The organism is uncultured Pseudokineococcus sp. (assembly GCF_947499845.1).
Taxonomy (GTDB): domain Bacteria; phylum Actinomycetota; class Actinomycetes; order Actinomycetales; family Quadrisphaeraceae; genus Pseudokineococcus.
Genome location: NZ_CANMPM010000004.1, coordinates 115,344 through 173,014 on the forward strand (window position 1 = coordinate 115,344; position 57,671 = coordinate 173,014).

Consider the following 57,671-nt stretch of genomic DNA (forward strand, 5'->3'; position numbering starts at 1 on the left):
CGCCGTGCCCGAGGGGCACGTGCCGATGCGCGCCTTCCTCGGCGTGCCCGTGCAGGTCGAGGAGGGCGCCGAGGTCCTCGGCGCCTTCTACCTCGCCAAGCCACCCCGCCACCCCGCGCACACCGGCGCCGACGAGGCGCTCGTCACCGCGCTGGCGCGCCAGTGCGCCCAGGTCGTCGTCCGGGTGCGCGACGCCCGCCGCGTCCGCGAGCTGGCCGCCCGCCTCGAGGTCGCCGAGCGCGTCCGGGCGGCGGCGCTCGCGCAGATGACGACCGACGTCGACCCGGTCGAGGCCGTCGACCGGCTCCTGGAGGTCGCCCGCGAGCAGCTGCGCATGCCGTTCGCGGCGCTCGTGCGCGTCGACGAGGACGCGCAGGTCGTCGAGCGCAGCAGCGGCGAGGCGCCCGTCCCGGCCCTGCGGCGCGACGTCGCCCTCGGCGGGCCCACGCCCTGCCGCCGCGTGCTGGCCGAGGGCCGCGGGGTCGTCGCCGACCTCGTCGGCGACCCGTCCGGCCGGGTGGCCCTCGCTGCGCCCGCGGGCCTGGCCGCCTACGCCGGGGCGCCGGTGCTCGTGCGGGGCCGCGCCCACGGGACGCTCTGCACCGCCTCGGACCGGCAGGTCGCGCTCACCCGGTCCGACGCGTCGGTGCTCGAGGTGCTCGCCGACCTCGCGGGCCGCCAGCTCGCGCGCCTGGAGGACGACGCCGCCGTCCGGACCCGCCGCGAGGAGGCCCTCGCCCCGCTCCTCGCCCCCGGGGGCCTGCGGGTCGTCCTGCAGCCGGTCGTCGACCTCGTCGCCGACCGCGTCGTCGGCGTGGAGGCCCTGGCCCGCTTCCCCGGGCGCGGGCAGGGGCCGGACCGCGTCTTCGCCGCGGCGGCGGACGTCGGGCTCGGCACGGCGCTGGAGCTCGCGGCCGTCGACGCGGCGACCGCCCTGCTCGACCGCCTCCCGGCCCACCTCCACCTCGCCGTCAACGCCGGGCCCGCTCTCGTCACCGAGCCCGGGCTGCTCGAGCGCCTCGCCGGGCTGCCGCCGGGGCGGGTCGTCGTCGAGGTCACCGAGCACGAGGACCTCGCCGACCACCCCGGGCTGCCCGCGGCGCTGGCGGCCCTGCGCGCCGCGGGCGCCCGGGTGGCGCTCGACGACGTCGGCGCCGGCTACGCCGGCCTGCGGAGCGTGGCGGACCTGTCCCCCGACGTCATCAAGGCCGACGCCAGCCTCGTGCGGGGGCTCCCGGAGAGCCCGGCGCGCCGCTCGCTCGTGCGGGCGCTCGTCGCCCTGGCGGCCGACCTGGGGGCCGACCTCGTGGCCGAGGGCGTCGAGACGCCCGCCGAGCTGGCCGAGCTGCGGCGCCTCGGCGTCCGCCTCGCGCAGGGCTTCCTGCTCGGCCGCCCCGCGCCGCTCGAGGAGCTGCGCCTCAGCCGACCGCGGCGCGCAGCGCCTCGACCCGGTCCGTCCGCTCCCAGGTGAAGCCCGGCAGCTCGCGGCCGAAGTGCCCGTACGCGGCCGTGGGGGCGTAGATCGGTCGCAGGAGGTCGAGGTCGCGCACGATCGCCGCGGGCCGCAGGTCGAAGACCTCGCGGATGGCCGCGGTGATGCGCTCGAGCGGCGCCGTCTGCGTCCCGAAGCACTCGACGTAGAGGCCCACCGGCCGCGCCGCGCCGATGGCGTAGGCCACCTGCACCTCGCAGCGGCGGGCCAGCCCCGCGGCGACGACGTTCTTGGCGACCCAGCGCATCGCGTAGGCGCCCGAGCGGTCCACCTTGCTCGGGTCCTTGCCGGAGAAGGCGCCGCCGCCGTGGCGCGCCATGCCGCCGTAGGTGTCGACGATGACCTTGCGGCCGGTGAGGCCGGCGTCGCCCATGGGGCCGCCGAGCTCGAAGCGGCCCGAGGGGTTGACGAGGAGGCGGACCCCCTCGGCGTCGAGGCCCGTGGTCGCGAGGACCGGCGCGACGACGTGCTCGAGGACGTCGGGGGCGAGCATCCCCTCGAGCGAGACGTCGGCCGCGTGCTGGGTGGAGACGACGACGGTCTCGACCCGCACCGGGGTGTCGCCGTCGTAGCCGATGGTCACCTGGGTCTTGCCGTCGGGGCGCAGGTACGGCAGCACGCCGTCGCGGCGCACCTGGGCGAGCCGCTCGGCGAGGCGGTGCGCCGTCCACGCGGGCAGCGGCATGAGCTCGGGCGTGTCGTCGCAGGCGTAGCCGAACATCAGGCCCTGGTCCCCCGCGCCCTGCGCGTCGAGCGCGTCCTCGGCCGAGGCGCCGCTGCGCTGCTCCCAGGCGCTGTCGACGCCGGCCGCGATGTCGGGCGACTGGGCGCCGATGGAGACCTGCACGCCGCAGGACGCGCCGTCGAAGCCCTTGGTCGAGCTGTCGTAGCCGATGCGCAGGATCGTCTCGCGGACGATGCTCGGGATGTCGGCGTACCCGGTGGTCGTCACCTCCCCGGCCACGTGCACGAGGCCCGTCGTCACCATCGTCTCGACGGCGACGCGGCTGCGGGGGTCCTGCTCGAGGAGGGCGTCGAGGATGCCGTCGCTGATCTGGTCGCAGATCTTGTCCGGGTGCCCCTCCGTCACCGACTCGGAGGTGAACAGGCGCAGGTCCTGCGCGCGGGGGCTGGGGGCGGACGGGCTCGTGGGCACGGGGCTCCTCGGGTGCAGCGGCTGCTGGCTGGGCCCGCCCCCTGCGCCGGTGGGCCGCCGCGGCGGCGGCGCCGGCGACGGGCGGTCGGGCGCCGTCACCCTAGCGGCGGGCCAGCAGCTCCCCCACGGCGTCCCACACCGCGTCGGCGACGACCTCCTTCGGCGCCGGCCCGACCGGCCGCTCCGTGCCGTCGCGGCCGAGGAGGACGACGGCGTTGTCCGGCGTGCCGAAGCCGCGTCCGGAGCCGACGTCGTTGACGACGAGGAGGTCGCAGCCCTTGCGCGCCAGCTTGGCGCGCCCGTGGGCGAGGACGTCGCCGTCCTCGTCGCCGGTCTCGGCCGCGAAGCCCACGACGACCTGCCCCGGGCGGGCGTCCTCGCGGTCGCGGCGGGAGACCTCGGCCAGGACGTCGGGGGTCCGCACGAGGCGGACGACGGGCGCGTCGTCCGAGCCCGGGTCCTTCTTCATCTTCGTGGCCGCGACGGCCTCGGGCCGGAAGTCCGCGACGGCGGCGGCCATGACGACGACGTCGGCCCCGCCCGGCCCGGACGCCTCCGCGAGGACGGCGTCGCGCAGCTCGCGCGCCTCGCCCACGGGCACGACGCGGACGCCGGGCGGAGGGGGCACCTCGAGGTGGGCGGCGACGAGCACGACGTCGGCCCCGCGGGCGGCCGCGCGGGCGGCGAGCGCCACGCCCTGGCGGCCCGAGGACCGGTTGCCCAGGTAGCGCACCGGGTCCAGCGGCTCGCGCGTGCCCCCGGCCGAGACGACGACGCGCCGGCCCGCCAGGTCGTGGGCGGGCTCGTCGCCGGGGCCGGGAGCCTCGGGGTCGGGGGCCTGCGGGTCGGGGGTGGGCGCCGACGTCGCGCGGTCGGCCGGGCGCCGCTCGTCCAGCAGCGCGAGGGCCGCGGCGTGGACGTCCTCGGGCTCGGGCAGCCGGCCGGGCCCCGAGTCGGCGCCCGTGAGACGCCCCGTCGCCGGCTCCATGACGTGGGTGCCCCGCTCCCGGAGGAGGGCCACGTTGGCGCGCGTCGCGGGGTGCAGCCACATCTCCGTGTGCATGGCCGGAGCCAGCAGCACGGGGCAGGTCGCGGTGAGGAGCGTCGTCGTCAGGAGGTCGTCGGCGAGGCCCGCCGCGGCGCGGGCCAGCAGGTCCGCGGTGGCCGGGGCGACGACGACGAGGTCCGCCTCGCGGCCGAGCCGTACGTGGGGCACCTCGTGGACGTCCTCCCAGACGCCCGTGGCCACCGGGTGCCCCGAGAGCGCCGCCCACGTGGGCGCGCCGACGAAGCGCAGGGCGGCCTCCGTCGGCACGACGCGGACGTCGGCGCCGCCCTCGGCGAGCAGCCGCAGCAGGGAGGCGGCCTTGTACGCGGCGATGCCCCCGCCGACGCCGAGGACGACGCGGGGACGGCGCCCCGCCGGCGGGTCGCCCGCGGGGGCGCCGCTCACGCGGTCAGCCCTCAGCGGGGACGTCGCCCGGGGTGAAGGGGTCGTCGAGGCCGCCGTCGTCGGCCATCTCGAGGCCCTCGGGCGCGTCGCCCTCGCCGTCGGACGGGCGGATCGTCAGCATGCCGGCGTCGATCTCGCGCAGCGCCACCGACAGCGGCTTCTCCTGCACGTGGGTCTCGACGAGGGGGCCGACGTTCTCGAGCAGGCCCTCGGAGAGCTGGGAGTAGTAGGCGTTGATCTGGCGGGCGCGCTTGGCGCCGTAGATGACCAGCGCGTACTTGGAGTCGGCGGCCTTGAGCAGGTCGTCGATGGGCGGGTCGGTGATGCCCTCGGGGGCGGCGCTCGTTCCGGACACGGGGTCCTCCTGCGGTCGGGGCCGGCGCCCGTGGCGCCCGCCGTCCTCGCGGCCCGCCGGTCCGATGCGTCCCGGTGGCCCTCTCGTGCTGTCAGTCGTGCTGCCGCTCCTGCGGCCGTCCTGGTCCCGGCGGCCCCGCGGTCGCGCGGTGCTCGCGCACCGCACGCACCCGTCCCGGGCCGCCCGGCGACGCCCTCAGGCGCCCTGCTGCCGCCCGCCGGGGTGGTCGACGGCGGGGCCGTCGGTCGCCGGCAGCGGCCGCAGACCCATCGATGATACGAGGTCGTCGCCGGCCTGGCGGACGTCCGCGTTGACGACGGTCACGTCGAACTCCCGCTCCGCCTCGAGCTCCGTGCGGGCCGTGGCGAGCCGGCGCTCCCGCTCGGCCTCGTCCTCGGTGCCGCGGCCGACGAGCCGGCGGACCAGCTCCTCCCACGAGGGCGGTGCGAGGAAGACGAAGCGCGCCCCCGGCATGGTGGCCCGCACCTGGCGGGCGCCCTGCAGGTCGATCTCCAGCAGGGCGGGCCGCCCCTGCGCGAGCACCTCCTCGACCGGTCGGCGCGGCGTCCCGTACCGGTGCCGCCCGTGGACGACCGCCCACTCGAGCAGCTCGCCGGCCGCGGCCATCCGGTCGAACTCCGCCTCGTCGACGAAGTGGTAGTGCACGCCGTCGACCTCCCCCGGGCGCGGCGACCGGGTCGTCGCCGACACCGAGAGCCACACCTGCGGGTAGCGGTGCCGCACGTCGGCGGAGACGGTGCCCTTGCCGACGGCCGTCGGCCCTGCGAGGACGGTCAGGCGAGCCGCGTGGGGGCTTCCGTCGACCTCGGCTGAGGTATGTGGAACAGGACCACGGCTCGACACCGCGTCCGACCGAGCGGCGTCCTGCTCCGGCCCCACCGCGGCGCTCAGCGCTCGAAGCGCGCGACGAGGGCGGAGATCTGGTGGGCCCCCAGGCCGCGGACGCGCCGCGACTCCGAGATGCCGACCTCCTCCATGATCTTGCGCGCGGTGACGCGCCCCACCCCGGGCATCGACTCCAGGAGGGCGCTGACCTTCATCTTGCCGACGACGTCGTCGCTCTGGCCGTCGCGGACCACCTGCTCCAGGGAGCCCTGGCCGTACTTGAGGCGGTTCTTGATCTCCGCCCGGGCGCGGCGCGCCTGGGCGGCCTTCTCGAGCGCCGCGGCGCGCTGCTCGTCGGTCAGGTGCGGGAGCGGCACGGCGGGTCCACCTCGGGGCAGAAGGGGTCGGGTCGCCGGCGGCGGAGCGCGGGCGCTCGCCCCGGCGGCGGGTGACGTGACGCTAGCGACTCCCGATCGCGGGCGGCAACGAGGGGCGGCGAGCCCGGGGCCGGGCCCCGCTGGAGAGCCGACCGTCGCCCGTCCCCCCTCCCGGGCGCCGGCAAGGGCGAGTCGTCGCCCGTTCGTCGGCTCCCGAGGCCTCCGGAGGGCGAGTCGTCGCCCGTTCGCCCCTCCCGGAGCCCCCGGGGGCCGCCGCTCCCCCGCGGCCCCGGCCGTCAGGCGAGGGCGACCGCGCAGCGGTCGGCGAGGTCGCGCGCCGCGGCGCGGACGTCGGCGGCGCGCGGACCGGCGGCGAGGACGCCCCGGCTCGACGTCGCGAGCACCTGGCGGCGGGCGTCGCCGAAGACGGCCGCGAGGTCCTCCGGCCCCGCCCCCTGCGCGCCGACGCCGGGGGCCAGCAGCGGCGCGGCGGTGGCGGCGAGGTCGAGGCCGAGCCGGGCGGCGGCCCCGCCCGTCGTCGCGCCGACGACCATCCCCACCGAGCCGAGCGCGCCGCGAGCCCGCGCCCCGGCGTTCTCGAGCGCGACGCCGCGCGCCACGGCGGCGGCGACCGGGGTGCCGTCGTCGTCGCGGGCGTGCTGCACCGACGCCCCCTCGGGGTTGGAGGTGAGCGCCAGGACGAAGGCGCCCCGACCGGTGGCGGCGGCGAGGTCGAGCGCCGGCCGCAGCGAGCCCAGCCCGAGGTACGGCGACAGCGTGACGGCGTCCGCGGCCAGCGGGGCCCCGTCGGCGAGGTGCGCCTGCGCGTAGGCGGCCATGGTGCTGCCCACGTCGCCGCGCTTGACGTCGAGGAGCGACAGGGTGCCCGCGGCGGCCAGCTCGCCGAGGAGCCGCTCGAGGACGGCGACCCCCCTGCAGCCGTGCCGCTCGAAGAACGCCGACTGCGGCTTCACCGCCGCGACGACGCCGCCCAGCGCCTCGACGCAGGTGAGCGCGAAGCGCTCGAGACCGGTCGGGTCGTCGGGCAGGCCCCAGCGGGACAGCAGCGCCGGGTGCGGGTCGACGCCGACGGCCAGCGGGCCGTGCGCGTCCGTCGCGGCGCGCAGCCGGTCGCCGAAGGGCGTCGGGGCGCTCCCCTCCGCCCCCGTCCCCCCGCCGCTCGCGGGGCTCGTCGGACGGGCGGGCGGCTGCGGCGGCGTCGCGGGGTCCACGGCCCCATCCCACCGCACCCGGCCGCTCCCGGGTGACCGGGCCGACGGGCGAGAGCGCCGGGGCCGCACCGACGGCGCCGCGCACGGCGACCTGCGCACCGGACGCCGCCCGCACCCGGCCGGGGCGTCACCGCAGGTCAGCGCCCCGCCGCCCGCGCGACGCCCGCGGTGCGCAGGTCGCCGTGCGCGCCACCGCACCCCTCACCCGCCCCCCGCGGACGGTGGCGGGCTCAGGGGCGGTGGGCGAACCCCACGGCCTCGGCGACGGAGGCGAAGCCCCGCTCGGCGAGCAGGGCGACGAGCTCGTCGACGACCCGGCCCGGCGTCGTCGGGTCGGCGAAGACGGCGGTGCCCACCTGCACGGCGGAGGCCCCCGCCAGCACCATCTGCAGCGCGTCGACCCCGCTCGCGACCCCGCCCGTCCCGACGACCGGCGCCTCCGGGAGGAGACCGGCGAGCATCGCCGCGCGCAGCTGCCAGACGCAGCGGACGGCGACCGGCCGGATCGCCGGCCCCGACAGCCCGCCCGTGGTGACGGCGAGCCGCGGGCGCATGGTGCGCACGTCGACGTCCACGCCGAGGAGCGTGTTGATCGCGGTGAGGCCGCTCGCCCCCGCCTCGAGGCAGGCGCGGGCGATCGCCACGAGGTCGGTGACGTCGGGCGAGAGCTTGGCGAGCAGCACGACGTCGTCGCCGACCGCGGCGCGCACGGCTCCCAGCACCGCGGCGCTGCTGCCCGGGTCGCAGGCGAAGACGAGGCCGCGGTTCGCGACGTTCGGGCAGGAGATGTTGACCTCGAGCGCGGCCACCCCCGGCGCGCCGACGACGCGGCGGGCCACCTCGGCGAACTCCTCCGGGTCCCCGCCCGCCACGGACACGACGGCGGTGGCGCCGCGCTCGGCGAGCCACGGGAGGTCGTGCTCGACGAGCGCGTCGACGCCCCCGCCCTGGAGGCCGATCGAGTTGAGCATCCCCGCCGGCGTCTCGGCCATGCGCGGGGTCGGGCGGCCCGAGCGCGGGCTGAGCATCACCGACTTCGTGACGACGGCGCCCAATGCGGCGACGTCGGTGAAGGCGTCGAGCTCGCGGCCCGCGGCGGCGCAGCCGGACGCCGTCATGACGGGCGAGCGCAGGCGCGTCCCCGCCAGGTCCACCGCGAGGTCGACGGCGGACTTCGCAGGCCGCGGAGCGGCGGGCGCGCTCACGGCCGACCGCCCACGACGCCGGGCTGCACCGCGTCGCCGCCGGCGGGCGGCGCCAGTGGCGACGACGATGCGGGAGCGCCGACGGCGTCCTCGGGCACGCGGGCCCCCACGCCCGCGGGGCGCTGCGGCGCGGGCGCTCCGATGGCGTCCCACCGCAGCCGCTCCCCCGCGAAGACGGGGCCCTCGGTGCAGGCGCGGACCATCCGGGTGCGCCCGTCGTCGCCGACGACCGGCAGGACGCAGGTCATGCACACCCCGATCCCGCAGGCCATGGACTCCTCCGTGGCCAGCTGGGTGGTCGCCCCCGCGGCGGACGCGACCTCGTGGACGGCCCGGAGCATCGCCATGGGGCCGCACGCCAGCACGTGCCGCGCTCCCCCGCCGTGCCCCGCGCTCTCCTCGGGCCCCGCGCTTCCGTCGGGCCCCGCGCTCCCGTCCGGCCCGGCGAGGAGGTCGGGCAGCAGGTCGGTCACGCGCCCCCGCGCGCCCGCCGAGCCGTCCTCGGTCGCGACGTGGACCCGGTCCACGGGAGCGTCCGCACCCCCGGGGACCCCGTCGGCACCGCCGGCGGTGCTCGGCGTGTCGTGGCCCAGCAGCCGCCGCGCGTCGCCCGCCCCGACGACGAGGTCGACGGCGCTGCCGCGGGCCCGCAGCGCGGCGCCGAGCCACGCCAGGGGCGCGGCCCCGTACCCGCCGCCGACGAGGACGACGCCCTCGCCGGCCGGCGGCAGCGCGAAGGGCCGGCCGAGGGGGGCCAGCACGGGCAGGACGTCGCCGGCTCGCAGGCCGGCGATCCGCGCGGTCCCGGGGCCGGCGGCGGCGACGACGAGGACGAGCTCGCCCGCCTCCGCGTCGGCCGACGAGATCGAGAAAGAGCGGCGCAGGAGCATGCCCGAGTCGCCCGTCGAGCACGCCGCGAACTGCCCCGGGCGCGCCGCGGCGGCGCTGCGCGGGGCCGCGAGCACGAGGCGCGTGTACGCCCCGACCGGCTCGGCCGAGCGCACGACCGCGCGCTCGGCCACGGCGCCGGGAGGCGCGACGGCCTCGTCGTCGACGACCTCGGCCCCCGCCTCCACGCCGTCCACGGCGACTGCCCCCGGGCCGTCCAGCGGGCCGGCGGCCGTCACGGCACGGCCGGTGACGCCGGCGCGCCGCCCCACACGGCGTGGAGCGCCGCCGCGTGCTCCTGCAGGCTCGTCACCCGCACCTCGGCGTGACGGGCCGCGTCGATGCCCTGCACGGCCGCCGAGAGCTGCTGCACCGTCGTGATGATCGGCTTGTCCATCGCCGTCGTCGCCGCGCGGATCTCGTACCCGTCGGCGCGCGCGGCCGTGCCCGACGGCGTGTTGACGACGACGTCGACCTCGCCGGCGAGGATGCGCTGGACGACCGTCGGCTCGCCCGGCCCGCCGTCGCCCGCGGGGCCCGGGCCGGCGCTGTGCTTGCGCACGAGCGTGCTGGGGATCCCGTTGCGCGCCAGCACCTCCGCGGTGCCCGAGGTGGCGAGGACCTCGAAGCCGAGGTCGACGAGACGCTTGACCGGCAGGACGAGCGCGCGCTTGTCGCGGTCGGCCACCGACACGAAGACCCGTCCGCTGCTGGGCAGCCCGCCGTAGGCGGCCGTCTGCGACTTCGAGAAGGCGGCCGGGAAGTCGACGTCGATGCCCATGACCTCGCCGGTGGAGCGCATCTCGGGGCCGAGGAGGGAGTCGACGACGTCGCCCGCCGGCGTGCGGAAGCGCTTGAAGGGCAGCACCGCCTCCTTGACGGCGACCGGCGCGCCGAGGGGCAGGGCGCCGCCGTCGCCGTGCGCCGGCAGGAGGCCCTCGGCCCGCAGCTCGGCGACGGTCGCGCCGAGCATGACGCGGGCGCAGGCCTTCGAGAGCTGCACGCCGGTCGCCTTGGCGACGAAGGGCACGGTGCGGCTGGCCCGCGGGTTCGCCTCGAGGACGTGGAGGACGTCGCCCGCCAGGGCGAACTGCACGTTGAGCAGGCCCCGCACGCCGACGCCGCGGGCGATGGCCTCGGTGCAGCGCCGCACCCGCTCGAGCTCGGCGCGCCCGAGCGTCGCGGGCGGCAGGACGCACGCCGAGTCGCCCGAGTGCACCCCGGCCTCCTCGATGTGCTCCATGACGCCGCCGAGGTACATCTCCTCGCCGTCGAAGAGCGCGTCGACGTCGATCTCGATGGCGTCCTCGAGGAAGCGGTCCACGAGCAGCGGGTGGTCGGGGCTGACGACGACGCCGGTGCGCCGGGCGCGCTCGACGTAGCCGGCGAGCGTCGCCTCGTCGTAGACGATCTCCATGCCGCGGCCGCCGAGCACGAAGGACGGCCGGACGAGCACGGGGTAGCCGATGTCGGCGGCGACGGCGACGGCCTCCTCGGCCGAGGCGGCCGTGCCCCACCGCGGCGAGGAGAGGCCGGCCTGGGCGAGCACCCGGCCGAAGGCGCCGCGGTCCTCCGCGAGGTCGATGGCGGCCGGGGAGGTCCCGACGATCGGCACGCCGGCCGCCTCGAGGCCCCGGGCGAGCCCCAGCGGCGTCTGCCCGCCCAGCTGGACGACGACGCCCACGACCTCGCCGCTGCGCTGCTCGGCGGCGACGACCTCGAGCACGTCCTCGAGCGTCAGCGGCTCGAAGTACAGGCGGTCGGAGGTGTCGTAGTCGGTCGAGACGGTCTCGGGGTTGCAGTTGACCATCACCGTCTCGTACCCGGCGTCCCGCAGCGCGAAGGCCGCGTGGACGCACGAGTAGTCGAACTCGACGCCCTGGCCGATGCGGTTGGGGCCCGAGCCGAGGATGAGCACCTTGCGGCGTCCGCTGGCGACGACCTCGTCCTCCTCGTCGTAGGAGGAGTAGTGGTACGGCGTCGTCGCGGCGAACTCCGCCGCGCACGTGTCCACCGTCTTGTAGACGGGGCGGACGCCCAGGGCGTGGCGGACGCCGCGGACGACGTCCTCGGGCAGCGAGCGCAGCGAGCCCACCTGCGCGTCGGAGAAGCCCGACCGCTTGGCGCGGCGCAGCAGGTCGACCGACAGCTCGGGGGCGGCGGCCAGCTCGGCCGCGACCTCCTCGACGCCCGCCATCTCCTCGAGGAACCACGGGTCGATCCCCGTCGCCTCGTGCAGGGCCTCGACGTCGACGCCCGCGCGCAGCGCCTGCTGGACGGCGACGATGCGCCCGTCGGTCGGCACGGCCACCTCGGCCATGAGCGAGTCGAGCTCCTCCGGGCCGGCCGGGGCGCCCTCCCAGTGGAAGGTCGAGCCCCGCTTCTCCAGCGACCGCAGCGCCTTCTGCAGCGCCTCGGGGAAGCTGCGGCCGATCGCCATGGCCTCGCCGACGCTCTTCATCGTCGTCGTCAGCGACGCGTCCGCGGCCGGGAACTTCTCGAAGGCGAAGCGGGGCACCTTGACGACGACGTAGTCCAGCGTCGGCTCGAAGCTCGCCGGCGTCTTCGCCGTGATGTCGTTGGGGATCTCGTCGAGGGTGTACCCGATCGCCAGGCGCGCGGCGATCTTGGCGATGGGGAAGCCGGTCGCCTTCGACGCCAGCGCCGAGGAGCGCGACACGCGCGGGTTCATCTCGATGACGACCATGCGCCCGTCGCGCGGGTCGACGGCGAACTGGATGTTGCAGCCGCCGGTGTCGACGCCGACCTCGCGGATGACGGCGATGGCGACGTCGCGCATCCGCTGGTACTCGCGGTCGGTGAGCGTCATCGCGGGCGCCACGGTGATCGAGTCGCCCGTGTGCACGCCCATGGGGTCGAGGTTCTCGATGGAGCACACGACGACGACGTTGTCCTTCGCGTCGCGCATGAGCTCGAGCTCGTACTCCTTCCACCCGAGGATCGACTCCTCGAGCAGCACCGAGCTCGTCGGGCTCGCCCGCAGCCCGGCGCCGGCGAAGCGCTCGAGCTCCTCGGCGTCGTTGGCGAAGCCCGAGCCGAGGCCGCCCATGGTGAAGGACGGGCGCACGACGACGGGGTAGCCGAGGTCGGCGGCCGCGGCCTTCGCCTCCTCCAGGGTGTGCGCCATGGCGCTGCGGGCGCTCTCGGCGCCGCAGCGCGCCACGATCTCCTTGAAGACCTGGCGGTCCTCCCCCGCGCGGATCGCGTCGACGTCGGCGCCGATGAGCTCGACGCCGTAGCGCTCGAGCACGCCGGCGTCGTGGAGGGAGATCGCCGTGTTGAGCGCCGTCTGGCCGCCGAGGGTGGCGAGGACGGCGTCCGGGCGCTCCTTCGCGATGATCGCCTCGACGAACTCCGGGGTGATCGGCTCGACGTAGGTCGCGTCGGCGAACTCCGGGTCGGTCATGATCGTCGCCGGGTTGGAGTTCACGAGGACGACGCGCAGCCCCTCCTCCCGCAGGACGCGGCAGGCCTGGGTGCCCGAGTAGTCGAACTCGCAGGCCTGCCCGATGACGATCGGGCCGGAGCCGATGACGAGGACGGACCGGAGGTCGTCGCGGCGGGGCATCAGTCGGTCTCCTCGGCGGTGGCCCTGCTGGGGCTGGCGGGGCTGGGCGTGTCGGGCGTGCGGTCGGGCGCGGCCATGAGGTCGCAGAACCGGTCGAACAGGTAGCCGGCGTCGTGCGGGCCGGCCGCGGCCTCGGGGTGGTACTGGACGCTGAAGGCCGGCGCGTCGAGGCACCGCAACCCCTCGACGACCCGGTCGTTGAGGCACCAGTGGCTCACCTCGGCGGCGCCGTAGGGCGTGTCGAAGGGCTCTCCGATGGGCGCGTCGACGGCGAAGCCGTGGTTGTGGGCGGTGATCTCGACCGACCCGGTGGCCGTGTCCATCACCGGCTGGTTCACGCCGCGGTGGCCGTAGACGAGCTTGTACGTGCCGAGCCCGAGGGCCCGCCCGAGCAGCTGGTTGCCGTAGCAGATGCCGAAGAAGGGCAGCCGGCGCGACAGGACGTCGCGCAGGACGCCGACCTCGTGCTCGGCCGCCGCCGGGTCCCCGGGGCCGTTGGAGTAGAAGACGCCGTGCGGGGAGAGCGCGAGCACCTGCTCCGTCGTCGCCGTCGCGGGGAGCACGTGGACGCGGACGCCCCGCTGCGCGAGGTGCCAGGGGGTGCGGGACTTGATGCCGAGGTCGAGCGCGACCACGGTCATGGGCCGCCCGTCGACGCCCCGGCGCGGCTCGCCGACGGCCTCGACGACGTACGGCTCCGGGGTCGTCACCTCGCCCGCGAGGTCCGCGCCCGCCATGACGGGCGCGTCGAGGACGCGCACGAGGAGCTCGGAGGGCTCCAGGCGCCGGCCGGTGGTCGGCTCGCGCAGCGCGTCGCCGGAGAAGACGCCGGCGCGCATCGCCCCGCGCTCGCGCAGGTGCCGGGTGAGGGCGCGCGTGTCGACGCCGCTGATGCCGACGACGCCCTGGTCGGCCAGCTCGTCCTCGAGCACCCGCAGGCTGCGCCAGCTCGAGGGTCGGCGGGCGGGGTCGCGGACGACGAAGCCCGACACCCAGATGCGCCGGCTCTCGACGTCCTCGTCGTTGACGCCCGTGTTGCCGATGTGCGGCGCCGTCATGACCACGACCTGCCGGTGGTACGAGGGGTCGGTCAGGGTCTCCTGGTAGCCCGTCATGGCCGTGCAGAAGACGGCCTCCCCCACCGTCGTGCCGCGGGCGCCGTAGGCGCGCCCGGTGAAGGACCGGCCGTCCTCCAGCACCAGCACGGCCTCCTCGGCCGCGCCGCCGCCGCTCGTCCGCGTCAGCGGCTCCGCTCCCGTGCTCGTCACCGGTCGCCTCCCTCTCGCTCGTCCACGCCGTCCTGCCCGTCCACGTGCTGCTCGTGCTGCGCGCCCTCGTCCTGCGGGCCCTCGACCGGGGGGCTCTCGTCGTCCTCCTGCGGCCGTGGCCCGTCGCGCCCGGCCGCCGTCCCCGGGAGCACCGCGGCCAGCGCGGCGACCAGGGCGTCGGCGTCCGCGTCCCGGCGCAGCCGCAGGCCCGTGTCGACCTCGAGGTCCTCCCCCGGTCCGAGGAGCCAGGTGAGGACGACGAGCCCCTCGCGGTCGACGTACTTGCCGGCCATGCCCCGCTCGCGGCGCACCCGCAGCAGGCGGTCCGCCGGCAGCCACAGGACGTCCTCGCCCTCGCGGGCCACGGACACCCCGGCGGCGAAGACGCCGACCTCGCAGGCGCTGCGCCGGCCGAGGCCGTGGGCGACGACGCGGTCGAGCCAGTCGCCGGCGGTCGTCGTGCTCACGTACACGCCCTCGCGGGGCTCGAGCACCACCGCGCCGGGGTCCTGCGGCGCCGGCGGCGGGGCCGGCAGGTCGCGCTGACGGCGCGAGCGCCGCCGCCACCCCCACCACATGAGGGCCCACAGGACGGGGATCGCCACCAGCACGAGCAGCCCGGCCTGCTCCTCGCTCACGCGCGGACCGCCGGGGCGTCCGCCGGGCTCACGACGCCCCCGGAGCGCCGGCGGGCTCGTCGCCGACGAGCGCGCCGTCGAGGACGACCGGTCGGCCGCGCAGCACGGTCGCGACGACGCGGCCGGGCAGCTCCATGCCGCGGTAGGGGCTGTTGCGGCCCTGCGTCGCGTGCTGCTCCGGGGTCACGGGGCGGCGCGCGGCGGGGTCGACGAGCACGAGGTGCGCGGGCTCGCCCTCCGCCAGCGGCCGGCCGTGGTCCTCGAGGCGGCCGATGCGGGCGGGGGCGCTCGACAGGACGCGGGCCACGTCGGCCCAGCCGAGGAGCCCGGTCTCGACGAGGGCCTCCTGCACGACCGAGAGGGCGGTCTCGAGCCCCGTCATGCCCATGGCGGCGGCCGCCCACTCGCAGTCCTTGTCCTCCACCGGGTGCGGCGCGTGGTCGGTGGCGACGACGTCGACCGTGCCGTCGGCGACCGCCTCGCGCAGGGCCTCGACGTCGGCGCGCGTGCGCAGCGGCGGGTTGACCTTGTAGACGGGGTCGTAGCCGCGGACGAGCTCGTCGGTGAGCAGCAGGTGGTGGGGCGTCACCTCGGCGGTGACGTCGACGCCGCGGGCCTTGGCCCAGCGCAGGATCTCGACGGACCCCGCCGTGGAGACGTGGCAGACGTGCAGGCGCGACCCGACGTGGTCGGCGAGGAGCACGTCGCGGGCGATGACGGCCTCCTCCGCCACGGCGGGCCAGCCCCGCAGGCCGAGGACCGAGGAGACGACGCCCTCGTGCATCTGGGCGCCCTCGGTGAGGCGCGGGTCCTGGGCGTGCTGGGCCACGACGCCGTCGACCGAGCGCACGTACTCCAGCGCCCGGCGCATGAGCACGGGGTCGTGCACGCACCTCCCGTCGTCGCTGAAGACGCGCACGCGGGCGGCCGAGGTCGCCATCGCGCCGAGCTCGGCGAGCCGCTCCCCCGCGAGCCCGACGGTGACCGCCCCGACGGGGCGGACGTCGACGAGGCCCACCTCGCGGCCCAGGCGCCACACCTGCTCGACGACCCCGGCGGTGTCGGCGACCGGGTCGGTGTTCGCCATGGCGTGGACGGCCGTGAAGCCGCCGAGGGCCGCGGCCCGCGAGCCGGTGCGGACCGTCTCGGCGTCCTCGCGCCCGGGCTCGCGCAGGTGCGTGTGGAGGTCGACGAGGCCGGGGAGCGCCACGAGGCCGGCGGCCTCGACGACGCGCGCGCCGTCCGGGGCCTCGAGCGACCCGCCGGGGCCGGTGCGCGCCACGCGACCGCCCGCGAGCAGCAGGTCGGTCTCCTCGCCGCCGAGCAGCCGCGCCCGGCGGACGAGCACCGGCGGGACGGCGCCGTCCCCGGCGGCTCCGGTCGGCGCGGGGGTGTCGGTCGTGCTCATGCGGCGTCCTCTCCGGCGAGCAGCAGGTACAGGGCGGCCATGCGCACGGCGACGCCGTTGGCGACCTGCTCGACGATCGTCGAGCGCGGGCTGTCGGCGGCCTCCGCGGAGATCTCGAGCCCGCGGTTCATCGGGCCGGGGTGCATGACGAGCGCGTGGTCGGGCAGGAGGCGCAGGCGGCGGCCGTCGAGGCCGAAGCGCCGCGTGTACTCCTGCGCCGAGGGGAAGAACCCGCCCCCGCCCATCCGCTCGCGCTGCACGCGCAGGACCATGACGGCGTCCACGTCGGGCAGCACGGCGTCGAGGTCCCAGCTCGTGCGGCACGGCCACGTGCCGACGCCGACCGGCAGGAGCGTCGGCGGGGCGACGAGCACGACGTCGGCGCCGAGCGTCTCGAGCAGCAGGACGTTCGAGCGGGCGACGCGGCTGTGGAGCACGTCGCCGACGACGGCGACCCGCGCGCCCTCGAGCACTCGGGCCGGGTCGCCGCCGGCCCGCTCGGCCAGCCGGCGCCGCAGCGTGAAGGCGTCGAGCAGCGCCTGCGTGGGGTGCTCGTGCGTGCCGTCGCCGGCGTTGAGGACGCCGACGCCCGACCAGCCGGCGTGCGCCAGCCGGTGCGCGGCGCCGGAGGCGCTGTGCCGCAGCACGACCGCGTCGGCGCCCATCGCCTGCAGCGTGAGCGCCGTGTCCTTGAGCGACTCGCCCTTGGAGACGCTCGAGCCCTTGGCGGAGAAGGTGATGACGTCGGCCGACAGCCGCTTGGCCGCCGCCTCGAAGGAGATGCGGGTGCGGGTCGAGTCCTCGAAGAAGAGGTTGACCACGGTGCGCCCGCGCAGGGTCGGCAGCTTCTTGATCTCGCGCGCCTGGGTGGCGGCCATCTCCTCGGCGACGTCGAGCAGCTCGAGCGCGTCCTCGCGCGAGAGGTCGGCCGCCGACAGCAGGTGCCTCACCGCGCCCCCTCCTCGTCCGCCGCACCCGGAGCCTGCTCGCGGGCGGGCTCAGGGGCCGGCTCGGGGGCGTCGTCGGGGCCGCTGATGAGCACGGCGTCGCGCCCGTCGACCTCCTCGAGCATCACCCGCACGCTCTCCTCCGCCGCCGTCGGCAGGTTCTTGCCGACGTGGTCGGCGCGGATCGGCAGCTGGCGGTGGCCCCGGTCGACGAGGACGGCCAGGCGCACCGCACGGGGGCGGCCGAGGTCGGAGAGGGCGTCGAGCGCAGCCCGCACCGTCCGCCCGGAGAAGAGGACGTCGTCGACGAGGACGACGACGCAGTCGTCGACGCCGCCGGGCGGCAGGCTCGTGCGCCCCAGCGCGCGGACGGGGTTCCGGCGCAGGTCGTCGCGGTGCATGGTCACGTCGAGGGAGCCGACGAGCTGCTCGAGGGGCCCGGCCCCGGGCTCGGCGGCCACGAGGCGCTCGGCCACGCGGCGGGCGAGGTGGGTGCCGCGGGTGGGGATGCCGAGGAGGACGAGGTCGTCGGCCCCCCGGTTGCGCTCGAGGACCTCGTGGGCGATGCGGGTGAGGACCCTGCTGATCTCCGGGGCCTCGAGCACCGGGCGCGCGGACGCCATGGCGGCGACTCCTTCCCCGCCTCTCGGGACGGAGGTTGAAGGACGTCGGTCGCCCGGAACCTAGCAGCCGGCGCCCCACCCCCCGGACCGCCCGCCCGGCAGGCGGACGCCCGTCGTCGCGGGCCACCGACCGGTGGACGCCGTGGACCCAACGGGTGGCGGCGCTTGACGGTCCAGTGACGCTGAGTGACGATCTAGCCCGGTCGGCACGACGCGGGACGACCTCGCGCCGGTGCCCGGCCCACCAGGAGGGGTGCAGTGGCATCGGAGTACGCGAAGGTGCTCGGGAACCGGCTGCGGTCGGTCCGGACGCGCCAGGGACTGTCGCTGCAGGGCGTCGAGGCCAAGTCGCAGGGTCACTGGAAGGCCGTCGTCGTCGGCTCGTACGAGCGCGGCGACCGGGCCGTCACCGTGCAGCGGCTCGCCGAGCTGGCGGAGTTCTACGACGTGCCCGTCACGGCGCTGCTGCCGGAGACGACGCCCGGGGAGACGGCCCTGCCGCCGCCCCGGCTCGTGCTCGACCTGGAGGCGCTGCGCCGCGTCCCCACCGAGCAGTCCGGCCCGCTGCTGCGCTACCTCGCGGACATCCGCGAGGCGCGCGGGGACGAGCAGTCCGACGAGATGCCGATCCGGGTCGACGACCTGCGCTCGCTCGCGGTGATCTTCGACCTGCCGCCCTCGGCCCTCACCGAGCGGCTGATCGGCTGGGACGTCCTCAGCGAGGAGGCCCGGCGGGCCGTGGCCCTGCCGGACGTCTGAGCCTGTCTCCCACAGGCGCACCCGGACGCACGAGAGCCGCACCACCGACTCGGGTGGTGCGGCTCTCGTGCGTCCGGGGCGTCGGGTGCGTCCGGGGCGTCCACGGTCGGCGATCGCGAGGGAGCTCCGTGACCCGCTCCGCCTGCCGCGGCACGAGCGTCCGGAGCCGCGGCGCGCCGGACACCAGGGCACGAGCGTCCGGGGCGCCGGGGCGGAGGGGCACGTCAGGCCGGCGCCCCGACCCGAGCGGCAACCGACCCGGGCGCGCCGAAGCCAGTGCCCGGAGCCGCGGCGAGCCGGACGCGGACCGGCCACCCCGGACCAGGCGACGGACCCGGCCCGACGCGGACCGTCAGGCCGTGAGGGCCGGCTTCATCTCCAGCAGGCGCCCCAGCACCCCGTTGACGAAGCCCGGCGAGTCGTCGGTCGACAGCGCCCGCGCGAGCTCGACGGCCTCGTCGACGGCCACGGGGCCCGGCACGTCGCCCCACAGCAGCTCGGCGGCGCCGAGGCGCAGGACGGCGCGGTCGACGTCCGGCATCCGCTCGACCGTCCAGCCCTGCGAGTAGGTCGCCAGCAGCTCGTCGACGCGCGCGAGGTGGGTGACGACGAGCTCGACGAGCTCGACGGCGTACTCGGGCATCGGCGGAGCGCCCGGGTCCGAGGGGTTGGTCGACGCCAGCCGCTGCGAGAGCAGCTCGAGGGGCGGCAGGCCGCGCTGCTCGGCCTCGTAGAGGACGTCGAGGGCCCGCTTGCGGGCCTTGCTGCGGGCGGCCACGTCAGCTGACGCGACCGAGGTAGTCGCCCGTGCGGGTGTCGACCTTGACCTTGGTGCCGCTCTCGAGGAACAGCGGAACGGCGATCTGGTAGCCGGTCTCGACCGTCGCCGGCTTCGTGCCGCCGGTGGAGCGGTCGCCCTGCAGGCCGGGCTCGGTGTAGGTGACCTCGAGGACGACCGAGGTGGGCAGCTCGACGTAGAGCGGCTCGCCCTCGTGCATCGCCACCTGCGCGGTGGCGCCCTCGAGGAGGAAGTTGGCGGCGTCACCGACAGTGGCCTCGGGCACCATCAGCTGGTCGAAGGTCTCGGGGTCCATCCACACGAAGTCGGCGCCGTCGCGGTACAGGTACTGCATGTCGCGGCGGTCGACGGTGGCCGTCTCCACCTTGGCGCCGGCGTTGAAGGTGCGGTCGACGACCTTCCCCGAGAGCACGTTCTTCATCTTCGTGCGGACGAAGGCGCCGCCCTTGCCGGGCTTGACGTGCTGGAACTCCACGACGGACCACAGCTGTCCGTCGATCTTCAGCACGGTGCCGTTCTTGAGGTCGTTCGTCGAGGCCACGGGAGTCCGTCCGTCGGGTGCGGGTGGTCGTGCCCGGCCGCGGCGACGGCGCGCGCCCCGAGGGGTGCGCCGGCCGCCGTCGAGCGCGACGGGGCGCGCGGTCGTCCGGGGCGGTGGGGCCAGGCTACCGCCGTCCGCGGCCCCCTCCGGCGCGCGCCGTCCGGCCCCCCGCCGCCGGGGCTCCTCGCCGGGGCGCTCAGCCGGTGAGGGCCGTGAGCTCCAGGGCGATGCCGTCGGGGTCGCGGAACTCCAGGATGGAGTAGCCGCCGACGTCCTTGACGGGCTCGTGGGCCACGCCCAGGCGGTCGAGCACCTCGGCGGCGGCGTCGAGCTCCGAGCGCTGGGCGACGGTCAAGGAGACGTGGTCCAGACCGACGCGGTCCTCGTCGAAGCGGTCGCCGCCCGGCGCCACGGGGCGCAGGCCGAAGAGGCCGCCCCCGAAGGCGTAGATGACCCCGCCGAAGAGGAAGCCGAGCTGCTCGCGGGTGGCCTCGTCGGCGTCCTCCGGCACCTCGAAGGCCACGTCCCAGCCGAAGACGGCGTCGTAGAAGGCGCGGGAGCGGGCGATGTCGGTCACGGTGACGCGCACGTGGGCGTACCCGGTGGGCGACACGCGCCCCAGGTGCTCGGTCGGCGTGGGCGAGCGGTCGGCGGTGGGAGGCATGACCGGACCGTCGCACGGGCGTGGCTCCGGGGCACCCGGGAGCCCGGCCGCGACGGGGCCGCCGGGCTCAGTCGCGGCTGATGCTCGCGTAGGCGGCGGCGAGCAGCTGGGGGTCGGGTCCCTCGAGGCGGGTCGGACGGGCGACGTCGTCGAGGACGACGAACCGCAGGAGGTCCCCGCGCGTCTTCTTGTCGCGGCCCATCGCCTGCAGCAGCTGGGGCCAGCGGTCGCCGCGGTAGGTCAGCGGCAGCCCGAGGGAGCCGAGGACCGAGCGGTGGCGCTCGACGACGGCCTCGTCGAGCCGCCCCGCCAGGGCGGCGAGCTCGGCGGCGAACACCATGCCGACGCTGACGGCGGCGCCGTGGCGCCAGGCGAAGCGCTCGACGAGCTCGATGGCGTGGCCCAGCGTGTGGCCGTAGTTGAGGACCTCGCGGTCGCCGAGGTCGCGCAGGTCGCGGCCCACGACGTCGGCCTTGACGGCGACCGCGCGCTCGACGAGCTCGCGCACCACGGTCGAGGACGGGTCCCGGACCGCCTGCGGGTCGGCCTCGATCCGCTCGAGGATCACGGGGTCGGCGATGAAGCCGGTCTTGACCACCTCGGCCATGCCGGCGAGCAGGTCGTGCACGGGCAGGCTCTCGAGGACGGCCAGGTCGCAGAGCACGCCCGCGGGCGGGTGGAAGGCGCCCACGAGGTTCTTGCCCTCGGCCGTGTTGATGCCCGTCTTCCCGCCGACCGCGGCGTCGACCATCGCGAGCAGCGTCGTCGGCACGTGCACGACCTTGACGCCCCGCAGCCACGTGGCGGCGACGAAGCCCGCGAGGTCGGTGACGGTGCCCCCGCCGACGGCCACGACCGCGTCGGTGCGCGTGAAGGACGCCTGCCCGAGCACGCCCCAGCAGAAGGCGGCGACCTGCGCCGACTTCGCGTCCTCGTCGTCGGGCACCTCGGCGACGAGGGCCTCGTACCCGGCGGCCCGCAGGTCCTCCTGCACCGCCTCGCCGGTGGTGCGCAGGGCCCGCGGGTGCACGACGAGGACCTTGCGCACGCCGTCGCCGAGCAGGCCCGGCAGCTCGCCGAGGAGACCGCGGCCCACGAGCACGTCGTAGGGCCGCTCCCCCGCCACGGTGATGCGGGTGGTCGCCCGGACGGTCGGCTCGCCGGCGGACGCGGGCGCTGCGGTGTCCTCGCTCACCGGGCGACCCTAGCCAGCCCCGCCTGGCCCACGGCGCCGTGGAGGAGGACGAAGCACGGCCTCGATCGGCTCGCGGCCCTCTGACCTGCGACGACGAGCCGTGATCGCAGCTTCGTCCTCCCCGTCGGCGGACCCGGTGGCTGTGGACGGCCGCTGCGGGTCCGGGCAGCGCCGGTCGACGCTGGCCGGGTGGACGACGTCGGCGCCCTGGCGGACGAGCTGGCGCGCCGCGGCGGCGTCGCGAGCCGCGCCGCCCTGCTCCGCTGCGCGAGCCGGGGGACGCTCGAGAGGGCGGCCGCCGGGGGCGAGGTCGTGCGGCTCGCACGCGGCGCGTGGGGCCTGGCGGGAGCGCCGCCCGCCGTGCTGGCGGCCGGTGCCGCACGCGGGGTCGCCTCGCACGCGAGCGCCGCCCAGCTCTGAATGGTCGAGCCCCTCCACCGCCCGACCCGGTGCAGCGTGACCGTGCCGCGGCACGCCCACCGCCGGTGCCCACCGGGGACGCGCCTGCACTACGCCGACCTGCGCGCCGACGAGGTCGACGGTCCGGTGACGGCACCGCTGCGGACGGTCCTGGACTGCTCGCGCTCGCTGCCCTTCCCCGAGGCGCTCGGCGTGGCGGACGGCTTCCTGCGGCGCGGCCTCGTGGACGCCGCCGACCTCCGGGGCGCGGCCGCCGCTCTCCGCGGGGCCGGGCGCGCCCGGATCATCGCCGTGGCGGACGCCGCCGACGCTCGCAGCGACAACCCGTTCGAGTCGGCGCTGCGCGCCACCGCCCTGGCCGCCGGGGCAGGCTCCTTCGTCCCCCAGGTGCCAGTGGTCCTGCCGCGCCTCGGCCTCGTCCGCCCGGACCTCCTCGACGAGGAGCGTCGCATCGCGCTCGAGGCGGACAGCTTCGCCTGGCACGGCTCACGAGCCGCGCTCGCGCGCGACTGCGAGCGGTACGACGCCCTCGTCGTCGCCGGCTTCGCGGTGCTGCGCTTCTCCTGGGAGCAGGTCGTCGGACGCCCGGAGGAGGTCGCCGCCCTGATCCGCGCCCTGGTCGACCACGTCGACGCACGACGTCCTCCGCCGCAGAGGAGGACGAAGCCCCTCCGGGTGCGACCGACGCGCTCCTGACCTGCGGTGGTTCCTGCGGCTCACGAGGTCTTCCTCCCCGGCGGCAGCCGCCGACGCCGTGGGAGCATCCCGGTGTCGTCCGACCCGACCCCGCGGAGGCCCTCGTGCGCGTGCTCGTCCTCAACGGCCCCAACCTGGGCCGGCTGGGCCTGCGCGAGCCCGCCGTCTACGGGTCGACGACCCACGCCGAGCTGGCGGAGGACCTGCGGGAGCTGGGCTCCTCCCTGGGGCTCGAGGTGGAGGTCCGGCAGACCGACGCCGAGCACGAGTTGCTCGGCTGGCTGCACGACGCGGCCGACGACGGCGTGCCGGTGGTGCTCAACCCGGCGGCGTGGAGCCACACCTCGGTGGCGCTGCGGGACGCCTGCGCGATGCTCACGGCGCCGCTCGTGGAGGTGCACCTGTCGAACATTCATGCGCGAGAGCCGTTCCGGCACCACAGCCACGTCAGCGCCGTCGCGACCGGCGTGGTGGCCGGGCTGGGCCCGGGCGGCTACCGGGCGGCGCTGCGCTGGCTCGCGGAGGCGACAGGCACGACGCCGCCTCCCGCTGCTGCTCCCGGCGCGGCAACAGCGCCCGGAGCCTCCCCCGACGGCCCCGCGGCGGACGAGTGATCGTCCTCGTCGGCTTCCTCGGCGCGGGCAAGACCACTGTGGGCCGCCTGCTCGCCGAGCGGCTCGACCTGCCGTTCCGGGACGCGGACGAGGTGGTCGTCGAGCGGGCCGGCCGCACGGTCGCCGAGGTCTTCGCGACCGACGGCGAGGCGGCCTTCCGCGCCCTCGAGCACGAGGTGGTGACGGACCTCCTGCGCGGCGACGACGCCGTGGTCTCCCTGGGCGGCGGCGCGGTCGAGCACCCCGGCACCGCGGCGGCCCTGCGCGGGCTGCCGACCACGCGGCCGGGGGCGCACGTCGTGCACCTGGAGGTCTCGCTGGCCGAGGCCCGGTCGCGGGTCGGCGACGACCGCGGTCGCCCGATGCTCGCCCGCCCCGACCTCGACGCCGTGCACGCCCGCCGCCTGCCGGGCTTCGCCGACGTGGCGACCGCCGAGGTCGCGACCGCGGGCCGGACGCCGGCCGAGGTGGCCGACGCCGTGACCACGGCGCTGGCGACGACCTCGACGTAGGACGAGCCGCTCGTCGCCCCCGTCAGCCCGCGACGGACACGACGAGGGCCAGAGCACCGGCCGTGACGGACACGGCGGCCGCTCGCGGGCGCCAGCCACCGGGAGCGGTGGCCGCGGCCGCCCCCACCAGCGCCACGACGGCCAGGGGCCCGACCCCGGGGAGCCGCTGCAGACCAGTGGTGAGGAGGGCCGTCGCGGCGTCCGGCCCGGCGGCGACGAGGGCGGCGGCCGCGGCGAGCAGCGCACCGACGAGGACGAGCGCCGCGAGCGCGACCGCCCGGCGGCCGCGTCGTGACGCGAGGGGCTCCGCGGTCCGCGGAGCGGGGACGGCGCGACCGCGGCGCGGGAGCGACGGCGCTCCGACGGCGTCGGTCGAGGCCGTCGGCGTGGCGACCGCGCCGCGCGGGAGCGGCACGCGCGGGGCGTCGGCGGGAGCCTCCGGCTCGACGGGGAGGTCGGCCGGGCGGTGGGCGAGGCGGTCGGCCACGTGCGCTCCCGTCGGGCAGGGGCGCGCCGGCGGCGCGCCTCCGCGGCGGTCATCGGCACGGCGGCCGTCGCCCTTGAGCCCGGACGTCGCCCCGCCGCCCGGAGCCACCCGGCCTCCGGCGCTCGAGGTCAGCCCCGGTCGGACGCGGCAGTCCCGTTCGGACGCAGCCCCGCCGTCGGACGCACTCCCCGGCAGGACCCAGCCGACCCGCTGGGGCGCAGCCGTCGCGGTCGGACGCGGCAGCCCGGGCGAGGGAGCCCCGGTGCCGGGCCGTGCCCTCAGGCGGACGCGACCTGCGAGCGGAGCTCCTCCGGCAGCGCGGCGAGGTAGGCCTCGACGTTGCGGCGGGTCTCGGCCACGGAGTCGCCGCCGAACTTCTCGACGAGCGCCTCGGCGAGCACGAGCGCCGTCATGGCCTCCGCGACGACGCCGGCGGCGGGGACGGCGCAGACGTCCGAGCGCTGGTGGTGCGCCCGCGCCGCCTCGCCCGTCGCGACGTCGACCGTCGAGAGGGCCCGCGGCACCGTGGCGATGGGCTTCATGGCGGCGCGGACGCGCAGCACCTCGCCGGTGCTCATGCCCCCCTCGGTGCCGCCGGCGCGACCCGTGGTGCGGCGCAGGCGCCCGTCGTCGCCCCGCTCGATCTCGTCGTGGGCGGCGGACCCGCGGCGGGCCGCGGTGCGGAAGCCGTCGCCGACCTCGACGCCCTTGATGGCCTGGATGCCCATGAGGGCGCCCGCGAGCCGCGAGTCGAGGCGGCGGTCCCAGTGCACGTGGCTGCCGAGGCCCGGCGGGACCCCGTAGGCGAGCACCTCGACGACGCCGCCGAGCGTGTCGCCGTCCTTGTGGGCGGCGTCGACCTCGGCGACCATCGCGGCCGAGCCGACCGGGTCGACGCTGCGCACCGGGTCGGCGTCCAGGGCGGCGACGTCGTCGGGTCCGGGCAGCGGGGCGTCGTCGGCCGAGCCGGCCGTGCCGATCGCCACGGTGTGGCTGACGAGCCGGACGCCGGCCGCCTGCTCGAGGAAGGCGGCGGCGACGGCGCCGAGCGCGACGCGCGCCGCGGTCTCGCGGGCGCTGGCGCGCTCGAGGACGGGACGCGCCTCGTCGAAGCCGTACTTCTGCATGCCGACGAGGTCGGCGTGGCCGGGGCGGGGTCGGGTCAGCGGCGCCCCGCGCTTCTGGGCGGCGAGCACGTCCTCGTCGACGGGGTCGGCAGCCATGACCGTCTCCCACTTGGGCCACTCGGTGTTGGCCACCTGGATGGCGACGGGGCCGCCCTGGGTGAGGCCGTGCCGGACGCCGCCGAGGAGCGTCACGGCGTCGGCCTCGAAGCTCATGCGCGCGCCACGGCCGTAGCCGAGGCGGCGGCGGGCGAGCGCGCCCTGCACGTCCGCCGTCGTCACGGCGACGCCCGCGGGCATCCCCTCGAGGACGCCGACGAGCGCCGGACCGTGGGACTCCCCTGCCGTCAGCCACCTCAGCACCGGGCGATCCTCGCACCGGCGCCGCGGGCCGGGCCCGGGGGTCCGCGGGCTGGGCGCCCCGGGCGGGGCCCGGGGCGGCGACGACGGCCCTCGTGGGACGCGGGTCAGGGCAGCGTGACGGGCTCTCCCCGGACGAGCTGCAGGACGGTCGAGCCGGTGCTGAGGCCGACGCTGTCGACGGAGGCGCCCGCGTCGCCGGCCACCGTGCCGGGGCCCGTGAAGACGACGCCGGACGCGGGGGGCTCGACGCCGAGGGCGCTGCCCGCCTGCGCGGCGACCGTCGTGCCCTGCGTGCCGTCGACGACGGTGAAGACGTACCAGCCGCCCTCGCGCACGTCCGTCCACGTGACCTGCAGGCCGGCCGGGACGGTGACCGCCGGCGCGGTGACGGCCGGAGCGCTGGAGGAGCCGGAGGTGCCCGGGGCGGACGCGTCCGGGAGGGGCGTGACCGGCGTCGTGGTGACCGGCGCCGAGGCGCCGGGCGGGGTGGACGGCAGGCCCGTGGTCGGGTCCACGACCGCGCCGGTGGCCGTGCCGGCGACCGGGTCGACGGCGGGGGCGCCGGCGCCGGTGGCCGCGAAGGGGTCGCGGACGGCGGGCTCGTCGACGAGGGCCTGGGCGCCCAGCGGAGCCTCGTCCGGGCCGGGGGCGGGGGCGGAGGGGTCGACCGCGGTACCGGCGGCCGGGTCGACGGCCCCGTCCGCGGCCGGGTCGGCGGCGGGGGTCCCCGCGACCGACGAGACCGGCAGGGCGCTCGGCTCGAGGGCGGGCGGCTCGCCGGGCAGCCCGCTGACGACGAGCGCCGCCGCCGCGACGGCGGCCGCGCCGGCGGCCGCCACGACGAGGGCGACCCGTCGCCGGCGCTGCGGCGCAGCGGGTGCGGCGGCGGCCGTCGCCCCCGCGGTCGGGGGCGGAACGCTCGCCGCCGTGGCGGTCGGCGCGGCGAGCGTCGACGCGACGGCGGTCGGGGTGGCGGCGGTCGACGCCGCAGCAGCCGGGACCACGGCCGTCGCGCTCGCGCCCACGGGCGCTCCGGTCGCGGCGGCCAGGGCCTGCGGGAGGACCGACGGCCGCGCGCCGGCGGCGCGTGCGGAGCTCGCGAGCGACCCGGCCGACGTGTCCCCCGGGACGGTCGGCTCGTCGAGCGCCGCGGGGCGCAGAGCGGCACCGACGGCGCCGAGCGCCGTCGCGAGGCGGGCGTCGTGCCCGACCGGCGCCGAGGTGGGGGACGTCGTCGTGGCCGAGGCCGTGGTGGGGTGCGCCGCCGGTGCGGGGCCCGAGGAGGACGGCACGAGCGGCTCGCCCTGGCGGGGGGCGGGCAGGGGCCCGGACGCGGGCGCGAGGAGCGACGTCGGCAGGCCCCCGCCGGGCGCCGGCGACGGCGCGAGCACCGAGCGCGAGCGGTCGCCGGCGAGGGGCGTCCCACCGGCGGGACGGTCGGCCGGCGCGGCGGCGCGGTCCGGCGTCCCGGCGGAGCCCTCCCCCAGGCCCAGGCCCGCGAAGGGGTTCGCGCCCGGCGCGAGGAACGGCGGTCCTCCGGCCACCGGGCCGTCCGCAGCTCCGGGCGTCCGCGGCGCCGGGACGGCGTCGTCGGGCGACGACGCCACCAGGGTCGGCGTCGTCGCCGGGGAGGACGGCGTCAGGGACGGCGACGGGAAGGACGGCCTCGTCGGGGACGGCGTGGTGGGCTCGTGGTCGTCCGCAGCGGTCACAGCGGGTCCTCCGTGGTGGGCGGCGCCGCGGCGCTCGCCGCGGAGGGGTCGGTGGCGCCGGCGGTCGCCGCGGGCGCGGGGGCAGGAGCCGGCTCGGGGCCCGCAGCGGTGCCCGTCCCCCCGTCGGCGGCGGTGGTCCCTGCGGCGGTGGTGCCCGCGGCGGCCAGGGCCACGAGCTGCTCCTCCTGGGGCGTGGTCGGCAGCACGAGGGCGTCCGCGGAGACGGACAGCTGCAGCGCGCCCTCCCCCTCGCCCGCGGTCAGGCTGACGCTGCGCACGAGCAGCGCGCGGGGCAGGTCGACCTGCACCAGCCGCAGCAGCTCCTGCAGCTGGGCGAAGGAGCCGGTGGCGGTGAGGGCCACGGGCACCACCTGGACGCCGCCCTGCGCGGTCTGGTCGGTCGGGGCGGGGCTCGTCGCTGCGGCCCCGTCGGCGGAGGCGTCCGCGGGGGCGTCCGTGGGCGCCTCGGTCGGCACGGCCGCCGCGGCGTCGGCGGAGGCGTCCGCCGGCTCGGTCGGCGTGACGCCGGTGAGCTCGGCCCCGGCGAGGTCGGACAGCTCGGTGACCTGTCGCAGCAGGGCGGGCAGCTGGGCGTCGGCCGGCACCTGCTCGCGCAGAGCGGCGACCTCGGCCCGCGTGGTCGGCACGTCGCCGAGCTGCTCCTCGAGGCGGCGCACCTGCGCCGTGAGGAGCTCGTTCTGACCGGCGGTCGAGGCGGTCTGCTCCCGCAGGTCCGCGGCGAGCTGCTGGCGCGGGCCCACGAGGAGCAGCCACGCCGCCGCCACGAGCACGAGGCCGAGGAGGGCGGCTCCGCCGATCCAGGCGGTGGTCCGGGTGAGACGCATCTCAGCCCACCCCCGCCGTGCTCGTGCCGTCGGCCACCGGCACCGCTGCGCCCGTGACCGCCGCGCCGTCGGCGCCCGTGGCGTCCTCCGCGTAGCGCCCGGACAGCGCCGCGGCGTCGAGGTCGGCGTGGGCCTGGACGGTCGTGCCGCCCTCGGCGCCCGCCGTCGTGCTGTCGGCCCACGGGCCCTGGACGCCGGGCGTCTCGCCGAGGACGTCGAGCAGGTCGGCCGTGTCGGGGACCGTCCTGCCCTCGAGCGAGAGCGTCACCCCGCCGACGGAGCCGACCGTCGAGGTCGCCGCCGGGTCGACCGGTGCGGCCGCGCCGTCGGCGAGCTGCATCGAGAGCGACGTCAGGCGCATGCCGTCGGGCAGCTGGTTCGCGAGGTGGGCGGAGTAGCGGTACCAGAGCACGTCCTGGGCGAGGGCGGTGTCGCGCGCGGTGGTCAGCGTCGTGCGCTGGGCCTCGAGGAGGGGCACCTCGGCGAACTGGGCCTGCTCGGCCTGCAGCTGCGCCGTGCGCGCCTGCTCCCCGGCGAGCGCCTCCTCCGCGGAGGAGACGCGCGCGCCGGCCAGCACGGTGGCCGCCGCCGCACCCACGACGACGAGGCCGAGGGCGGCGGCGAGGCCGACCTGCAGGCGGCGGAACCGGTCCGCCTCGGCGACGGCGCGCGGCAGGAGGTCGACCGACGGCGCGCCCGTCAGCCGGACGACCTCGACGTCGCTGTCGTCCTGGCGCCGCTGGCCCGGGACGGCGAAGGCCGGCGCGCCGGACCCGCTGCCGGCGAAGGGGCTCGCGAAGCTCACGCCGCACCACGCAGCGCCAGGCCGACCGGGACCGCGCCAAGGGTCGCGACCTCGGCCGCCGGGCCGTCGTCGCTCGTCGGGCCGACGACGAGGCGCGCGAGCGCGTCGCCGCGACGGACCGGGAGGCCCACGACCTCGGAGAGCAGGTCGGCGAAGCCGGGCACGAGGGCAGTGCCGCCGACGAGGACGACGCCGCGCAGCGGGTCGCCGCCCTGGGTGGCGGTGTAGTAGTCGAGAGAGCCGCGCACGCCGTCGGCCAGGCGCTCGGCGGCGCGGGTCACGACGTCGGCCGAGCGCGGGTCGCCCACGTCGGCGCGGGCGTCGACGTGGACGCCCTCGTCGCGCAGCAGGCGCCGGGCGTCGTCGGGGTCGAGGCCGGAGGTGACGAGCTCGTCGACGACGCGGTCACCACCACCGGTCAGGACGCGCACGAAGCGCGGCGCGCCGTCGGTGTGGACGGCGACCTGCGTGACGCGGGCGCCGATGTCGACGACCGCCTCGGCGCCCTCGCGGGAGCCGGCCGGGCTGGCGACGGCGCGCAGCGCCGCGAACGGGGCGAGGTCGACGCCCGTGACGCGCAGGCCCGCGGCGCGGACGGCCTCGACGCGGGCCATGACGGCGTCCTCGGAGGCGGCGACGAGCAGCCCGCGCACCGTCGTGGTGCCCTCGCTGGTGCGCTCCTCGACGGGGTGGAAGTCGAGCACCGCCTGGTCGACGGGCATGGGCAGCACGTCGGCGACCTGGAACGGCAGCGCCCTGCGCAGGTCCTCGGGCGGCATCTTCGGCAGGTCGACCGAGCGGACGACGACGCGCTGGGACGCGACGCCCACGGCGACCTTCCGCGACCGGAAGCCGCCGACCGCCCACAGCTCCTTCAGCGCGGCCGTGACGGCGGGCCCGTCGAGCACGTCGCCGTCGCGGACCGCCCCGTGGGGCAGGGCGACCGAGGCGAAGCGGACGAGCGCCGGCCCGGCCTTCGTCAGCGCCACCTCGGCGGCGCGCACGCCGGACGTGCCGATGTCGAGGCCGATGCTCGAGCGGGGCACGGGAGCCTCCCGGGAGGTCGGCGCCCGCGGCGCGGGCGGTGGGGCGACGGGCGGATGCCGTCGAGGTCCCATCGGCAGCCCCGGCCGGGCCTTGAGCCGTCCGAGGGACGGGGCGCGCCGTCCTCGCCTCGGGAAGGTGGCGCCCCCTCCACCCCGAGAGGCCCCGCCCCCGCGAAGGTGACGCCCCCTTCACCCCCGGAAGCCCCACCCTCGCGAAGGTGACGTCTCCTTCACCCCCGGAGGCCCCGCTCCCGGAAAGGTGACGCCCCCTTCGCACCTGGAGGCCCCCTTCCGCGAAGGTGACGCCCCCTTCACACCTGGAGGCCCCCTTCCGCGAAGGTGACGCCCCCTTCGCGTCGAGCACGGGTCAGGCGACGCCGAGCAGGCCGAGGTAGCCGGCGGCCAGGCCGGGCCCGGCGGCGACGCCGACGGCCGCGCCGAGGAGCATGAAGGGGCCGAAGGGGATGGCGGACCTCCGCCCGGCCCGCCGGGTGGCGAGCAGGACGACGCCGACCAGCCCCCCGACGAGGAAGGCCGCGAAGGCGCCGACGGCGAGCTCGGCCCAGCCGAGGTAGCCCAGGTGCATGCCGAGGAGCCCGGCGAGCTTGACGTCGCCGAAGCCCATGCCGCCCGGCTTGGCGAGCGCGAGGCCGAAGTACCCCAGCCACATCACCGCGAGGCCGACGCCCAGGCGTGCGAGCGCCCACCAGTCCGCCTGCAGCGCAGCCGCTCCCACGAGCAGCACGGCCCCGACGACGTACGACGGCAGGACGATCGCGTCCGGGAGGCGGTGGTGCTCGAGGTCGATGGCGGTGAGCGCCACGGCCACGCAGCCGAGGTAGAGGAACGCCGGCAGCGCGGGCGACCAGCCGACCTGGAGGGCCACCAGGGCGAGCAGGACGGCGGTGCCGAGCTCGAGCAGCGGGTACCGCGGGCTGATGGGCGCCCGGCAGTCGCGGCAGCGCCCCCGCAGGAGGACCCACGAGAGGACGGGCACGTTGTCGCGGGCGCGCAGCCGGTGGCCGCACCGCGGGCACGCGCTCGGCGGGGAGACGACCGACTCCCCCGCCGGCACGCGGTGGACGACGACGTTGAGGAAGGAGCCGACGAGCAGCCCGAGGACGGCGCAGGCGACGACGAGCGCGAGCATCACCGGCCCGGCTCAGCCGTCGGTGACCCGCGCCACCGTCCACGGGGAGTCGGCGGGGCTGAGGAAGAAGGGCGGAGGGAGGTTGGCCAGCCGCTTGTCGAAGACGTAGTCCTTCACGTACCCGTTGCTCCCCTGCTTGACGATGCCGCGGTGCTTCTGGGCGATCGTCCCTCGGACGGTCAACGTCCCGAGCTCGCCGCCCCGGTCGAAGTTCTGGACGACGAAGCTGTGGCCGACGGACAGGACCGCCGCCTCGATGCGCCTGACCGGCGTGCTGAGCAGCCGCGTGCCGGAGGCGGTCTGCGGGTTGTACACCCAGACGAAGCCGTTGGGGATGAGCCCGAGGACGTCGGTGCCCGTGAGGCCGCTGGCGTACTGCAGGTCGCCGGTCACGACGACGTCGCGCGCCGTCGCCAGCGTCGTCTGGCCGCTGAGGGTGCCGCTGACGAAGGCCGTCCCGTTGGCGCAGCCGTAGGAGACCTTCGTCTGCCCCCCGGCGACCTCGTTCGCCAGGGGGTGGCCGGCGGCGGCGCCCGGGCTGGGGCACGCGCCGGGCAGGTCGTCGACGTAGACGAGCGGCGGCACGGCCCAGCTCTGCGCCTGGGTCCGCCGGGAGGCGTCGAAGCACCCGGGGGTCGTCGTCGTGGTCTGCGGGCTGAGCACCGTCATCGTCGAGCCCGTGTAGGTGATCTTCGTCTCCCCGACGTAGGTGCACCCCGCCGAGCGGCCCTCGGACTGGATGCGCGCCTTGAGGTCGCCGTTCGACCCGGGCAGCTGGAGGACGGGTGCGTAGGCGGGCTTCGCGCTGGCGCTCGTGGGCGACCCGTCGCCCCACCAGCGCGAGGCGGGGTTCGGGGCGGGCGTCGTGCCGTCGGCCCAGCCCGTCTCGGTGACGGGGTTCGTGAAGGTGACCGAGGAGCCGCCCGTGATGGCCATCGCGTCGTTGGTGTGGACGGGTCCGGTGAGCACGTCGTTGTAGCCGAAGAAGATGGACTGGCAGGCGAAGTAGACGGTCCGTCCGTAGTCGAGGCTGGCGGACAGCACGCCGCCGCCGTCCGCGACCATGATGGGCGTCGTCGACGAGGCTGTGTAGCGCGAGACGCTGAGCCCGCCGTACTCGAGCGCGTGACGTCCGGCGTAGTAGTAGGACCCGCACTTCTGCGCGTAGACGGCGGGGTCGGGGGCCCAGCTCGACCCCGACGGCGGGTTCACGAAGCCGCCGGCCGCGTTGACGACCCACGTCGCGACGGACGGGAGGGGGACGAGCGCCGGGTCGGTCACCTCGAGGTCGGTGAAGTAGACGTAGTCGAGGAAGCCGGAGTGGCGCAGCGACGCCGTCAGCGTGCGCTTCTCGCCGCGTGAGACGCCGGTCGCCCGCACCCGGATGACGCCCGACTGGGCGGTCTGGGACGGCGTCGTCAGCAGCTGGTAGCTGAAGCGGCCGCCGGCGGCGCCGGGCACCGGCGCCCCGCCCGCCGCGAAGGCGGGGTTCGCCGGGTCGACCCCGGTGCCGGCGGTCGTGTAGTAGCTGGGGTTGGCCACGAGCCGCGAGAGGTAGTCGTCGAGCCCCGCCTGGGCGGCGGCCGTCGCCGTCCGCACGTCCTGGGCACGTCGGCTCAGCGGGGCGGCGGTGACGGCGGCCATGAGGGCGACGAGGGCGAAGGCCGTGAGGACGCTGACGGCCCCGACGACGAGCACGAGGGCGCTCCCCCGCTCGCCGTCCTCGTCCGTCCGCGCGCGCCACCGCCGGAGGGGACCCGCCGGTGCCGGTGCGCCTGGACGCGCCGACGACCGCGTGGCAGGGCGGGCCGGGGACGGGGCAGGAGTGGTCATCAGGCCCTCGGGACGGTGTTGGGGCACGTGACGAGCGTCGTCACCGTGCTGGTGGAGGTGCGGCCGGTGCCGGTCGCGGAGGACGAGACCGCCAGCCCGACGCTGCGGACGGCGGCGGGGGTGGTGGTCGTCACCGTCCCCGTGGTGTCGGCGTAGTAGGTGAAGAGCGCCTGGCCGGAGCTCGTCCCCCGGAGCAGGCACGTGGTGCGCGGCGCGCCGGTCGCCGGGGCGAGCGTCTCGGTCAGGCAGTCGCGCACGGCGTCGTAGCGGTAGGTGACGGTCGTCAGCGGGGGGTCCTGCGCCGCCTGCGCCGGGTCGGCGGCCCAGACGGCGTCCTGGACGCTCGCCGTGAAGCTCACCTCCGACGGCGTCGTCGTGAGGAAGGCGGGCGTGGTCTGCGAGGCGGGCGTGGCCACGCGCAGCCGCCGGCCGATGACGTCGGCCGCCAGGCGCACCTCGGCGTTGGCCGTCGTCTTGGCGGTGACGTCCGTCACCCCCTTGAGGTCCGCCACGAGCACGGCGCCGATCGCCACGAGCAGCACCGAGGTGATGCCCATGGCGACGAGCAGCTCGACGAGCGACACCCCCTCGTCGCCGCGCGTCGCCCCCGGGACGCGCTCGCCCCCGGAGGGCGGCTCGGCGCCCGGCCGAGCGGTCACGTCGGCACCGTCACGGTGACCGACTGGCCGGCCGTGAGCGTCGCCGCCGCCGAGGAGCTGAAGGACTCGTAGCGCGAGACCTGCCACGGCCCGTCCGGCAGCGGCACCGCGGTGCCCGCCGACGTGCTGAGGGCGAGGGTGGCGGCGCCCGCGCAGGCGCTGCCCACGCCCGGGCGCACGTAGACGGTCGCCGGGAGGGCGCCGCTGCCGCTGTTCGGGCCTTGGAGCACCGCGGTGCCGAACGGGAGGGTGGCCGTCGGCGACCCTCCCGGCGGGACCACGACGCTGACGCCACCGGTCGTGGACGGGGCGCAGCCGCGGACCTGGTAGGTGCCCGGGAACAGGCCGCCGGCGCGGTGGGTGGTGCCGCCCGAGCCCTCCACGAGGCAGTCCGCAGACCCCGCCGGGACGGTGGCGCAGGACGGGTGGAGGCGGCGCGTGGTGGGCAGCGAGAAGGGCGCGTCGAGGGTGAGCGGCATGCCCGTCCGCTGGACGCCCGCGGGGCTCGACGAGGGCGCCGTCGTCATGACGGTGATGGCGCCCGACCGGTCGAGCGTCGTGCGGGGCCGCGCGACGCGGCCGGGGACGACCGTGAACGAGCCCGTCAGCGCGGCGGCGGCCTGGGTCGGGGCGACGTAGCCGTTGAGCGAGGCGGTGGCGAGGTAGGTCCCGGCGGGAACGTCCGGGAAGGACGCGCAGCCGGTGCTGCTCGTCGTCGCCGTCCGCGTGGCCGTCGACGGCGTCGGTCCGACGAGCGTGACCTGCACGCCGAGGACTCCCCCGCCGTCCGCCCCGGCGACGACGACGGCGACGGCGCCGGGCTGGCCCGTGAGCGCTGGCGACGTGGGCCCGGGCGACAGCTGCGTGTCGCCGCGCACCGGCTGGGTGCGCCCCATGGCCGGCCAGGTGACCGTCACGCCGACGGTCTTCGTCACGGTGCGCGCCGTCGACACGAGGCAGGCGTTCGCGCCGGCGCCGCTGGAGAGCCAGGCCACCGCGCGCTCGACGGTGTAGGTGGTGCCCTGCTGGGTGACCGTCCGCGTGGTCGTGCCCGGCAGCAGGTCGTCGACGGCCACACCCCGCGCCGCCTCGAGCTCGGCGGTCATGAGCGCGGCCGCTTGGACGCGCTGGCTGTTGCCGCGGGAGAGGTCGAGCGCCCCGATGAGGACCGACGCGACGGCGACGGCGCCGATCGCCAGGACCATCGCGGCCACCACGGCCTCGACGAGCGAGAAGCCCTCGTCCTGATCTTCACCCACTCGCGTCTCCGTCTCCTGGCTACGAGGCCGGGGGCCGCTTTCGCAGCCCCCGGCAGCGTGGTCGATCAGCAGGTGCCAGAGGTGAGGCCCCCGGCCGCCGAGTACTTCCAGTTCTTTGTGTCGCCCTTGCTGTTGACGACGGCGACGCACCAGTCGGTCGAGTCGACGATCTTCGCCGAGGTGTCGGTCAGGACGACGTTGTCGCTGGCGACGCCGATGTCTCGGGCCGAACCGCCCGTCGGCGTGAGCTGGTACTTGCCACGCGCCGTCGCGGTCGCCGCCACCTGGCTCAGGATGGGCTTGGCCGTCCCGTCGACGTAGTAGGTCGCGATCTCCTTGCCGATGGTGGAGACGTCAGCCTTGGCTGCACTGTCCTGCGCCTTGGCGCGCTGGGACAGGAAGACGGGGACGGCGATCGCGGCGAGGACGCCGATGATGATCATGACGACGAGGAGCTCGATGAGGGTGAAGCCGGCGTCCTTCTCGCGGATCGACTTCTGGATGCGAGCCATCATGGGCTGGTCTCCTGGGAGGAAGAGGTCGAGTCGCCCGGTGGGCCCGCGCGCGGGATGCGCTTCGCGACTCCTTGCCCCCTCCAGATCGGTCACGTGGTGCCGTCCTTGAGGGGTCAAACCCGCTGCGGAGCTCCGTCACCCGCTCGGCCCCCCACGCACGAGCGCCCCCGTCCACCGGACGAGGGCGCTCCTGCTGCGACGTCGGACGGCTCTACTGGATGAGGTCGAAGACGCTGAAGATGGGCATGTAGAGGGCGACGATCATCCCGCCGATCACCGAGCCCAGGACGGCGATCATGAGCGGCTCGATGAGCGACGTCAGCGCCTCCGTCGTCGCCTCGACCTCCTGGTCGTAGAACTCGCTGATCTTCGCGAGCATGGCGTCGAGGGCCCCCGTGTCCTCGCCCACCGCGAGCATCTGCACGACCATCGGGGGGAAGACGGCGTGGCGGGCCAGCGGACCGCTCATCGTCTGCCCCTGCCGGACGGCCTCGCGGACGTCGTCGGTCGCCTTCTTGAGCACGGTGTTGCCGGCCGTGTCGCCGACGATCTCGAGGCTCTGGAGGATCGGCACGCCGCACGCGACCATCGTCCCGAGGTTGCGGGTGAAGCGGCTGATGGCGACCTTGCGGAAGAGGAGGCCGAAGACGGGCAGCCTCAGCTTGAGCGGGTCGACGACGCCGCGCACCCCCTCCCGGTGGCGCACCCGGCCCCACACGACGGCGCCCGCGACGCCGAGGACGACGAGGACCGGGGCGACGGTGCGCAGGCCGTCGCTGAGGACGACGAGGACCTGCGTCGGCAGCGGCAGCTCCCCGCCCAGGTCGCTGAACATCGTCGCGAAGACGGGGACGATGAAGACGAGCATCCCCGCCGTCGCGAGGATCGCCATGACGAAGACGACCACGGGGTAGGTCATCGCCGACTTGATCTTGGCGCGCAGCTTCGCCTCGGCCTCGAAGGTCTCGGCGACCTGCAGGAGCACCGCGTCGAGGAAGCCGCCGACCTCGCCGGCGCGCACCATGCTCGTCATGAGGGGCGGGAAGACGCGCGGGTGCGCCGCCAGCCCGTCGGACAGCGACGTCCCCGTCTCGACCTTCCCGCGGACGTCCGCGAGCGCCTTCTGCAGGCCCTTCGACTCGCTCTGCTCCGCGAGGATCGACAGCGAGCGGACGAGCGAGAGCCCGGCGCCGACCATCGTCGCGAACTGCCGGGACATGACGGCGAGGTCCTTGAGCGTGACGCGGTCGCCGCCCGGGAGGGTGATCTCCCGGTTGAGGCCGGTCCCCTTCTCGTGCAGGGACACCGGTGCGTAGCCCATGCCCTTGAGGCGGGCGACGAGGGCCTCCTCGTTCGCGGCGTCGAGGGAGCCGGTGACGAGGGAGCCGGAGGCGTCCCGGACGGCGTACTCGTAGGTCTTCGTGGCGGTCGCCATCGCTGCTCCTCTCAGGCCCGGCCGCAGAGGCGGGCCAGGTCGGCCGGGTTCGAGCTCTTGTCCATCGCGTGCTCGTAGGTGACGGCGCCCACGCGGACGAGCTCGGCGAGGTGCTGGTCGAGGGAGTGCATGCCGGCCGCGCCCCCCGCCTGCAGCGCCGAGGCGAGCTGGTGGGTCTTGCCCTCGCGGATGAGGTTGCGGACCGCGGGCGTCGCCATGAGCACCTCGGTGGCGACCGCCCGGCCTCGCCCGTCGGCCCGCTTGCAGAGGGTCTGGCTGACGACGCCCTGCAGGGCGCTCGCGAGCATCGTGCGCACCTGGTCCTGCTGGTCGGCGGGGAAGACGTCGACGACGCGGTCGACGGTCTGCGCCGCGTCCTGCGTGTGCAGGGTGGCGAGCACGAGGTGCCCGGTCTCGGCGGCGGTGAGGGCGATCGAGATGGTCTCGAGGTCGCGCAGCTCGCCGACGAGGATGATGTCCGGGTCCTGGCGCAGGGCGTGCTTGAGCGCGGCGGTGAAGGACCGGGTGTCCTCCCCCACCTCGCGCTGGTTCACGACGCAGCCCTTGTGCTGGTGGAGGAACTCGATCGGGTCCTCGACGGTCATGATGTGGTCCCGCCGGGTCCGGTTGGCGAGGTCGATGATGGCGGCCAGGGTCGTCGACTTGCCCGAGCCCGTCGGCCCCGTCACGAGGACGAGGCCCCGCGGCAGGTGGGCGAAGGTCGCGACGGCCGGCGGCACGCCGAGCTCCTCGAGCGCTCGCAGCTCGCTCGGGATCGCCCGGAAGGCCGCGCCGACGCTCCCCCGCTGCTTGTAGAGGTTGACGCGGAAGCGGCCCACCCCCGGGACCGCGTGGGCGAGGTCGAGCTCGAGGTGCTCCTCGAAGCGCTCGCGGTGCTTCTGCGTGAGCATCCCGTAGAGGCCCCGCCGCAGCGCCCCCGGCTCGCACGTCGGGAAGCCCGGGAGGGCGGCGAGCTCGCCGCGCACGCGGACCGTCGGCGGGACGCCGGCCGTCAGGTGCAGGTCCGAGGCCCCGGCCGCCGTCATGGCGACGAGGGCCCCGACGACGTCCACCTCCGGCTCGGGCTCGGCGTCGCCGCTGCGCGGCTGCGGGAGGAGCGTGTCGGGGAGGCGCGCAGCGCCCGGCGCGCTGCGGTCGGGCGCCACGCCCGGCGTCGGCGGGGACGGCGTGACCGGCGGGTCGCCGAGCGGCTGCAGCTCCATGCGCCGGTCATCGGCGCGCGAGGGCCCCCGCTTGAGGCAGCGGCGCGCCAGTCCTCCGCGGTCGCCCGCCGTCACGCGACGACCCGCAGGACCTCCTCCACCGACGTCAGCCCTGCGGCCACCTTGGCCCAGCCGTCGGCCCGCAGGCTAGTCATGCCCTCCCCCGCCGCGAGGCGGGCGATGTCGGAGGAGGACGCGCGCTCGACGGCGAGGCGCTCGACCCCCTCGGTGACGGTCATGACCTCGTGGAGCGCGAGGCGCCCCTTGTAGCCGGTCCGCGAGCAGTGCGGGCAGCCGACCGGGCGGTGCAGCACGGGCAACGGCGTCCCCGGCTCGTGCGGGAACCCGGCGAGCGCGAGCGCCTGCTCGTCCGGCCGGTAGGCCTCCTTGCAGCGCCCGCACAGCCGCCGCGCGAGGCGCTGGGCGAGGACGCAGTCGAGCGCCGACCCGACGAGGAAGGGCTCGATGCCCATCTCGGTGAGCCGGGTGATCGCCGAGGGGGCGTCGTTGGTGTGCAGCGTCGAGAGGACGAGGTGGCCGGTGAGGGCCGCCTCGACGGCGATGGTCGCCGTCTCGGCGTCGCGGATCTCGCCGAGGAGGACGACGTCGGGGTCCGAGCGGAGGATGGACCGCAGCGCCCCGGCGAAGGTCAGCCCGGCCTTGGGGTTGACCTGCACCTGGTTGATGCCGGGGAGCCGGTACTCGACCGGGTCCTCGACGGTGATGACGTTGATCTCGGGTCGGCTGACGATGTTGAGCGTGGCGTAGAGCGTCGTCGACTTCCCGGACCCGGTGGGGCCGGTGACGAGCACCATGCCGTAGGGCTTGCGGTAGCTCGTCGCGTACCGCTCGTGGTTCGCGTCGCTGAAGCCGAGGTCGGCGAGGTCGAGGCTCGCGGTGGAGTTGTCGAGGATGCGCATGACGACCTTCTCGCCCCACACGGTCGGCAGCGTGGCCACGCGCAGGTCGATCTTGCGCCCGTGGTGCACCACCGAGAGGCGGCCGTCCTGGGGCCGGCGCCGCTCGGCGATGTCGATGTCCGCCATGATCTTCAACCGGGAGATGACGCCCGACTGCACCGAGCGGGGCGAGCGCATGACCTCGTGGAGGACGCCGTCGATGCGGAAGCGGACCCGCAGCTCGTGCTCGCCCGGCTCGATGTGGATGTCGGACGCGCGGTCGGTGATGGCCTGGTCGATGAGCAGGTTGACGTAGCGGACGATCGGCGCGTCCTCGACCGCGGCGGCGACGAGGGACAGGTCGTCCTGCGGGTCGACGTCCGCGGAGATCGCCGACGTGAGGTCGTCGAGGTCGGCGTCCGCGCGGCAGAAGCGCTCGACGGCGGCGGTGAGGTCCTCGCGCGTCGCCACGACGGGCAGGACGTCGAGGCCCGTGATGCTCCGGAGGTCGTCGAGGGCGACGACGTCGCCCGGGTCCGCCATCGCGACGACGAGGCGGCGCTCCGCGTCGAGGCCGATCGGCAGGAGGCAGCTGCGCCGGCACAGCGAGGCGGGGACGCGCGCGACGGCCGAGGGGTCCACGGGGTGCTCGGTGAGGTCGACGAAGCCGAGACCGACCTGGGCGGCCAGGGTCGCGACGAGCTGCGACTCGGTGATCGCCCGCGTGCTGATGAGGGCCTGGCCGAGCCGCTGCCGCGTCGTCCGCTGGTGGGCCAGCGCCTCGTCGAGCTGCTCGGGCGTGATGACGCCCTGCTGCACGAGCAGGTCGCCGATGCGGGTGCGGGTCCTCACGCGCGGCCTCCAGGGCCCCGGGCCGCGGCCGCCCGGGTGGGGGCGGCGGGGGGCGCGGCGAGGGGCCGACGGGGGCATCGGCACGCGTCGCCGGAGGCTTGAGCCGCGCCCGGGGCCGACGCCCGGGCGCGCGGGTGGACCGCCCGACCGGCCTCGCTCCGCCGCTGCCGGCGCGCCCTCAGCGCGCCGGCGTCGCCGCGGCGCGACGTCGGCGCTCGGCCAGCCCCGCCTCGCGGAGCAGGTCCGGCGACGGCGCGACGCCCGTCATGAGCCGCACCTGCCCCACGGCCTGGCGCACGAGCATCTCGAAGCCGTCGACGACCGGGCCCCGCCAGGCGGCCGCCAGCGCGGTCGGCCAGGGGTCGTAGACGACGTCCAGGAGCACGCCCCGGTGCTCCTGGCCTGCGGCGGCCGCGACCTCCGCGGCCAGGGCGTCGGCCGCCCCGGCCGGGGCCGTGCTGACGACGACGTCGGCCGCCGCCGTGCGGGCGGCCGCCTCGGCGAAGGGCTCGAGCGCCACCGCGACACCGCTGCGCGCGCCCACCTCCCGGAGGGCGGCAGCCCGCTCGGGCGAGCGCACGAGCGCGACGACGCGGCGGCAGCCCAGGGACGCCAGCGCGGCGACGGCGGAGACCCCGGTCGCCCCGCCGCCCAGGACCACGCCGTGCTCGGGCGCCGCGGCGAGGAGCGGGCTCAGCGCCCCCGCGATCCCCTCGACGTCGGTGTTGGCGCCGAGCGCCTCGCGCGCGGCCCCCTCGCCCCGCCAGGTGACGGTGTTGACGACGCCCGTGGCGCGGGCGACGTCGTCGAGCTCGTCGAGCAGCGGCAGGACGGCCCGCTTGAGCGGCATCGTCAGCGACAGCCCCGCCCACCCGGGCCCGCACGCCGCGAGCACGCCGGGCAGCTCGGCCTCGGTGATCTCCCGGGCGTCGTAGGTCCACCCGTCGAGGGCCATCGCCGCGTACGCCGCCCGGTGCATCGCGGGTGACAGGGAGTGGGCGACGGGCGAGCCGAGGACGGCCGCCCGTCGCGGGCCCCGGTCGCCGTCCGCCGACGCGCCCGGGGGCGGAGGCGGTGCGTCAGTCACTGCCGTTCTCGCGCAGCCACTGCTGGAAGAGGCGGACGTTCTGCTGGTGCTCGTCGAAGGTGACGGCGAAGCGCGTCTCCCCCGTCGTGGGGTTGACGGCCACGAAGTACATCCACGGGCCGTCGGCGGGGCTCACCGCGGCGGCGATGGCGCTGTCCCCCGGCGAGTTGATCGGTCCCGGCGGCAGCCCCGGGTAGACGTAGGTGTTGTAGGGCGAGTCCGTGGCGCGGTCCTCGTCCGTCGTCGTCACGCCCCGCTTGCCCGTGGCGTAGTCGACGGTCGTGTCGAACTGCAGGGGCATGCCGGCGGCGACGCGGTTCTCGATGACGCGGGCGACCTTCGGGCGGTCCTCCTCGCGGGAGGCCTCGGCCTCGACGAGGCTCGCGACCGTCATGGTGCGGTGCCACCGCTCCGGCGGCACGCCCCCCTCGACGAGGCCCTGCTCCGCGCGCGTCACCATGGTGGAGACGACCTCGACGGCCGTGACGTCCGGCTCGAAGGTGTACGTGGCGGGGAAGAGGTAGCCCTCGAGGTCGCCCTGCGCCTCGGCGGGCAGCGGCACCGACGGGTCGGTCGCGGCGGCGCGCAGGTCGTCGACGGCGAGGCCGGTGTCGGCCTCGATCTGCGCGAGCGCGTCCGCGGCGCGCAGGCCCTCGATGAGCTGGACGCGCAGGCTCACGCGGGCGGCCGGGGACAGCAGGAGGTCCAGCGCGCCGGCGGCGGACATCTCCTCGCGCAGGGCGTACGTGCCCGGCTGGATGCTCGCCGAGTCGGGGTCGGCGGCCGCCGCGGAGACGAAGGCGCCGACCGTGCGGACGACCCCGGCCTCCACGAGGACCTCGCCGATGTCCTGGCCCGTGGCGCCCTGCTCCACCTGGACCTGCACCTCACCGGTGCCCGGGCCGGCGTAGTCCTCGGGGGCCGTCTCGCGGTCCAGGAGGGGGCTGACGAAGTTCCAGCCGACGACGCCGGCGCCCACGACGAGCGCCAGCGCCAGCACCATGACGAGGGCGGCGACGGCCCGACGAGCACCGCTGCGACGCCGGCGGCGCGGGCGCCCGGCGGCGTCGTCGGCCGGGTCGGGCGCGGTCGGGTCGGCGACGGCGCCGACGAGCGGGACGTCCGGGCGCACGGGCGTGCGGCGGCGCCTCACGCCGGCCCCCCGGCGGACGGCCCGGGGACCGGGCGGGGGGCGGGCCTGCTGGCGACCGTCCGGGGCCCCGGGCGCGGGGCGGGCTGGCGGGTGGTGCTCACGGTGGCGTCCTCCTCCGGGGGCGGACCCTCGGCCCGCACCGCGTCCTCGTCGGCGCGCCCCGCCCCCCGGCGGCTCCCGACCTCGTCGTCCTGGTGCCCGTGCTGGTGGTGCTCCTCGTGCCGGTGGTGCTGATCGTGCTCGTCCGGCCCGTGGTGCGGGCCGCCGTCGTCCGGCGGTGCGGCGCCGGCCGGGCCGCGTCGCCGGCGCCCGTCCGGCCCCAGGGGCCGCACGGGGCTCCCGGGCGGCCGGCCCGAGGAGCGCTCGAGGTCGAGCGCCGTCTGGAGGATCCACGCCGCGGCGACCTGGTCCACCACGGCCCGGTGCCGGCGGCCCGCCGTCCCCCCGTCGTGGAGGGCGCGGTGGGCGCCGGCGGTGCTCAGCCGCTCGTCGACGAGGCGCACCGGGACCGGTGCCACCAGGTCGGCGAGGCGGCCAGCGTACTGGCGGGCGGCCCCGGCCGACCGCCCCTCCTGCCCCGACAGCGACCGCGGGAGCCCGACGACGACCTCGACCGCCCCCCGCTCGCGGACCTCGCGCGCCAGGGCCACGAGATCGGCGGGTGTCTCGTCGGCCCTCGAGGCCACCTCCGCTCGGGAGTCCCCGGTGCCGGCGCGCCAGCGGTCCTCGGCCCCCCCGCGCGGCGGACGGTCGCGCGCCAGCGTCTGGACGGCCGTGGCGACCAGGCCGTCCGGGTCGCTCGCGGCGAGCCCCACCCGCACGCTGCCGACGTCCACGCCCAGCCGGACGCCGGGGCGCGCGCGCCGCGGCCCGTCGGTGACGGCCCCGGGGGCCGCGGACGTCGTCTCGGCCCCGCTCCCCGTCTCCGGCCGCCCGGTCTCGACGCCGGCCTCGACGCCGGGCGCGCTCGAGGGCGCGCGCTCCGGCTTGCGCCGGGGCCGTGGACGGCCCGTCCTCGCCACGGTGCCCGCCGTCAGCTGGTCACCGCGGCGCCGACCTGGTGCTCCACCGCCGTGAGGGCCTCGCCGAGGCGTGCGGCGTCCGTGCCGCCGCCCTGGGCGACGTCGTCCTTGCCCCCGCCGCCGCCGCCGAGCACGCCGGCAGCCGTCTTCACCATGGCCCCGGCCCGGACGCCCCACTCGCGCGCCCGATCGTTCGTCGCGACGACGACCAACGGGCGGCCCTTGGCGACGCCGCCGACCGCGACGACGGCCGGCCGGTCGCGGCCGAGGCGGCCGCGGACGTCCAGCGCGAGCGTGCGCAGGTCGTCGGCCGAGGCCACCTCCCCGGCGTCGTGCCCGACGTAGGCCACGCCGAAGACGTCGGTCGGCGCCGCGGCGAGCTGCCCCGCCGCCGCGAGGACGCGCTCGGTGCGCTGGCGGGCCAGCTCGCGGTCGGCGTCGCGCAGGCGCCCCACGACGTCGCGGACGCGGGTGACGACGTCGCCCTCGCCGGCCCCGAGCACCTCGGTGACCTGCGCCACGAGGTCGCGCTCGCGCGCGAGGTAGCGGAAGCCCTCGACGCCGACGACGGCCTCGACGCGCCGGTTGCCCGCGCCCACGGAGGACTCGCCGGTGAGGACGAGCGGACCCACCTGGCTGCTGCGCTGCACGTGCGTGCCGCCGCAGAGCTCGCGCGACCAGGGACCGCCGATCTCGACGACGCGGACCTCCTCGCCGTAGGTCTCGCCGAAGAGAGCCAGCGCCCCCCACTCGCGCGCCTGCGGCAGCGTCATCCACTGCGCGGTGACGGGCAGGTCGTCGCGGACCGCCAGGTTGCTGACGTCCTCGACGTCCCGCCGCTGCTGCGCGGACAGCCCGCCCTTCCAGGCGAAGTCGAGGCGCAGGTACCCGGGCCGGTTGTAGGAGCCCGACTGCTGGGCCGACGGGCCGAGCACCTGCCGCAGCGCGGCGTGCACGACGTGCGTGCCCGAGTGCGCCTGGCAGGCGTCGACGCGCCACTGCGGGTCGACGGACGCCTGCACCTGCGCGCCCTGCACCAGCTCGCCGTCGAGGACGCGCACCTGGTGGACGACGAGGCCCTTGATCGGTCGCTGCACGTCGAGCACCTCGGCCGAGCCGCCGTCCCAGACGAGCGTCCCGGCGTCGGCGCTCTGGCCGCCCGACTCGGCGTAGAAGGGCGTGCGGTCGAGGACGACCTCGACGACGCGCCCCTCCCCCGCCGCCACGACGGGCTCGACGCCGTCGACGACCGCGAGGACCTGCCCCGTCGTCGTCAGCGTCGTGTAGGCCTGCCAGTCGGTCGGCCCGTTCGCCTCGAGGACCTCGCGGTAGGCGCCCGTCGCCGCGGCGCCGCTGCGCTTGGAGCGCGCGTCGGCCCGGGCGCGCTCGCGCTGCTCGGTCATGAGCTCGCGGAAGCCCTGCTCGTCGACGGACACGCCCTGCTCGGCGGCCATCTCGAGGGTGAGGTCGATGGGGAACCCGTAGGTGTCGTGCAGCTGGAAGGCCCGGGTGGCCGGCACCTGCGTGGCGCCTCCCTGCTTCGTCTCCCGCACGGCCGTGTCGAGGATGGTCGTGCCCGCAACGAGGGTGCGCCGGAACGCTTCGTCCTCCGCGGCGACGACCTCGCTGATGCGCCCGAAGTCGGCCTCGAGCTCGGGGTAGGAGCGCGCCATGCGCTCCTTCGACACGGCCGTCAGGTCGGCCAGCGACGGCGCGTCGACGCCGAGCAGGCGCATCGCCCGCACCGCGCGGCGCAGCAGCCGGCGCAGCACGTAGCCGCGGCCCTCGTTGCCGGGGCGGACGCCGTCGCCGACGAGCATGAGTCCGCTGCGCACGTGGTCGGCGACGACCCGCAGGCGCACGTCGGACGCCGGGTCGGCGCCGTAGCGCACCCCCGCCATCGCCGAGGCCGCCTCGATGACGGGGAAGACCTCGTCGATCTCGTACATGTTGTCCTTGCCCTGGAGCAGGTACGCCACCCGCTCCAGGCCCATGCCCGTGTCGATGTTCTTGCGCGGCAGCTCGCCGAGGATCGGGAAGCCGTTCTTCCCGCCGCCCTCGCCGCGCTCGAACTCCATGAAGACGAGGTTCCAGATCTCGATGTAGCGGTCCTCGTCGGCGGCGGGCCCGCCGTCACGGCCGAAGCGGGCGCCGGCGTCGACGAAGATCTCGCTGCAGGGGCCGCACGGCCCGGGCCCACCGGTGGACCAGTAGTTCGAGTCCATCCCCAGGCGCTGCACGCGGTCCGGCGAGACCCCGACGTCCTTGGTCCAGATGCGGTGGGCCTCGTCGTCGTCCTCGTAGACGGTGACCCACAGGTCCTCCTCGCGGAACCCGTACCCGCCCTGGTCCTGCGGCGTCGTGACGAGCTCCCACGCCCACGGGATCGCCTTCTCCTTGAAGTAGTCGCCGAAGGAGAAGTTGCCGTTCATCTGGAAGAAGGTGCCGTGGCGGGTGGTCTTGCCGACCTCCTCGATGTCGAGGGTGCGCACGCACTTCTGCACGCTCGTCGCGCGGTCGAACGGCGCCGGCTCCCGCCCCGTGAGGTAGGGGATGAAGGGCACCATGCCGGCGACGGTGAAGAGCAGCGTCGGGTCGGGCGAGACGAGCGAGGCGCTGGGGACCACGGTGTGGTCCTTGCCCTCGAAGAAGCTGAGCCAGCGACGGCGGATCTCCGCGGTCTCCATGGGGGGCCTTCCGTGTCGGGAGGTCGTCTACGCCCGGCGGGGCGCCGACCCCGGTCCGGCGGCGGCTCGGGAGCCCGCGGCGCCGGGGGTGGGCGGCGCGTCAGCCGCGGGGGCTCGAGGGGTGGTCGATGAGGTCGCGCGCCTCGGTCTCGCTCATGGCGCCGGCGTCGACGCCGAGGGCCACGCGCAGCTCCTGCTCGCGCTCGGCGGCACCGGCGCGGACCTCGGCGGCGAACGCGCGTGCGCCCTGCGCCCACCCGGAGGCGCGGCCCTGCAGCCCGGCCGGCGTGTACGAGCGGGCGACCCCGGCGGCGCGGCGCACGGCCACGACGCCGGCCACGGCCCCGAGGCCGATCCAGACGAGGCGACCCACGTCAGCCCCGCTTCCGGCGGCCGGCGATCGCGCCCCGCACGCCGTAGGTGAAGGCGGCCACCTTGACGATCGGCGACCCGAGCGTCGCCGCGAAGAGCGCCGTCAGCGCGGACACGTTGGTGGCGATCTGCGCCGCGCCCGTGGTCACCGTGTCGACGTTCTGCATCTGCTCGTTGACCTGCGTCACGGCCGTCGTCGTCTCGGTGATGAGCGGACGGGTGTCGTCCGACAGGCGGCGCACGGCCTCGCGCGTCTCGTCGAGCACCTTGCCCAGCTTGAGCAGCGGCACCGCGAGCAGCCCCACGAGCAGCACGAACGCGATCGCGGCGATGAACCCCGCGACGTCTCCTCCGGTCATCCGGATCCCTCCAGTCGGTCCGCGCCCACCACCGGACCGGGCCGCGGCCCCTCGGTGGGAGCCGCTGGCCTGCCGTCGGCGGCGCGCGGGCACGGCGCTTCCCGCCCCGCTGCCGAGGCGCGCGGCGACCCTACCGCGCACCCCGCTCACGGACGGCGACCCTGTGGACCTCCTCGACGGCACGTGAGGTCTGCGGCCTGTCGTGGTCGCCACGCGTGGTCACCGGGGTGACGCCGCCGCGGCCGTGCGACGCGTGGTCGCCGGGCGGGGCGCCCGCGCTCGTGGAGGGCACTGGCGACGGCCGCGCAGGGCACCGAGCGCTCCCGGGCCGTCCGTCCGCGGGGTCGGGTGGCGGCCTGCCTGACGTGCCCCCCACGATCACGGGCACCCCGCCTCCTCAGCAGCACCGGCCGTCGCGAGCGGCGCACCAGGGCCGAGGGGCTGAAGGGTGCACCGGATCTGCGCGACGAGCGACCGTCGACGGCGAGCCGCCGTCAGGTGACGCGCGAAGGGGTGGGCGGGTCCGGTGGGGGCACGTCAGCCGAGCGTCCCCCGGCGGCCGTCAGGCTGCTGGGGGCGCGGAGGCAGTGCCCTCACCGGACCCGCCCGCCCCGTGCCAGCCCGGCCACGGAGACCGGGAACCAGGGACGACAGGGGTCAGCGCGAGTAGTACTCCACGACCTTCGCGACGTCGCAGGTCACCGGGACCTCGTCGCGCTCGGAGCGGCGGACGACCTCGGCGCGCAGCGCGGCGAGCTCGACGCGCAGGTAGGCGGGCACGTCGGGCAGGACGTCGCGGTGGGCACCCGCGGCGGCGACCTGGAAGGGCGGCAGGTCGCGGCTGCGCGGCGCGATCTCGACGACCTGGCCGGGGCGCACGCGGTAGGAGGGCTTGTCGACGCGGGCGCCGTCGACGAGCACGTGGCGGTGCACGACCGTCTGGCGGGCCTGGGCGATGGTCCGGGCGAGGCCGGCGCGCAGGACGACGGCGTCGAGACGGCTCTCGAGGAGCTGGACGAGGACGTCGCCCGTGCGCTCGGGGTGCTTCTTCGCCTCGTCGACGGCGCGGCGCAGCTGGGCCTCGCGGATGCCGTACTGGGCGCGCAGCCGCTGCTTCTCGCGCAGGCGCAGGGCGTAGTCGCTCTCGCTGCGGCGCCGGGCGCGGCCGTGCTCGCCGGGCGGGTAGGGACGGTCCTCGACGTGCTTGACCGCCTTCGGCGTGAGGGCGAGGCCGAGACGGCGGGAGAGGCGGACCTGCTGGCGCGAGCGCGAGCTCGAGGTGCTGGACGACACGGGTGGGGCTCCTGGCGGGATCGGGTGGACGAGGTGCCGGCGGACGGGCGGGCGACGGAGCGGTGTCGGGAGCGGGACGCCGTGAGGTCCTCCCCGATCACCTCACCTTAGGCTAGCCTCACCTGCATGACGCACCCGCCGAGCGCCGCGGTCGTGGCCGCCACCGCCCTCTCGGGGTCGGGGACGGCCGTCCTCACCCCCGCCGCCCGGGACGAGGAGCGGGAAGGCTCGTGCATCGCGGTCCTGCACGCCCGTGGGCGGGACGGGCAGCTCGTCGTCGTCGCCAGCGACGCCGCGGTCGGCGCCCTGGGCCTCGGGCGCGGCGGCGGGCACGACGCCGCGGCCCGGCTCGAGGTGGTCGTCGAGGCGGCGCTGCCCGACCTCACGGTGCCGCGGGCGCAGGTGGTCGTCGACGGCTGGGTGCGCCTCGCGGCGCCGCACGAGGCCGCCGGTGCGCTGGGCGCCGCGTGCGCCGCGGGCGACCTCGCGGACCTGGCGGGGGCGTGGCCGGACGCCCGGGTGCTCCTGCTCGACGCGGCCGCCGTCCGGCTGCACTGGCCCGAGGGGTGCAGCGACGTCGCCGTGGAGGACCTGCGCGCGGCGGCGCCCGACCCGGTGGCGCTGCGTGAGGCGGACGTGCTCGGGCGGGTCGAGGCGGAGCTGGGCGACCGGCTCGTCGGCCTGGTCCGCGCGATGGGCCACGCCCACCCCGCTCCCGGCGGCCGCGGCGCCGGCGTCCCCGGGCGCGACCTGGGCCGCGTCAGCGAGGTGCGCTGCGTCGGCGCCGACCGCACGGGGCTCGTGCTGCGGTGCCGGGCCGAGGAGCCGTGGGAGGGCCTCGGGGCCGGGTGCCGCTGCGCCGGGCACGACGGAGCGCCGTGCCCGGCGTCGACGACGGCGACCCTGCGCCTGCTCTTCCCGGCGCCGGTGGCCGACGCCGACGCGGCCGTCGACGCGCTCGCCCTCATGGTCCTCGGCGCGAGCGCGGGTGGCGCCGCCCGCTGCCCCTACGCGCCGGGCGCCGCACGGGCCTGACCGGCCTCCCGCCCCGCGTCGCCCCACCCGGCGACCGGTCGGGTGGCGTGCGTCCTGCCGCGGACCCCGCGGGCGGCCTGCGCCGGTCTCGCCCAGGCTGACGTCGTGGCGACGAGGTCCTCCCTGCCCTCCCTGCGGCGGCCCGCCCTCCGGCGAGGGGCGGGGTCGCGTGGAGTGGCGGAGACCTCCGGTGGGCTCCCCCGCCTGACCGAGACGCTCCGCACCGGGGTCGTCGCCGTGCCCCTGGCGACGGCGGCCTTCGTGGCCGCCGTCGTCCCCGCCGCCGCGGCGCTGGCCCCCGGGCTCGCCGCGGCGGCGGCCCCGCTCCTGCTCCTGGCGGCCGTGCTCGTGGGCCTGCCCCACGGCGCCGTCGACCTGCTGCAGCCCGAGCTGACCTCCCGCAGCCGCGGCGGGCGCGCCCTCGTGGGCCTCGCCTACGTCGGGCTCGTGGCCCTCGCGGTCCTCGTGCTGCGCCTCGCGCCGCTCCCCGTGCTCGGCGCCCTGCTCGTGCTCGCCGCCCTCCACTTCGGCCTGGCCGACGACGTCGTCCACCGCTGGCGCACCGGGACCACGGGGCACCGCACGCCCGCCGAGCGCGTGAGCGGCGCCGTGCGCGTCCTGGCGCTCGGCGGCGTCCCCGTGGCGGCGCCCCTCGCGCTCGGCCACGCCGACGTGGTCCGCCTCCTCGACGTCCTGTCCGGCGGGTCCGGCGCCGCCGTCGTCCTCGGCGCCCGCGTCGCGCTCGCGCCCGTCCTCGCCGCGGTGCTCGCGACGGCGCTCCTCGCCGCCCGTCGCCGCGACGCCGTCGGCGCGCTGGAGCCGCTCCTGCTCGCCGGGCTCCTCCTCCTGGCGCCGCCGCTGCCCGCCTTCGCCGCCTACTTCGGCCTGTGGCACTCGCTGCGCCACCTGCTGCGCCTCCTCGCGCTCGACGCCGTCAGGCACGGCGGCGCGGGCCCCGGCAGGCCCCTCCCCGCGCCTGCGCTGCGCGCGGCCGGCCGCCGCTTCGCCCGCGCGGCGGCCCTGCCGACGGGCATGGCGCTCGCCGGGCTCGTCGTCCTCGTGGTCGTCGCCGGCGGCGACGTCGTGCCCGCGGCGCTCGTCCTCGTGCTCTGCCTGACGGTGCCGCACGCCGCGGCGGTCGCCCTCGCCGACCGGGCGCTGCTGCGCCGCTGAGCCCCGCCCCGAGGTCGAGCGCCCCGCACCGGGCGCCGGCTCAGGGCCGGGCGCGCCCCTCGAGCACCGCGCGCAGGCGCTCCAGGCGCGCCCCGATCTCCCGCTCGGCGCCCCGGTCCGTCGGCGCGTAGTAGCGCCGGCCGACGAGCGCGTCGGGCAGGTGCTGCTGCGGCGCCACCCCGTGCGGGGCGTCGTGGGCGTACACGTACCCGACGCCGTGCCCGAGCCGCACGGACCCCGCGTAGTGGCCGTCGCGCAGGTGCGGCGGCACGACGCCGGCCCGCCCGGCGCGCACGTCGGCCACGGCGGCGTCGACGCCGAGGTAAGCCGCGTTCGACTTCGGCGCCGTCGCCAGGTGGACGACGGCCTGCGCCAGGGTGATGCGCGCCTCCGGCATCCCGAGCAGCTGGACCGCCTGCGCCGCCGCCACCGCCGTCTGCAGCGCCGTCGGGTCGGCCATGCCGACGTCCTCGCTCGCCGCCACGACGATCCGCCGGGCGATGAAGCGCGGGTCCTCCCCCGCCTCGAGCATGCGCGCCAGGTAGTGCAGCGCGGCGTCGACGTCGCTGCCCCGCATCGACTTGATGAAGGCGCTGATGACGTCGTAGTGCTGGTCGCCGTCGCGGTCGTAGCGCAGGACGGCGGCCTCGAGCGCGCGCTCGGCGTGCTCGACGCGCAGCGGCACGGGCTCGTCGTCGGCCAGCCCGGCCTCCCACGCGTCGGCCGCCGCCGCCCCCGCCGCCGCCTCGAGGGCCGTGAGGGCCCGTCGGGCGTCGCCCTCGGCGACCCGGACGAGGTGCTCGAGGGCGTCGTCCTCCACGGCCACCTCGCCGCCGAGGCCGCGCTCGTCGGCGAGCGCCCGCTCCAGCAGACCGCGCACGTCCGCGGGCCCGAGCGGCTGCAGGGTGAGCAGCAGCGAGCGCGACAGCAGCGGGGAGATCACGCTGAAGCTGGGGTTCTCGGTCGTCGCGGCGACGAGCACGACGACGCCGTTCTCCACGCCGGGCAGCAGTGCGTCCTGCTGGGCCTTGGTGAAGCGGTGGATCTCGTCGAGGAACAGCACGGTCCGCCGGCGGTGGAGGTCGCGGCGCTCGCGGGCGACGTCCATGACCCGGCGGACGTCCTTGACGCCCGCGGTGATGGCCGACAGCTCCTCGAAGTCCCCGCCGCTGGCCCGCGACACGACGTGCGCGAGCGTCGTCTTGCCCGTGCCCGGCGGGCCCCACAGCACGACGGACGTCGGTGCGGCCCGGGTCACGCGGCGCGGCGCCCCGTCGGCCGGCCGCGCGTCGGCGCCGCCCGCGGCGGAGAGGCTCTCGACGAGGCGCCGCAGCGGCGAGCCGGCGCGCAGCAGGTGCTGCTGGCCCACGACCTCGTCCAGCGTCCGCGGGCGCATCCGGACGGCGAGCGGCGGGCGCGCGCCCTCGGCGGAGGGCCGGCCCGGCGCGGCGGGGGCCGCGTCGTCGTCGCTGAAGAGGTCCGGCCCGCTCACGGCGCCAGGCTAGGCGGGGCCGCGAGCCGGAGCGCCACGCTCGCCGCCGCACCCGGACGCAGTGACATCAGGGGACGCCGGACGGGGATCGTCGCGGTGGTGCACTCTCCCTCCGTGACGAGCACCGGTCGGCGGGTCGTGCGGCGCTCGCTCGTCACCGCCGTCGCGGGGCTCGTGGTGACCCTGGTCGTCGGGCTCCTCCCGTCGGTCCCCCTGGCCTACCGCAGCCCCGACGGTCATCTCGTGCTCGAGACCGTCGTGGCGACCGTGAGCCCGCTCGTGGCGCTGCTGCTCTACGGCCGCTTCCGGCGCAGCCGCCTCCTGCGCGAGCTGCTCCTGGCGCACGCGCTCGCCGTCCTCGCCGTGGCCTCGCTCGTCGTGGCCGTCGCGTCGGTGGTCACGGACGCCGGGCCGGGCAGCGCCCTGACGAGCTGGGCGCCGCTCGTGGTGCGGCTGGCGAGCGCCGTGCTGCTGCTCGTCGCGGCCCTCGTGCCGCCGGACAGGGTCGTCGCGGCGGCCCGGCCCGCGCGGCAGGTGCTCGCCGTCGCGGTCGTGCTGCTCGCGGTCGGCGCCACCGCCCAGGCCCTCGGCGCCGCGCTGCCGACCGCCGTCGAGGCGCTGCCCTCCCCCGAGCGGTCCGGCCGACCGGTGCTGGCCGGCCACCCCGTGCTGCTGGGGGCGCAGAGCACGGCGCTCGCCTGCTTCGCGGCCGCCGCCGTCGCGCTCACCCGGCAGGCGCGGCGCACCGGCGACGACTTCCTCGGGTGGGTGGCGGCCGCCGCGGTGCTCGGGGCCTGGTCGCGGGTCAACTACCTGCTCTTCCCCTCCCTCTACAGCCAGTGGCTGTACACGGGCGACGTGCTCCGCCTCGGCTTCTACCTGCTCCTGCTGACGGGCGGGCTGCTCGAGGTGCGCTCCTACTGGCGGGCGCAGGCCCGGGTGGCCGTCGCGGCCGAGCGGCGGCGCCTCGCGCGCGACCTGCACGACGGCGCCGTCCAGGAGCTCGGCTACATCCTGTCGGTGACGAGCGGGCCTGAGGACCGGACCTCACCGGCCGTCCGGTCCGCCGCCCAGCGGGCCCTCGCCGAGACCCGTCGGGCCGTGGTGGCGCTGTCGTCCGCCGACGACGAGCCGCTCGAGGCGGCGGTCGCCCGTGAGGTGCGCGAGGTGGGCGAGCGCCACGGGATGACGGTGCACGTCCGCAGCGAGGCCCAGCACGCGCCCCTCTCCCTGGAGCACCGCGAGCAGGTGGTGCGGATCGCCCGCGAGGCCGCGTGGAACGCCCGGCACGGTCGTGCCACGGAGCTCCGCGTGCTGGTGCGCCCCGGGGAGCTCGTCGTCGAGGACGACGGCGCGGGCTTCGACCCCGCCGCCGTCCCGCCCGGCCGGTACGGGCTCGTGAGCATGGGCGACCGGGCCGAGGGCATGGGCGCCGTGCTGGCGCTCGAGTCGGCCCCCGGCCGCGGGACCCGGGTGGCGGTGGCGTGGTGATGGCGGCGGAGGGCGGGCCGCCCGCGCCGGTGCGGGTCGTCGTGGTCGACGACCACGCGGCGCTGCGCGGGGGCGTGCGGGCGGCGCTGGAGGCCGACGGCTTCACGGTCGTCGCCGAGGGCGCCACCGCGCGCCGCGCCGTCGAGCTCGCGGTCGAGCACGAGCCGGACGTGCTCCTCCTCGACGTGCACATGCCCGGCTCGGGGGTGGCGGCGGCGCAGGAGGTGTCGCGCCGCCTCCCGGGGACGGCCGTCGTGATGCTCACGGCCTCCCAGGACGAGGAGGACCTGCTGGGCTCGCTGCGCGCGGGCGCCCGGGGCTTCCTCCTCAAGGACATGGACCCCGCCCGGCTCGGGGCGGCGCTGCGCGGCGTGCTGGCGGGCGAGGCGGCGTTGCCGAGGGCGCTCGTCGCCCGGGTGCTCGAGGAGCTGCGCGCCGCGCCGGCTCCCCGGCGGACCCTGCTCCCCCGGCGCCGGGCCGCGGCCCGCCTCACCGAGCGGGAGGAGGCGGTCATGGTGCTGCTGCGCGACGGCCTCACGACCGACGAGGTCGCCGCACGGCTGTTCCTGACGCCCGGCACCGTGCGCGTGCACGTCTCCAACGCGGTGAGGAAGCTCGGAGCGCCCGACCGCGCGAGCGCGCTGGGCATGCTCGGCGGCGGGTGAGCTCGCGAAGCGCCGCGGACCTGGTCCTCCGCGCATAGACGTCTCTGCGCAGATGGGTCCCGGTGGGTCATGTGCCCGCTTCCTGCCGAACCGCACAGTCCTCCTCGACGCCACCGACCTCGAGGAGACGCGATGAACCGCAGGGCGACGACGCTCGGCGTGATGGCCACCACCCTGGCGATGCTGGGAGCCGGTGTGGCGCAGGCCGACACCCTCAAGAACGACGTGGGCAACGACGTCGGCGGGAGCGGCAACGTGCGCGCCGTCGACGTCGGCACGGCCACGACGGTGAACTACCGCATCCAGGACACCATGGGGAAGGGCTGCGACCCGGCGGACGGGTCGCCCGCGACGGTCACGCTCGTCGTCCCGGCCGGTGTCACGGTGACGCCGGCGAAGCTCGTCTTCACCTCGTGCGACACGACGCAGCCGGTCACCTTCAGCTCGACCACCGCAGGGCGCTACTCGGTGACCTCGACCGTGCAAGACCTGAGGGGCGACTACCAGACGACGCCCTCCAACTTCTTCCTCGACGTCACGGCGCCCGTCGTCGTCACGCCCCCGCCGCCCCCGCCCGCCCCGGACGCCGACGGCGACGGCGTCCCCGACACCTCCGATAACTGCCCGGCGGCGGCCAACACCGACCAGGCGGACGCCGACGGCGACGGCCTCGGCGACGCCTGCGACAGCAACTCCTACGCTCCCGCGGTCGGCGTCGTGGCCCTCGACGCCAGCGGGCTCGAGGGCGCCGGCCTGGAGACGGCGGGCTCCTTCACGGACCGCGACGGCGACGGGAGCCTCACCCTCACCCAGGTGTCCGGCGAGGGCTCGGTGGTCGACCTCGGCGGCGGTCGCTTCAGCTGGGGCCACGCCGCGCGCGACGACGCGAGCGGCTCGGTCACGGTCCAGGCCACCGACGGCGAGCACGCCCCCGCGACGCAGACCTTCAGGTGGTCCGCGGCCAACGTGGCCCCCGTCGTCGGCGCCGTCACGGTGGGGCACCTGGGCTCCTGCACCGCGGACCTCTCGGCGACCTTCACCGACGCGGGCCTCGACGACACGCACACCGCCGTCGTGACCTGGCAGGACGGGGTCAGCACCGACCTGGGCGCCGTCGCGGGCTCCGTGTCCTCCCGCCGCACCTTCACGAGCGCCGGCACCTACACCGCGACCGTCACCGTGACCGACGACGACGGCGGCTTGAGTTCGGCGTCCACGGCCTCCGCCTTCACCACCGGAGGCACGCCGAGCGCGATCCTCCAGCCGATCAACACGACCGGGACGCGCAGCTCCTTCAAGTCGGGCAGCAGCATCCCCGTCAAGATCACCGTCAAGGACTGCGGCGGCGCCCCGATGGCGGGCTTGGCGCCCTCCGTCAGCCTCGTCAAGGGCGACAGCGTCCCGGACTTCGCGGTCAACGAGGCGCTGACCACCGCCTCGGCGACGAACGGCAAGCTCATGACCTGGGACGCCACCGCGCAGCAGTACGTCTTCGTCATGTCGACGAAGAGCAACCAGCTCACCGGCGGCGCGCTGACGGAGGGCACGTACACGGTCTCGGTCTCCGACCCGAGCTTCTGGGGGGCCGCGGCGAAGGCCACCTTCGACGTCCGCAGGTAGCAGGGGGTACTTCCCTGGACGGGGCCGGGCGGGACTCCCGCCCGGCCCCGTCCGCGCGTCCGCCCCCGGTCGGCGGTCGCTCGACCGCTCGCCACCCCGGCGCTGCGGAGCCTCCGGCCGGGGACGTGCGACCGGCCGGCGCGGGTGCCAGCATCCGGGGCGTGCGAGAGGTCCGAGCCCTGCCGGTCGACCGGCTGCCCGGGGACGTCCCCTTCCTGCGCTGGCACCTGGCCCCCTCGCGCGTGCACGGCGCCTGGCGGCGGGGCGCGGCGACCGGCGTGCTCGCCGACCGGCGTCGCGGGCGCTCGCTCGTCGTCCTCGGCCCCGCCGACGACGCCGCGGCGCTCGTCGCGGCCGTCCTCGACGACGCGGCCCCGGCGCTCGTGACGCTGCCGCGCGGCACGCCCGACCTGCTGCAGGCCCGGGAGCCCGCCGTGGGCGCGCGTCTGGTCGGCGGCGACGACTGGGACTGGGCGTGGACGGCGTCCGCGCCGGCGGCGCCCCTCGCCGGCGAGGAGCACGTGGCCGTCCTCGACGTCGGCGCCCTCGAGCGGCCGGGGCCGGACGCCGCCGCGGTGGCGGACCTGCTGGCCGCGGCCAGCCCGCGCTCGTCGGTGCAGCCGGGGGACGCGCACGCGCGCGCCTGGTTCGGCCTCCGCCGCGGCGACCGCGTCGTCGCGTGCGTCGCCGCGACCGGCGACGACGGCGGCCCCGCGCCGCACCTGGCGTCCGTGGCGACCCACCCCGACCTGCGCGGACGGGGCCGGGGGGCGGCCGTCACCGCGGGGGCGACACGGCACCTCCTGCGGGAGGCGCCCGCCGTCACGCTCGGGATGTACGCCGACAACGACGTCGCCCGGCGGATGTACACGCGGCTCGGGTGGACCTGGGCGCACCGGTTCTCCTCCCGGGTCGTGCGCCCGGCGGCCGACGCCGCGGCCTGACCCCTACCGGCGCCCGGCGCGCCGACGCCGGCTGAGGGGCAGGGCGCCCCACGTCACGACGGCGAGGGCCGCGAGCGCGCTCGTGGCGATGACCGCCAGCACGTCGCCGAAGAGGACCCGGACGACGAGGAAGGCCGCCGACCCGAGCGCCAGGGCCAGCAGGGCGATGCCCCCGACCGCCTGGCGGTTCGCCGTCCGCAGCAGGCCCTCCTTGTCGTAGGGGTAGCCGCGGAGCCGGTGGTAGGCGCTCACGCCGCCGAAGAGCACCACGGCGGCCAGCGCGGAGAGGAAGGCGACGAGGTAGGCGACGCGGCTCGTCCCGTCCTCGCCCTCCCACCCGGACTGGAACGGCACGGTGAGGAGGAACGCCACGAGCACCGTCGTCGCCGGCATGAGCAGGCGCAGCTCCCCCGAGAGCTCGTCGAGGCGGCGGTCGAGGTCGTCGGACGTGACCGGGTGCTCGCCGTCCGCGGAGCGGGAGGCCGGGTCGGGGCCGTCGTCGCGCACGTCGCCATCCTGGCGTCCCGCCCCCTCCGGCCGGGCCGTCCCCAGGTCCCGTCGCGGCGCGGCGCCCGGGGCGGACGTAGCGTGAGGCGGTGACCCCTCCGGCTGAGCCGACCCCCTCCGCCCCCACCGGCATGACCGCCCCCGTCGACGCCACCGAGCTCCTGCTCGACCCCGTCCCGCCCGCCGACCTCCCCCGCACCCTCGGCGCCCTGCGCGCCAGCGGCCACGTCCTGCGCGGCGTGCGCGAGGAGATGCGCGAGAACCTCCTCGCCGCCATGCGCGCGGGCCGCACCGCCGCCGAGCGCTTCCCCGGCGTCGTCGGCTACGAGGACACGGTCGTCCCCGAGGTCGAGCGCGCCCTGCTCGCCGGGCACGACCTCGTGCTGCTCGGCGAGCGCGGCCAGGGCAAGACGCGCCTGGCCCGCACCCTCGTCGGCCTCCTCGACGAGTGGACGCCCGTCGTCGCCGGCAGCGAGCTGCACGACCACCCCTACGCGCCCGTCTCGGCGACCGCGCGGGCCCTGGCCGCCGAGCACGGCGACGACCTCGAGGTCGGCTGGCTGCACCGCAGCTCGCGGTACACCGAGAAGCTGGCGACGCCGGACACCAGCGTCGGCGACCTCGTCGGCGACGTCGACCCGGTGAAGGTCGCGCAGGGCCGCAGCCTCGGGGACCCCGAGACCATCCACTTCGGCCTCGTGCCGCGGGCCCACCGCGGGATCTTCGTGGTCAACGAGCTGCCCGACCTCGCCGAGCGCATCCAGGTGGCGCTGCTCAACGTCCTCGAGGAGCGCGACATCCAGGTCCGCGGGTACGCCCTGCGCCTGCCGCTCGACCTCCTCGTCGTCGCCACGGCGAACCCCGAGGACTACACGAACCGCGGGCGG

52 protein-coding genes and 2 pseudogenes (2 of these 54 cut by a window edge) are annotated in these 57,671 nt (G+C 77.1%); 13 read left to right on the forward strand and 41 right to left on the reverse strand.

Annotated features, from left to right (window positions below; all coding sequences use genetic code 11):
• Nucleotides 1-1,471, forward strand: the 3' portion of a protein-coding gene (locus Q0789_RS05555) for an EAL domain-containing protein (protein ID WP_298802951.1). It extends 347 nt beyond the left edge of the window; the window shows 1,471 of its 1,818 coding nt (coding positions 348-1,818); its start codon lies beyond the left edge, outside the window; the stop codon is at nt 1,469-1,471.
• Here the strand turns inward: Q0789_RS05555 and metK are convergent.
• The 14 genes from metK to pyrR all read right to left on the reverse strand — a co-directional run bounded on the left by metK (nt 1,419) and on the right by pyrR (nt 17,477).
• Nucleotides 1,419-2,648: a methionine adenosyltransferase gene (gene metK, locus Q0789_RS05560; protein ID WP_298802953.1), complete on the reverse strand. Its 1,230-nt coding sequence runs from the start codon at nt 2,646-2,648 to the stop codon at nt 1,419-1,421. The two genes, Q0789_RS05555 and metK, sit on opposite strands and share 53 nt — an antisense overlap.
• Before the next feature lie 100 nt (nt 2,649-2,748).
• On the reverse strand, nt 2,749-4,101 hold the full coding sequence (locus Q0789_RS05565) for a phosphopantothenoylcysteine decarboxylase (RefSeq protein WP_298802955.1): 1,353 nt from the start codon (nt 4,099-4,101) through the stop codon (nt 2,749-2,751).
• 4 nt (nt 4,102-4,105) lie between these two features.
• The gene (gene rpoZ, locus Q0789_RS05570) at nt 4,106-4,456 is read right to left on the reverse strand and encodes a DNA-directed RNA polymerase subunit omega (RefSeq protein WP_171203395.1); all 351 of its coding nucleotides are present in this window, start codon (nt 4,454-4,456) and stop codon (nt 4,106-4,108) included.
• Nucleotides 4,457-4,651: 195 nt separating this feature from the next.
• Nucleotides 4,652-5,320 (reverse strand): guanylate kinase, encoded by a 669-nt coding sequence (gmk, locus tag Q0789_RS05575; protein ID WP_298802957.1) that lies wholly within the window; start codon nt 5,318-5,320, stop codon nt 4,652-4,654.
• A 44-nt stretch (nt 5,321-5,364) separates the two neighbouring features.
• Nucleotides 5,365-5,679 (reverse strand): integration host factor, actinobacterial type, encoded by a 315-nt coding sequence (gene mihF / locus Q0789_RS05580; protein ID WP_171203397.1) that lies wholly within the window; start codon nt 5,677-5,679, stop codon nt 5,365-5,367.
• A gap of 296 nt (nt 5,680-5,975) precedes the next feature.
• Entirely contained in the window at nt 5,976-6,806 is an 831-nt protein-coding gene (pyrF, locus tag Q0789_RS05585) for an orotidine-5'-phosphate decarboxylase (protein ID WP_366917656.1), read from the reverse strand.
• Nucleotides 6,807-7,141: 335 nt separating this feature from the next.
• Nucleotides 7,142-8,116, reverse strand: a complete 975-nt coding sequence (locus tag Q0789_RS05590; protein ID WP_298802963.1) for a dihydroorotate dehydrogenase — start codon at nt 8,114-8,116, stop codon at nt 7,142-7,144.
• On the reverse strand, nt 8,113-9,201 hold the full coding sequence (locus Q0789_RS05595; protein WP_298802965.1) for a hypothetical protein: 1,089 nt from the start codon (nt 9,199-9,201) through the stop codon (nt 8,113-8,115). The genes Q0789_RS05590 and Q0789_RS05595 overlap by 4 nt, the downstream gene beginning before the upstream one ends.
• 38 nt (nt 9,202-9,239) lie before the next feature.
• Nucleotides 9,240-12,593, reverse strand: coding sequence for a carbamoyl-phosphate synthase large subunit (gene carB / locus Q0789_RS05600; RefSeq protein WP_298802967.1), 3,354 nt, complete (start codon nt 12,591-12,593; stop codon nt 9,240-9,242).
• Nucleotides 12,593-13,861: a glutamine-hydrolyzing carbamoyl-phosphate synthase small subunit gene (gene carA, locus Q0789_RS05605; protein ID WP_298802969.1), complete on the reverse strand. Its 1,269-nt coding sequence runs from the start codon at nt 13,859-13,861 to the stop codon at nt 12,593-12,595. Before carA ends, carB begins: the two co-directional genes overlap by 1 nt.
• Entirely contained in the window at nt 13,858-14,499 is a 642-nt protein-coding gene (locus tag Q0789_RS05610) for a hypothetical protein (protein WP_298802971.1), read from the reverse strand. Before Q0789_RS05610 ends, carA begins: the two co-directional genes overlap by 4 nt.
• 28 nt (nt 14,500-14,527) lie before the next feature.
• A complete protein-coding gene (locus Q0789_RS05615; protein ID WP_298802973.1) occupies nt 14,528-15,907 on the reverse strand; it encodes a dihydroorotase in 1,380 nt (459 codons plus the stop codon).
• Nucleotides 15,904-16,857, reverse strand: coding sequence for an aspartate carbamoyltransferase catalytic subunit (locus tag Q0789_RS05620; RefSeq protein ID WP_298802975.1), 954 nt, complete (start codon nt 16,855-16,857; stop codon nt 15,904-15,906). Before Q0789_RS05620 ends, Q0789_RS05615 begins: the two co-directional genes overlap by 4 nt.
• Nucleotides 16,854-17,477 carry a bifunctional pyr operon transcriptional regulator/uracil phosphoribosyltransferase PyrR gene (gene pyrR / locus Q0789_RS05625; RefSeq protein WP_298802977.1) on the reverse strand — a complete coding sequence of 208 codons (624 nt, stop codon included), beginning with the start codon at nt 17,475-17,477 and terminating at the stop codon, nt 16,854-16,856. Before pyrR ends, Q0789_RS05620 begins: the two co-directional genes overlap by 4 nt.
• A gap of 258 nt (nt 17,478-17,735) precedes the next feature.
• On the opposite strand from pyrR, the gene Q0789_RS05630 reads away from it, so the two are divergent.
• A complete protein-coding gene (locus Q0789_RS05630) occupies nt 17,736-18,236 on the forward strand; it encodes a transcriptional regulator (RefSeq protein ID WP_298802979.1) in 501 nt (166 codons plus the stop codon).
• Nucleotides 18,237-18,588: 352 nt separating this feature from the next.
• Here Q0789_RS05630 and nusB read toward each other — a convergent pair whose 3' ends face one another.
• From nusB to aroB, 4 genes are all read right to left on the reverse strand, one after another.
• Complete coding sequence (gene nusB, locus Q0789_RS05635; RefSeq protein WP_298802981.1) at nt 18,589-19,014, reverse strand: transcription antitermination factor NusB; 426 nt, start codon at nt 19,012-19,014, stop codon at nt 18,589-18,591.
• Between the two features lies 1 nt (nt 19,015).
• Nucleotides 19,016-19,576 (reverse strand): elongation factor P, encoded by a 561-nt coding sequence (gene efp, locus Q0789_RS05640; RefSeq protein WP_171202611.1) that lies wholly within the window; start codon nt 19,574-19,576, stop codon nt 19,016-19,018.
• Between the two features lie 196 nt (nt 19,577-19,772).
• Nucleotides 19,773-20,198 (reverse strand): VOC family protein, encoded by a 426-nt coding sequence (locus tag Q0789_RS05645; RefSeq protein ID WP_366917657.1) that lies wholly within the window; start codon nt 20,196-20,198, stop codon nt 19,773-19,775.
• Nucleotides 20,199-20,307: 109 nt separating this feature from the next.
• Complete coding sequence (gene aroB, locus Q0789_RS05650) at nt 20,308-21,435, reverse strand: 3-dehydroquinate synthase (protein ID WP_298802991.1); 1,128 nt, start codon at nt 21,433-21,435, stop codon at nt 20,308-20,310.
• Between the two features lie 189 nt (nt 21,436-21,624).
• Here aroB and Q0789_RS05655 point away from each other — a divergent pair, with 189 nt between their 5' ends.
• From Q0789_RS05655 to Q0789_RS05670, 4 genes and pseudogenes are all read left to right on the forward strand, one after another.
• Nucleotides 21,625-21,855: a hypothetical protein gene (locus Q0789_RS05655; RefSeq protein WP_298802993.1), complete on the forward strand. Its 231-nt coding sequence runs from the start codon at nt 21,625-21,627 to the stop codon at nt 21,853-21,855.
• 36 nt (nt 21,856-21,891) lie between these two features.
• The gene (locus Q0789_RS05660) at nt 21,892-22,551 is read left to right on the forward strand and encodes an endonuclease domain-containing protein (protein WP_298802995.1); all 660 of its coding nucleotides are present in this window, start codon (nt 21,892-21,894) and stop codon (nt 22,549-22,551) included.
• A 104-nt stretch (nt 22,552-22,655) separates the two neighbouring features.
• Nucleotides 22,656-23,072, forward strand: a pseudogene (gene aroQ, locus Q0789_RS05665) (type II 3-dehydroquinate dehydratase); the annotation flags it as partial.
• Nucleotides 23,073-23,161: 89 nt separating this feature from the next.
• Nucleotides 23,162-23,677: a shikimate kinase gene (locus Q0789_RS05670; protein WP_298802999.1), complete on the forward strand. Its 516-nt coding sequence runs from the start codon at nt 23,162-23,164 to the stop codon at nt 23,675-23,677.
• 22 nt (nt 23,678-23,699) lie between these two features.
• Here Q0789_RS05670 and Q0789_RS05675 read toward each other — a convergent pair whose 3' ends face one another.
• The 21 genes and pseudogenes from Q0789_RS05675 to rpsD form a co-directional block, all read right to left on the reverse strand.
• Nucleotides 23,700-24,164: a hypothetical protein gene (locus tag Q0789_RS05675; RefSeq protein ID WP_298803001.1), complete on the reverse strand. Its 465-nt coding sequence runs from the start codon at nt 24,162-24,164 to the stop codon at nt 23,700-23,702.
• Between the two features lie 278 nt (nt 24,165-24,442).
• A complete protein-coding gene (aroC, locus tag Q0789_RS05680) occupies nt 24,443-25,651 on the reverse strand; it encodes a chorismate synthase (protein ID WP_298803003.1) in 1,209 nt (402 codons plus the stop codon).
• Nucleotides 25,652-25,755: 104 nt separating this feature from the next.
• Complete coding sequence (locus Q0789_RS05685; RefSeq protein ID WP_298803005.1) at nt 25,756-27,363, reverse strand: hypothetical protein; 1,608 nt, start codon at nt 27,361-27,363, stop codon at nt 25,756-25,758.
• Nucleotides 27,360-28,208 (reverse strand): hypothetical protein, encoded by an 849-nt coding sequence (locus Q0789_RS05690; RefSeq protein WP_298803007.1) that lies wholly within the window; start codon nt 28,206-28,208, stop codon nt 27,360-27,362. Before Q0789_RS05690 ends, Q0789_RS05685 begins: the two co-directional genes overlap by 4 nt.
• 1 nt (nt 28,209) lies before the next feature.
• Nucleotides 28,210-29,013, reverse strand: a complete 804-nt coding sequence (locus Q0789_RS05695; protein WP_298803009.1) for a hypothetical protein — start codon at nt 29,011-29,013, stop codon at nt 28,210-28,212.
• On the reverse strand, nt 29,010-30,059 hold the full coding sequence (pilM, locus tag Q0789_RS05700; RefSeq protein WP_298803011.1) for a type IV pilus assembly protein PilM: 1,050 nt from the start codon (nt 30,057-30,059) through the stop codon (nt 29,010-29,012). Before pilM ends, Q0789_RS05695 begins: the two co-directional genes overlap by 4 nt.
• A gap of 367 nt (nt 30,060-30,426) precedes the next feature.
• Nucleotides 30,427-31,209 (reverse strand): A24 family peptidase, encoded by a 783-nt coding sequence (locus Q0789_RS05705; RefSeq protein WP_298803311.1) that lies wholly within the window; start codon nt 31,207-31,209, stop codon nt 30,427-30,429.
• A gap of 12 nt (nt 31,210-31,221) precedes the next feature.
• On the reverse strand, nt 31,222-32,907 hold the full coding sequence (locus Q0789_RS05710; protein ID WP_298803013.1) for a hypothetical protein: 1,686 nt from the start codon (nt 32,905-32,907) through the stop codon (nt 31,222-31,224).
• Between the two features lie 134 nt (nt 32,908-33,041).
• The gene (locus tag Q0789_RS05715) at nt 33,042-33,701 is read right to left on the reverse strand and encodes a hypothetical protein (protein ID WP_298803015.1); all 660 of its coding nucleotides are present in this window, start codon (nt 33,699-33,701) and stop codon (nt 33,042-33,044) included.
• Nucleotides 33,698-34,960: a hypothetical protein gene (locus Q0789_RS05720; protein WP_298803017.1), complete on the reverse strand. Its 1,263-nt coding sequence runs from the start codon at nt 34,958-34,960 to the stop codon at nt 33,698-33,700. The genes Q0789_RS05715 and Q0789_RS05720 overlap by 4 nt, the downstream gene beginning before the upstream one ends.
• 65 nt (nt 34,961-35,025) lie before the next feature.
• Entirely contained in the window at nt 35,026-35,475 is a 450-nt protein-coding gene (locus tag Q0789_RS05725) for a type II secretion system protein (protein ID WP_298803019.1), read from the reverse strand.
• Between the two features lie 211 nt (nt 35,476-35,686).
• Nucleotides 35,687-36,910, reverse strand: coding sequence for a type II secretion system F family protein (locus Q0789_RS05730; protein ID WP_298803021.1), 1,224 nt, complete (start codon nt 36,908-36,910; stop codon nt 35,687-35,689).
• A gap of 11 nt (nt 36,911-36,921) precedes the next feature.
• A complete protein-coding gene (locus Q0789_RS05735; protein ID WP_366917658.1) occupies nt 36,922-37,956 on the reverse strand; it encodes a type IV pilus twitching motility protein PilT in 1,035 nt (344 codons plus the stop codon).
• Nucleotides 37,957-38,204: 248 nt separating this feature from the next.
• A complete protein-coding gene (locus tag Q0789_RS05740; protein WP_298803025.1) occupies nt 38,205-39,884 on the reverse strand; it encodes a GspE/PulE family protein in 1,680 nt (559 codons plus the stop codon).
• A 178-nt stretch (nt 39,885-40,062) separates the two neighbouring features.
• Entirely contained in the window at nt 40,063-40,971 is a 909-nt protein-coding gene (locus tag Q0789_RS05745) for a shikimate dehydrogenase (protein ID WP_298803027.1), read from the reverse strand.
• Nucleotides 40,964-42,124 carry an endolytic transglycosylase MltG gene (gene mltG / locus Q0789_RS05750; protein ID WP_298803029.1) on the reverse strand — a complete coding sequence of 387 codons (1,161 nt, stop codon included), beginning with the start codon at nt 42,122-42,124 and terminating at the stop codon, nt 40,964-40,966. Before mltG ends, Q0789_RS05745 begins: the two co-directional genes overlap by 8 nt.
• A gap of 338 nt (nt 42,125-42,462) precedes the next feature.
• Nucleotides 42,463-42,960, reverse strand: a pseudogene (gene ruvX / locus Q0789_RS16710) (Holliday junction resolvase RuvX); the annotation flags it as partial.
• 197 nt (nt 42,961-43,157) lie between these two features.
• Nucleotides 43,158-45,833, reverse strand: a complete 2,676-nt coding sequence (gene alaS, locus Q0789_RS05760; RefSeq protein ID WP_298803035.1) for an alanine--tRNA ligase — start codon at nt 45,831-45,833, stop codon at nt 43,158-43,160.
• A 100-nt stretch (nt 45,834-45,933) separates the two neighbouring features.
• Nucleotides 45,934-46,206 carry a DUF6167 family protein gene (locus tag Q0789_RS05765; RefSeq protein WP_298803037.1) on the reverse strand — a complete coding sequence of 91 codons (273 nt, stop codon included), beginning with the start codon at nt 46,204-46,206 and terminating at the stop codon, nt 45,934-45,936.
• 1 nt (nt 46,207) lies between these two features.
• Nucleotides 46,208-46,564, reverse strand: a complete 357-nt coding sequence (locus Q0789_RS05770) for a DUF948 domain-containing protein (RefSeq protein WP_171203410.1) — start codon at nt 46,562-46,564, stop codon at nt 46,208-46,210.
• Nucleotides 46,565-47,221: 657 nt separating this feature from the next.
• Complete coding sequence (gene rpsD, locus Q0789_RS05775) at nt 47,222-47,857, reverse strand: 30S ribosomal protein S4 (RefSeq protein ID WP_298803040.1); 636 nt, start codon at nt 47,855-47,857, stop codon at nt 47,222-47,224.
• 126 nt (nt 47,858-47,983) lie between these two features.
• Here rpsD and Q0789_RS05780 point away from each other — a divergent pair, with 126 nt between their 5' ends.
• Together Q0789_RS05780 and Q0789_RS05785 are read left to right on the forward strand one after the other, a co-directional pair.
• Nucleotides 47,984-48,892: a hypothetical protein gene (locus tag Q0789_RS05780; RefSeq protein ID WP_298803042.1), complete on the forward strand. Its 909-nt coding sequence runs from the start codon at nt 47,984-47,986 to the stop codon at nt 48,890-48,892.
• 237 nt (nt 48,893-49,129) lie between these two features.
• Complete coding sequence (locus Q0789_RS05785; RefSeq protein WP_298803044.1) at nt 49,130-50,065, forward strand: beta-carotene 15,15'-dioxygenase, Brp/Blh family; 936 nt, start codon at nt 49,130-49,132, stop codon at nt 50,063-50,065.
• Nucleotides 50,066-50,105: 40 nt separating this feature from the next.
• On the opposite strand, the gene Q0789_RS05790 is transcribed toward Q0789_RS05785, so the two are convergent.
• Nucleotides 50,106-51,557 carry a replication-associated recombination protein A gene (locus Q0789_RS05790; protein WP_298803046.1) on the reverse strand — a complete coding sequence of 484 codons (1,452 nt, stop codon included), beginning with the start codon at nt 51,555-51,557 and terminating at the stop codon, nt 50,106-50,108.
• A gap of 114 nt (nt 51,558-51,671) precedes the next feature.
• Between Q0789_RS05790 and Q0789_RS05795 the strand changes: the two genes are divergently transcribed.
• The 4 genes from Q0789_RS05795 to Q0789_RS05815 all read left to right on the forward strand — a co-directional run bounded on the left by Q0789_RS05795 (nt 51,672) and on the right by Q0789_RS05815 (nt 56,277).
• Nucleotides 51,672-53,048, forward strand: coding sequence for a hypothetical protein (locus Q0789_RS05795; RefSeq protein WP_298803049.1), 1,377 nt, complete (start codon nt 51,672-51,674; stop codon nt 53,046-53,048).
• Complete coding sequence (locus tag Q0789_RS05800) at nt 53,048-53,713, forward strand: response regulator transcription factor (RefSeq protein WP_298803313.1); 666 nt, start codon at nt 53,048-53,050, stop codon at nt 53,711-53,713. Before Q0789_RS05795 ends, Q0789_RS05800 begins: the two co-directional genes overlap by 1 nt.
• A 132-nt stretch (nt 53,714-53,845) precedes the next feature.
• Nucleotides 53,846-55,333 (forward strand): PxKF domain-containing protein, encoded by a 1,488-nt coding sequence (locus Q0789_RS16715; protein ID WP_366917646.1) that lies wholly within the window; start codon nt 53,846-53,848, stop codon nt 55,331-55,333.
• A gap of 161 nt (nt 55,334-55,494) precedes the next feature.
• On the forward strand, nt 55,495-56,277 hold the full coding sequence (locus Q0789_RS05815; RefSeq protein WP_298803051.1) for a GNAT family N-acetyltransferase: 783 nt from the start codon (nt 55,495-55,497) through the stop codon (nt 56,275-56,277).
• A 3-nt stretch (nt 56,278-56,280) separates the two neighbouring features.
• On the opposite strand, the gene Q0789_RS05820 is transcribed toward Q0789_RS05815, so the two are convergent.
• Entirely contained in the window at nt 56,281-56,784 is a 504-nt protein-coding gene (locus Q0789_RS05820) for a DUF6328 family protein (protein WP_298803052.1), read from the reverse strand.
• A 131-nt stretch (nt 56,785-56,915) separates the two neighbouring features.
• Here Q0789_RS05820 and Q0789_RS05825 point away from each other — a divergent pair, with 131 nt between their 5' ends.
• Nucleotides 56,916-57,671, forward strand: partial view of a sigma 54-interacting transcriptional regulator gene (locus tag Q0789_RS05825; protein WP_366917659.1) — the 5' portion only. 699 nt of this gene lie beyond the right edge of the window; only the first 756 of its 1,455 coding nucleotides appear in the window; the start codon lies at nt 56,916-56,918; its stop codon lies beyond the right edge, outside the window.

Excerpts from the sequence above, each read along its gene's own strand:
- Q0789_RS05800 (WP_298803313.1), top strand. The coding sequence starts at position 53,048 with ATGGCGGCGGAGGGCGGGCCGCCCGCGCCGGTGCGGGTCGTCGTGGTC.
- Q0789_RS05770 (WP_171203410.1), bottom strand. The coding sequence starts at position 46,564 with ATGACCGGAGGAGACGTCGCGGGGTTCATCGCCGCGATCGCGTTCGTG.
- Q0789_RS16715 (WP_366917646.1), top strand. The coding sequence starts at position 53,846 with ATGAACCGCAGGGCGACGACGCTCGGCGTGATGGCCACCACCCTGGCG.
- Q0789_RS05615 (WP_298802973.1), bottom strand. The coding sequence starts at position 15,907 with ATGAGCACGACCGACACCCCCGCGCCGACCGGAGCCGCCGGGGACGGC.
- carB (WP_298802967.1), bottom strand. The coding sequence starts at position 12,593 with ATGCCCCGCCGCGACGACCTCCGGTCCGTCCTCGTCATCGGCTCCGGC.
- Q0789_RS05690 (WP_298803007.1), bottom strand. The coding sequence starts at position 28,208 with ATGCGTCTCACCCGGACCACCGCCTGGATCGGCGGAGCCGCCCTCCTC.
- Q0789_RS05725 (WP_298803019.1), bottom strand. The coding sequence starts at position 35,475 with ATGATGGCTCGCATCCAGAAGTCGATCCGCGAGAAGGACGCCGGCTTC.
- pyrR (WP_298802977.1), bottom strand. The coding sequence starts at position 17,477 with ATGGCGTCCGCGCGCCCGGTGCTCGAGGCCCCGGAGATCAGCAGGGTC.
- alaS (WP_298803035.1), bottom strand. The coding sequence starts at position 45,833 with ATGGAGACCGCGGAGATCCGCCGTCGCTGGCTCAGCTTCTTCGAGGGC.
- Q0789_RS05730 (WP_298803021.1), bottom strand. The coding sequence starts at position 36,910 with ATGGCGACCGCCACGAAGACCTACGAGTACGCCGTCCGGGACGCCTCC.
- Q0789_RS05705 (WP_298803311.1), bottom strand. The coding sequence starts at position 31,209 with ATGCTCGCGCTCGTCGTCGCCTGCGCCGTCCTCGGGCTGCTCGTCGGC.
- Q0789_RS05780 (WP_298803042.1), top strand. The coding sequence starts at position 47,984 with ATGACGCACCCGCCGAGCGCCGCGGTCGTGGCCGCCACCGCCCTCTCG.
- Q0789_RS05735 (WP_366917658.1), bottom strand. The coding sequence starts at position 37,956 with ATGACGGCGGCCGGGGCCTCGGACCTGCACCTGACGGCCGGCGTCCCG.